Origin of the sequence: Pseudoalteromonas sp. SG45-5, assembly GCF_014164085.1 — a bacterium.
GTDB classification, from domain to species: domain Bacteria; phylum Pseudomonadota; class Gammaproteobacteria; order Enterobacterales; family Alteromonadaceae; genus Pseudoalteromonas; species Pseudoalteromonas aliena.
Genome location: NZ_JACJEM010000043.1, coordinates 1 through 44,635, shown reverse-complemented (window position 1 = coordinate 44,635; position 44,635 = coordinate 1). Strand labels below are relative to the sequence as shown.

At 38.6% G+C, this 44,635-nt stretch carries 36 protein-coding genes; 22 read left to right on the top strand and 14 right to left on the bottom strand.

Features of this window, described 5'->3' with window-relative positions; translation table 11 throughout:
• Positions 1-617 precede the first annotated feature (617 nt).
• The 6 genes from H5119_RS14285 (at position 618) to H5119_RS14260 (ending at position 11,091) form a co-directional block, all read left to right on the top strand.
• Positions 618-1,916 carry a hemolysin family protein gene (locus H5119_RS14285; RefSeq protein ID WP_138585919.1) on the top strand — a complete coding sequence of 433 codons (1,299 nt, stop codon included), beginning with the start codon at positions 618-620 and terminating at the stop codon, positions 1,914-1,916.
• Positions 1,917-2,265: 349 nt separating this feature from the next.
• Positions 2,266-3,435 carry an efflux RND transporter periplasmic adaptor subunit gene (locus H5119_RS14280; protein ID WP_182702726.1) on the top strand — a complete coding sequence of 390 codons (1,170 nt, stop codon included), beginning with the start codon at positions 2,266-2,268 and terminating at the stop codon, positions 3,433-3,435.
• Between the two features lie 12 nt (positions 3,436-3,447).
• Entirely contained in the window at positions 3,448-6,582 is a 3,135-nt protein-coding gene (locus H5119_RS14275) for an efflux RND transporter permease subunit (RefSeq protein ID WP_182702725.1), read from the top strand.
• Positions 6,579-8,009: an efflux transporter outer membrane subunit gene (locus H5119_RS14270; protein ID WP_182702724.1), complete on the top strand. Its 1,431-nt coding sequence runs from the start codon at positions 6,579-6,581 to the stop codon at positions 8,007-8,009. Before H5119_RS14275 ends, H5119_RS14270 begins: the two co-directional genes overlap by 4 nt.
• 158 nt (positions 8,010-8,167) lie before the next feature.
• The gene (locus H5119_RS14265; RefSeq protein ID WP_182702723.1) at positions 8,168-8,791 is read left to right on the top strand and encodes a TetR/AcrR family transcriptional regulator; all 624 of its coding nucleotides are present in this window, start codon (positions 8,168-8,170) and stop codon (positions 8,789-8,791) included.
• A gap of 680 nt (positions 8,792-9,471) precedes the next feature.
• Positions 9,472-11,091, top strand: coding sequence for a diacylglycerol kinase family protein (locus H5119_RS14260; protein ID WP_182702722.1), 1,620 nt, complete (start codon positions 9,472-9,474; stop codon positions 11,089-11,091).
• Positions 11,092-11,143: 52 nt separating this feature from the next.
• Here the strand turns inward: H5119_RS14260 and H5119_RS14255 are convergent, their stop codons facing one another.
• Positions 11,144-11,452, bottom strand: a complete 309-nt coding sequence (locus tag H5119_RS14255) for a VF530 family DNA-binding protein (protein ID WP_138585276.1) — start codon at positions 11,450-11,452, stop codon at positions 11,144-11,146.
• Positions 11,453-11,506: 54 nt separating this feature from the next.
• On the bottom strand, positions 11,507-11,809 hold the full coding sequence (locus H5119_RS14250) for a DUF1496 domain-containing protein (RefSeq protein ID WP_182702721.1): 303 nt from the start codon (positions 11,807-11,809) through the stop codon (positions 11,507-11,509).
• A gap of 114 nt (positions 11,810-11,923) precedes the next feature.
• Between H5119_RS14250 and H5119_RS14245 the strand changes: the two genes are divergently transcribed.
• On the top strand, positions 11,924-12,157 hold the full coding sequence (locus tag H5119_RS14245) for a TIGR02647 family protein (protein ID WP_182702720.1): 234 nt from the start codon (positions 11,924-11,926) through the stop codon (positions 12,155-12,157).
• A 12-nt stretch (positions 12,158-12,169) separates the two neighbouring features.
• Here the strand turns inward: H5119_RS14245 and maiA are convergent, their stop codons facing one another.
• Together maiA and hmgA are read right to left on the bottom strand one after the other, a co-directional pair.
• Positions 12,170-12,799: a maleylacetoacetate isomerase gene (maiA, locus tag H5119_RS14240; RefSeq protein WP_182702719.1), complete on the bottom strand. Its 630-nt coding sequence runs from the start codon at positions 12,797-12,799 to the stop codon at positions 12,170-12,172.
• A gap of 2 nt (positions 12,800-12,801) precedes the next feature.
• The gene (gene hmgA, locus H5119_RS14235; protein ID WP_182702718.1) at positions 12,802-14,103 is read right to left on the bottom strand and encodes a homogentisate 1,2-dioxygenase; all 1,302 of its coding nucleotides are present in this window, start codon (positions 14,101-14,103) and stop codon (positions 12,802-12,804) included.
• A 150-nt stretch (positions 14,104-14,253) separates the two neighbouring features.
• Between hmgA and H5119_RS14230 the strand changes: the two genes are divergently transcribed.
• Complete coding sequence (locus H5119_RS14230) at positions 14,254-14,685, top strand: MarR family winged helix-turn-helix transcriptional regulator (RefSeq protein WP_182702717.1); 432 nt, start codon at positions 14,254-14,256, stop codon at positions 14,683-14,685.
• 51 nt (positions 14,686-14,736) lie between these two features.
• On the opposite strand, the gene H5119_RS14225 is transcribed toward H5119_RS14230, so the two are convergent.
• The 3 genes from H5119_RS14225 to H5119_RS14215 form a co-directional block, all read right to left on the bottom strand.
• Positions 14,737-17,883, bottom strand: coding sequence for a TonB-dependent receptor (locus H5119_RS14225; RefSeq protein WP_182702716.1), 3,147 nt, complete (start codon positions 17,881-17,883; stop codon positions 14,737-14,739).
• 336 nt (positions 17,884-18,219) lie between these two features.
• Positions 18,220-21,399, bottom strand: coding sequence for a TonB-dependent receptor (locus H5119_RS14220; protein WP_182702715.1), 3,180 nt, complete (start codon positions 21,397-21,399; stop codon positions 18,220-18,222).
• Positions 21,400-21,432: 33 nt separating this feature from the next.
• Positions 21,433-22,299, bottom strand: a complete 867-nt coding sequence (locus H5119_RS14215; RefSeq protein ID WP_182702714.1) for a S1/P1 nuclease — start codon at positions 22,297-22,299, stop codon at positions 21,433-21,435.
• 239 nt (positions 22,300-22,538) lie between these two features.
• Here H5119_RS14215 and H5119_RS14210 point away from each other — a divergent pair, with 239 nt between their 5' ends.
• Both H5119_RS14210 and H5119_RS14205 read left to right on the top strand, forming a co-directional pair.
• Positions 22,539-23,417, top strand: a complete 879-nt coding sequence (locus tag H5119_RS14210; protein ID WP_138585283.1) for a hypothetical protein — start codon at positions 22,539-22,541, stop codon at positions 23,415-23,417.
• Positions 23,410-24,354, top strand: coding sequence for a hypothetical protein (locus tag H5119_RS14205; RefSeq protein WP_182702728.1), 945 nt, complete (start codon positions 23,410-23,412; stop codon positions 24,352-24,354). Before H5119_RS14210 ends, H5119_RS14205 begins: the two co-directional genes overlap by 8 nt.
• Before the next feature lie 167 nt (positions 24,355-24,521).
• On the opposite strand, the gene ushA is transcribed toward H5119_RS14205, so the two are convergent.
• Positions 24,522-26,153 carry a bifunctional UDP-sugar hydrolase/5'-nucleotidase UshA gene (gene ushA / locus H5119_RS14200; RefSeq protein WP_182702713.1) on the bottom strand — a complete coding sequence of 544 codons (1,632 nt, stop codon included), beginning with the start codon at positions 26,151-26,153 and terminating at the stop codon, positions 24,522-24,524.
• 92 nt (positions 26,154-26,245) lie between these two features.
• Entirely contained in the window at positions 26,246-26,416 is a 171-nt protein-coding gene (locus H5119_RS14195) for a hypothetical protein (RefSeq protein WP_182702712.1), read from the bottom strand.
• 238 nt (positions 26,417-26,654) lie between these two features.
• Here H5119_RS14195 and H5119_RS14190 point away from each other — a divergent pair, with 238 nt between their 5' ends.
• Positions 26,655-27,401, top strand: a complete 747-nt coding sequence (locus H5119_RS14190; RefSeq protein ID WP_182702711.1) for a peptidylprolyl isomerase — start codon at positions 26,655-26,657, stop codon at positions 27,399-27,401.
• 367 nt (positions 27,402-27,768) lie between these two features.
• On the top strand, positions 27,769-30,651 hold the full coding sequence (locus H5119_RS14185) for an insulinase family protein (protein WP_182702710.1): 2,883 nt from the start codon (positions 27,769-27,771) through the stop codon (positions 30,649-30,651).
• Between the two features lie 100 nt (positions 30,652-30,751).
• Here H5119_RS14185 and H5119_RS14180 read toward each other — a convergent pair whose 3' ends face one another.
• Positions 30,752-32,134 carry a Na+/H+ antiporter NhaC family protein gene (locus H5119_RS14180; protein WP_182702709.1) on the bottom strand — a complete coding sequence of 461 codons (1,383 nt, stop codon included), beginning with the start codon at positions 32,132-32,134 and terminating at the stop codon, positions 30,752-30,754.
• A 322-nt stretch (positions 32,135-32,456) separates the two neighbouring features.
• On the opposite strand from H5119_RS14180, the gene H5119_RS14175 reads away from it, so the two are divergent.
• Complete coding sequence (locus H5119_RS14175) at positions 32,457-32,606, top strand: hypothetical protein (protein WP_182702729.1); 150 nt, start codon at positions 32,457-32,459, stop codon at positions 32,604-32,606.
• A 154-nt stretch (positions 32,607-32,760) separates the two neighbouring features.
• Positions 32,761-33,240: a GNAT family N-acetyltransferase gene (locus H5119_RS14170; protein ID WP_182702727.1), complete on the top strand. Its 480-nt coding sequence runs from the start codon at positions 32,761-32,763 to the stop codon at positions 33,238-33,240.
• A 4-nt stretch (positions 33,241-33,244) separates the two neighbouring features.
• Here H5119_RS14170 and H5119_RS14165 read toward each other — a convergent pair whose 3' ends face one another.
• Genes H5119_RS14165 through H5119_RS14155 form a run of 3 tightly spaced genes read right to left on the bottom strand, consistent with a single transcriptional unit; the run spans position 33,245 to position 36,671 of the window.
• The gene (locus H5119_RS14165) at positions 33,245-33,853 is read right to left on the bottom strand and encodes a PqiC family protein (protein ID WP_182702708.1); all 609 of its coding nucleotides are present in this window, start codon (positions 33,851-33,853) and stop codon (positions 33,245-33,247) included.
• Positions 33,850-35,508: an intermembrane transport protein PqiB gene (gene pqiB / locus H5119_RS14160; RefSeq protein WP_182702707.1), complete on the bottom strand. Its 1,659-nt coding sequence runs from the start codon at positions 35,506-35,508 to the stop codon at positions 33,850-33,852. Before pqiB ends, H5119_RS14165 begins: the two co-directional genes overlap by 4 nt.
• Positions 35,505-36,671: a paraquat-inducible protein A gene (locus H5119_RS14155; RefSeq protein ID WP_259399006.1), complete on the bottom strand. Its 1,167-nt coding sequence runs from the start codon at positions 36,669-36,671 to the stop codon at positions 35,505-35,507. The genes pqiB and H5119_RS14155 overlap by 4 nt, the downstream gene beginning before the upstream one ends.
• 255 nt (positions 36,672-36,926) lie before the next feature.
• Between H5119_RS14155 and H5119_RS14150 the strand changes: the two genes are divergently transcribed.
• A complete protein-coding gene (locus tag H5119_RS14150) occupies positions 36,927-37,673 on the top strand; it encodes a transporter substrate-binding domain-containing protein (RefSeq protein ID WP_182702705.1) in 747 nt (248 codons plus the stop codon).
• 186 nt (positions 37,674-37,859) lie between these two features.
• Here the strand turns inward: H5119_RS14150 and H5119_RS14145 are convergent, their stop codons facing one another.
• Positions 37,860-38,675 carry a thioesterase family protein gene (locus H5119_RS14145; RefSeq protein ID WP_077535124.1) on the bottom strand — a complete coding sequence of 272 codons (816 nt, stop codon included), beginning with the start codon at positions 38,673-38,675 and terminating at the stop codon, positions 37,860-37,862.
• A 240-nt stretch (positions 38,676-38,915) separates the two neighbouring features.
• Here H5119_RS14145 and dnaK point away from each other — a divergent pair, with 240 nt between their 5' ends.
• The 7 genes from dnaK to H5119_RS14110 all read left to right on the top strand — a co-directional run bounded on the left by dnaK (position 38,916) and on the right by H5119_RS14110 (position 44,494).
• Complete coding sequence (gene dnaK / locus H5119_RS14140) at positions 38,916-40,832, top strand: molecular chaperone DnaK (protein ID WP_182702704.1); 1,917 nt, start codon at positions 38,916-38,918, stop codon at positions 40,830-40,832.
• Positions 40,833-41,034: 202 nt separating this feature from the next.
• A complete protein-coding gene (gene dnaJ, locus H5119_RS14135) occupies positions 41,035-42,174 on the top strand; it encodes a molecular chaperone DnaJ (protein WP_182702703.1) in 1,140 nt (379 codons plus the stop codon).
• A 97-nt stretch (positions 42,175-42,271) separates the two neighbouring features.
• Positions 42,272-42,733: a Cys-tRNA(Pro) deacylase gene (ybaK, locus tag H5119_RS14130; RefSeq protein ID WP_077535127.1), complete on the top strand. Its 462-nt coding sequence runs from the start codon at positions 42,272-42,274 to the stop codon at positions 42,731-42,733.
• A gap of 95 nt (positions 42,734-42,828) precedes the next feature.
• On the top strand, positions 42,829-43,233 hold the full coding sequence (locus H5119_RS14125) for a DUF1761 domain-containing protein (protein ID WP_182702702.1): 405 nt from the start codon (positions 42,829-42,831) through the stop codon (positions 43,231-43,233).
• Between the two features lie 106 nt (positions 43,234-43,339).
• Positions 43,340-43,717 carry a response regulator gene (locus H5119_RS14120; protein ID WP_182702701.1) on the top strand — a complete coding sequence of 126 codons (378 nt, stop codon included), beginning with the start codon at positions 43,340-43,342 and terminating at the stop codon, positions 43,715-43,717.
• A 100-nt stretch (positions 43,718-43,817) separates the two neighbouring features.
• A complete protein-coding gene (locus H5119_RS14115; RefSeq protein ID WP_182702700.1) occupies positions 43,818-44,069 on the top strand; it encodes a hypothetical protein in 252 nt (83 codons plus the stop codon).
• Between the two features lie 161 nt (positions 44,070-44,230).
• Positions 44,231-44,494, top strand: coding sequence for a hypothetical protein (locus tag H5119_RS14110; RefSeq protein WP_138585296.1), 264 nt, complete (start codon positions 44,231-44,233; stop codon positions 44,492-44,494).
• Positions 44,495-44,635: the final 141 nt, after the last annotated feature.

Here is a 44,635-nt window from a genome sequence, read left to right as displayed (position 1 = left end):
GTGTGGTTATTCCCCATAAATAGGCGATAACGCAGCATCAATGCCAAACAGGCGCTGCCCAAAGGGTTCTTCCTAGGGGCTATTTACTCTTTGTTGCTCGGTTTTTACTTAGCCCACTAGGTTGCAAACCTCGCGCCGCGATTAAATAGCCCCTAGTTTGAACAAATTTTAATCCGCAAAGATCAACAGACCCTAAATTAATGATCTATTATAGCGACAATAAAATAGCTCAATAACAAGGCTGAAATTATGATACATAGTTGTTCTATATAAATAATTTTTAACGTAGTTAGTGAGTTATTTAATACGCTAAAGTGATCATGTTTTAAAAAGATTGGTATAACTCGTACTATTAGGATAGCGTTGTTATCGCGTCCTATTGCAAGCCCTGTATTTATAGGGCTTGCGTGTAGCGCTTTGATGCAAACCAGTACTCAATTTTCATAATATTTTACATGCCACTGTAAAACACCCCACTTTTAACTCAAAATATCTCTTTAACACAATGAAATATAATGACTTATATATATTTATTAAATATAAATTGCTGCGTTTAAAAAAACGATTATAATCCAGCTGCTTTTTGTTTAAAAAGCGCTAACTTTTTGGAGCGTTAAATGGGTGATTTAATCGGGATTAGTTTGTTGATCTTGATCAGTGCGTTGTTTGCTATGTCTGAAATAGCTATTGCAGCGTCGCGAAAAATAAAACTGCGAGTAATGGCAGATGAAGGTAACGTAAAAGCGGCTGCGGTATTAAAACTGCAAGAAAATCCAGGTGCTTTTTTTGCGATGATCCAAATAGCACTCAATGCGATTGCTATATTAGGTGGCATTGTGGGCGAGCAGGCTTTATCGCCGTACGTTGAAAGTGTGTTGGTGTTATTTTACCAAGGTCCGCACTTAGAGAAAATTAGCTTTTTATTCTCGTTTTTTACTATTACCTCACTATTTATTCTGTTTGCTGATTTAATGCCAAAGCGTTTAGCGATGATTATGCCAGAAGCGGTGGCTGTGAGAGTGGTTACAATAATGCGTTGGGTGACCTTTGCATTGACTCCTTTGGTGATGTTTTTTAACGGGGTCACTAATTTTGTATTGCGGTTGTTTAAAGTCCCTGCTGAGCGAGAAGATAATGTAACAACCGAAGACATTGTCGCTATGATGGATGCGGGTGCGGCATACGGCAGTTTACAAAAACAAGAATATGAATTAATTGGTAATGTGTTTGACTTAGAAGCGCGGTTTTTATCGAGCGTAATGACTCCTCGCGACCAAATTGTCTATTTTGATTTGAAAGAATCTAGCCATGATATTGCAACTAAAATTATTGATCATCCTCATAATCACTTTTTAGTGGTGTCAGGGAACTTAGATAAGTTGCATGGCTCAGTTGAATCAAAAGATATTTTACGACAAGTCCTTAAAGGTGAAGCGGCTAATATCAATGATGAGCTGATTGATACAGATGTTTTTTACTTGCCCGAAACACTGAGTTTGTCTGAGGCGCTAAATGCCTTTAAAAGTGCAGCTAAACCGTTTGCCGTTGTTGTTAATGAATATGCTTTATCGGTAGGTATTGTTACCGTAAAGGATTTAATGAAAGGCTTTATGGGGGATTTGATCACCCACCAAGGTGACGAATTGATAATAGCGCGCGATAAAGACTCTTGGTTAGTAGATGGTTTAACACCAATCACAGATTTAGCAAAAGTATTAGATATAGAAGAATTTCCTGAACAAATGCACTACGAAACGGTTGCCGGTTTTTTAATTTACACCATGAAGCGCATTCCCAAACGCGCTGAGCATTTAACCTATGCCGGTTTTAAATTTGAAGTTGTTGACGTTGAAGGGATAAGGGTAGAGCAGTTACTTGTATCAAGAGTCATATCCTCAGCCGCAATAACTCAATAAACTTGATGTAATTGCGATACTCGTTATTTATAAGCCAAGCTATGCTTGGCTTTTTTTATGTCGGTAATAGTAATTGGCATAAGCTTTGAACAAATTAAATAACCTGAGTTCAGGCTAGTTAAAATTTTACCTTGTTATTGACGCTATTTTCTTACCTCAAAATAGTCCACTACATCCCATGTTATTTGACCAACCCCACGGTTCCATAACAAATAATTTCCTTCCAAATCTTATTACACATCCGGAAAAATGATAAATGTAAATTTGTGTAAAAAGTGATTGATTAACATATATTCTTAGTTGAATTTAATTTAGAATGATCGTTCACTCTAAATTAAAGGTATTTACCATGCAGCGTTCCCGCATTGCTTTATTTGTATTATCGGTTCTTGCCGGTTCTGTTATTTTAACTGGTTGCGATCAGGCGGTAGAGCAGTCACAAGCTTCAGCACCTCAAGCTGTTCCTGTGGGCGTAGTGACCCTTGAAAGCCAATCACTTACTTTAAAAAAAGAACTGCCAGGACGTATTAGCGCTTTTCAAATTGCTGAAATTCGTCCCCAAGTAAGTGGTATTGTGCAATCGCGCTTATTTGTCGAAGGTAGGCAAGTTGAGCAAGGCCAAGCGCTTTATCAAATCAACCCTGCCACATTTGAAGCTGATTTAGCGGCCAGTGAAGCCGCCGTTGCGCGTGCACAGGCAAGTATTGCAAGCAGTAAATCTAAAGCATCACGCTATAGTGAACTTTTAAAAATAAAAGCGGTAAGTCAGCAAGATTTTGATGAAGCAGATGCCACATACAAACAAGCAAATGCCGAGTTACTAACGGCAAAGGCTCAATTGAAATCAGCGCAAATAAACCTTGATTACAGCCATGTGTCGTCACCTATTAGTGGTCAAATTAGCAAATCAAGCGTAACGGTTGGTGCGTTAGTTAGCGCTAACCAAACAATGGCTTTAGCCACTGTGACACAATTAGACCCGATTTATGTTGATTTAACACAATCGAGTAACGAGTTAACACAACTCAAAAAAGCGATCGCTTCAGGCGCTTTAAGTGTTGATTCAACGAGCCAAGCAGACGTTGAGCTAATGATGGAAGATGGCTCAGTGTATTCTCATAAAGGCACTTTACAGTTCTCAGAAGTCACTGTTGATCCAAGCACTGGCTCGGTAACGCTACGCGCTAAATTCCCAAATCCAGAAAAGTTATTACTGCCTGGCATGTATGCACGTGCATCAATTATAGAAGGTGTAAAAGCGGATGCTATTTTAGTGCCGCAACGTGGTGTTAGCCGTAATTCTAAGGGGGAACCAACAGTAATGGTTGCTAGCAAAGAGGGGATTGCTGAAAGTAGAGTATTAAAAATAGATCGCTCAGTTGGCGCTAGTTGGTTAGTAACTGCGGGATTAAGCGAAGGCGACCAGTTAATTGTTGAAGGGTTGCAAAAGATTCGTCCAGGTGCTCCTGTTAATCCTTCAGAAGTTCAATCGTCTGGTACCGCTGGTAAAGCGCAATAACGGAGAGTTTCAATGTCACGATTTTTTATCGATAGACCAATATTTGCTTGGGTACTTGCTATTGTAGTGATGCTCGCAGGTATTTTGGCTATTAAGAGTTTACCTATTGCGCAGTATCCGTCTATTGCACCACCGGCTATTAGCATAACAGCAAATTACCCAGGTGCATCTGCGCAAACTCTTGAAGACTCTGTTACGCAAGTAATAGAGCAAAAAATGAAAGGATTAGATGGCTTGCTATATATGTCATCTACATCAGAGTCCAGCGGTTCAGCTTCGCTAACACTGACCTTTAGTGCGGGCACTGATCCAGATATTGCACAGGTTCAAGTACAAAATAAATTGGCGACAGCAACCCCTCTTTTACCTGAAGAAGTACAAAGGCAAGGCGTAGTTGTGGCAAAATCTGCAGACAGCTTCCTGCTTGTTGTTGGGTTTGTGTCGCAAGATGGCAGCATGAATAATATTGACATTGGTGATTATGTTTCATCAAATGTGCAAGACATTGTGTCGCGTGTAAATGGTGTGGGTGAAGCGCAATTATTTGGTTCACAATATGCTATGCGAATTTGGCTAGATCCTGCCAAGTTACAAAACTTTAAACTTACGCCAGCAGATATTAGCGCGGCAATTAGCGCTCAGAATGCTCAAGTATCGGCCGGTCAATTAGGGGGGATGCCAGCGGTTTCTGGGCAACAGCTTAATGCAACGGTGACGGCGCAAAGTCGATTACAAACGGCCGAACAGTTTGAACAAATATCAGTTAAAACTAACAGCGATGGCTCAGTTGTTCGCCTTGAAGATGTAGCAAGAGTTGAGCTTGGTGGAGAAAACTACGGTGTTATAGCACGTTTTAATGGTAAACCTGCATCAGGCTTAGGTGTAAAACTAGCCAGTGGTGCAAATGCCCTTGATACCGCTCAAGGTGTTAAAGATGCACTTAAAGAGTTAGAGCCCTTTTTCCCTGAAGGTTTACAAACAGTGATCCCCTACGATACAACACCGTTTGTATCGCTATCTATAGAAAAAGTAATACATACGCTAATTGAAGCCGTTGTGTTGGTTTTCGTCGTGATGTATTTGTTCTTACAAAACTTTAGAGCAACGCTCATTCCTACCATTGCGGTGCCTGTGGTTTTACTTGGTACATTTGGTATTTTATACGCATTTGGGTATTCAATAAATACGCTAACAATGTTTGCGATGGTACTTGCGATAGGCTTATTGGTAGATGATGCAATTGTTGTCGTTGAAAACGTAGAGCGCTTAATGACTGAGGAAAAGCTCTCAGCACTTGAAGCCACGCGTAAATCAATGGATGAGATAAAAGGCGCTTTAGTCGGTATTGCTATGGTGCTTTCAGCCGTATTTATACCAATGGCATTTTTTAGTGGCTCGACGGGGGTTATTTATCGTCAGTTTTCTATTACGCTTGTATCGGCTATGGGGTTATCGGTTTTAGTCGCGCTTATTTTAACACCTGCTTTATGTGCAACGCTTTTAAAGCCGAGTCACGTTCATAACGATAGTTCTTTTATTGGTAAGTTTTTCTCTGGATTTAACCGTGGATTTGATAAAACAAACGCCGGTACACAAAACTTTGTGAGCCGTATGCTTACGCATTCGAAGCGTTACTTACTTATTTATGGCGTAATTGTTGGCGGCATGGTGTATGTGTTTTCAAGCTTGCCTACTGCATTTTTACCAGATGAAGACCAAGGTATTTTGTTTAACCAAGTCATGCTGCCAGCAGGTTCAACAACAGGGCAAACACTTGAAGTTGTAAAAAAAGTAGAAAATCATTACCTAAACGATCAAGCTGAAGCTGTGAATGGTATTTTTAGCGTTATTGGTTTTAGCTTTGCGGGCTCTGGACAAAACTCAGCACTTGGCTTTGTTAATTTAAAGCATTGGGATGAACGCCAACGTGACGACTTATCGGTCAACGCAGTTGCAGGAAAATCAATGGGTTACTTCTCTACAATAAAAGAAGCCTTTGTATTTGCATTTCCGCCGCCAGCGATTGTTGAGCTTGGTACCGCTAACGGATTTAATTTGTTTTTACAAGACCGTGTGGGCCTGGGTCATGAAGGCTTACTGGCTGCTCGTAACCAATTATTAGGGTTGGCTAGCCAAAGTCCTATTTTGGCAGGTGTTCGTCCAAACGGACAAGAAGACATGCCAGAGCTACAGTTAGATATAGACTTGGCAAAAGCGCAAGCACTTGGCTTATCACAAGGTGATATAAACAGTACGCTTTCTACTGCGTGGGGAAGTAGTTATGTAAATGACTTTATTGACCGTGGACGCGTTAAAAAAGTATACCTACAAGGTGAAGCTGAAGCACGCATGGTTCCTGAGGATTTGAATAAATGGTATGTACGTAATAACAATGGTGACATGGTGCCATTTTCAGCTTTCGCAAGTTCATATTGGTCTTATGGTTCACCGCGCTTAGAGCGTTACAATGGTTTTTCTGCTATGGAAATCCAAGGGAGTGCGGCGCCAGGTTACAGTACCGGTCAAGCAATGGATGAAATGGAGCGTTTAGTGAAAAAGCTACCAAATGGCTTTGCATCTGAGTGGTCAGGTATTTCTTTTCAAGAGCGCTCAAGTGGCGGGCAAGCGCCGATGTTATATGGTATTTCCTTGTTGTTTGTATTTTTATGCTTAGCAGCTTTATACGAAAGCTGGTCTGTACCATTTGCAGTAATGCTTATCGTGCCACTGGGTATATTTGGGGCAATTATGGCGGCCTTAGCGGGTGGGTTATCCAATGATATTTACTTACAAGTTGGTTTATTAACCACCATAGGACTGGCGTCCAAAAATGCAATATTAATAGTTGAGTTTGCAATTCATCAGATGGACGAAGGGCTTGGTTTAGTTGACGCTGCAATTGCTGCTGTACGCCTTCGTTTGCGTCCAATTTTAATGACCTCAATGGCCTTTATTTGTGGTGTTATACCGCTTGCTATTGCATCTAGCGCTGGCTCTGGTGCACAAAATGCACTGGGGATTTCAATTATTGGTGGCACGCTTGCCTCATCAATTTTGGTTGTGGTATTTGTGCCGTTGTTTTTTGTATTAGTTCGCCGTGTATTTCCCCGCAAAGCAGATAGCGCTGTAAAGGAGAATGCAGAATGAGACTAAAGAACGTCAATCTTAAAACATTGAGTTTAAGTGCAATTACAGTTGTTATCTTAAATGGTTGTCAGCTTGCACCCGAACAAGCAAAATTAGTGTTACCAGTACCCGATGCATACGCATCGGATACCGAGCAAGCAAAAGTGACTTCTTTAAAGTGGCAGCAGTTTTTTAGCGATGAAAAATTACAAACACTAATCGCGCAAAGTCTTGAGCATAATAAAGATATGCAAATAGCCGTACTTAATGTGCAGCGCGTGCGTGGTTTATATCAGATTGAAGACTCTGCACTGTACCCATCACTGGATTTTAATGGCGCAGGGACTCGCCAGCGTTTGCCTGCTGACTTATCGGGTGGAAATAATCCGACAATTAGCTCTCAATATAGCGCAACGGTAGGAATTACATCGTACGAGTTGGATATTTGGGGGAAAGTGCGTAATCAATCAGCGCAAGCATTGCAAAATTTATACTCAACTGAGCTTAGTCAATACAGTACACAAGTGTCGCTGGTGGCTGAACTTGCTAATGCATGGCTAAATTACGCCACGGATCAACAGTTGTTAGCACTTGCCCAAGAAACGCTAAGTTCTCAGCAGGAGTCACTGTCACTGACCCAAAAAAGCTTTGATTTGGGTGCAGCTTCAAAAATTACCCTTGAGCAACTAAGAAGTACAGTCGCGACTGCAAAAGTAGATATTGCAACATACAAACGTTTATTGAAACGCGATAAAAATGCACTGGATTTACTTGTAGGCAAACCTGTAGCGAATAACTTACTGCCAAGTGAATCATTACATTCACTTTTAAGTTTACCATCAGTACCCGTTGGATTACCGTCCGACTTATTAACGCAGCGCCCTGATATTAAAGCTGCTGAGCATCTGTTATTAGCTGCAAATGCGAATATAGGGATGGCTAAGGCTGCTTTTTATCCGAGTATTAGTTTAACGGCCAATGCAGGCAGTGCGTCTAGTGAATTGAGTGGTTTATTTGATTCAGGCTCAGGAACATGGAGTTTTGTACCATCGGTGAGCTTACCAATTTTTAATATGGGCCGAAATCAGGCTCGATTAGATGTGGCAAAAGCGGATCAAGAAATTGCATTGGTTACCTACCAGCAAAAAATTCAACAGGCTTTTCGTGAAGTAGCGGATGCATTAGCTGATACAGAAGGTTATCAAGAGCAGTTAACAGCGCTTGATATGTTACTGCAAAGCCGTCAATCAACGTTTGATTTGTCACAAGCGCGCTATGACAACGGTGCGGACAGTTATTTGCAAGTACTTGATGCACAAAGAACGTGGTACAGCGCGCAGCAACAGCACATTGTTGGACAGCAAGCATTACTTGCAAGTCAAATAAGCTTATACAAAGTTGTAGGTGGCGGTTGGGAGCAACACCTTAATATCAGTCAAGCTCAGTAGAATAAACAGCTGCACTTAAGTTCATGTGCAGCTGTTTAATAGCGTATAAGGTTTAAATAGGTGTTTATATTTTTCAGTTAACTATGTTCATATTGCGCACTTAACTGTTTGTTAAAACATCTATTGTCGGATCAGTAGATTCGGTATTGGAGTTTCGTATGAAAACTAAAAGGCACACAGATCCAGCACTCGCAGAGGCGCGCCGTCAGCAAGTACTGACTGCTGCGGCTGATTGTTTTCGCCGTAAGGGGTTTCATGCTGCAGGCATGGCTGAAATATCAAGAATGGCGGGAATGAGTGCGGGCCATATATATAATTACTTTGAAAGCAAAGAAGCGATTATTGAAAGCATTATTGAAAAAGACATGGAAGAAATGTTTTCAATATTTGAGGGTTTTGAAGGACAGCCGCAAGACACACTAACAGTACTACTTAATGGTTTAAATATAGGTGTGCAAAGGCATATGGATACTGATACAGGTGCCTGTGCGGTTGACTTAGAAATGCTCGCGGAGGCAGGGAGAAACAACAAGGTCGCTACTTTATTACGTGATGCAGACACTCAGGCACGTAATAAAATGCGCCAGCTACTGACAAGTGAACGTAGTGTAATTAAAGATATTGATGAAGTGGAGTTAGAAAGCCGCATTAATGTTATTTTCTCTGTTATGGCGGGGTTATTACTGAGAAAAGTACTTTATCCCGAATTAACAGAAGAAACCGTTTTAATCGCACTTCGCCCAGCAATGAAAACATTGCTAATGCCATTTGAATCACATTAGTTTAGGGCCTGTTTATCTTTAGAAGTTAAATTTGCAGTAGACTATTTGGTATTAGGCAAGGCATCAACTATGTAGCGTGACTCTTCCTCATAAAAAGCTAACGCATTGTTAGCTTTTTCCTCCCATGAACGAATTTCAGTAAATCGCGTTATATGAATTTATGACTGATAAGCACGTAAATTTGGCAGATTTTAAAATAGAATTTAATCATCGTTTATTTGTTTAAACTTAATGAACGAGTACCTATCCGCAATAATAATCACCCAATTTGAGAGATGAAATCTCACGCTAACCACATAAAAATCCTTATAAAAAACAACTAAGTAATAATTTTTTCCTTTTTATCGACACGATTTCATAGCCTCAAAATAGATCACTTAATTAAGCGAATTGGTATACTATAATTTATAAATAAATTAGATGGTGCGTAATTTGCTACAGAACAGTAGGATTTAACTAACCTGAACTCTGGTTAAGAGATTTACTAACGTATTGAATCATTGTGATATTTAAATTTATTCTCTCTAGCCAGAGATTTTCAGTGAAAACAAGGCGAATTTACGCATCAATAGCGGGCCTATTGCAAGTAAATTCAACGCAGTTAGCGCTGAAAATAGCGGCTCGAGATAGATTTATTATCCAGCGGTCAGGTTAACTAATAATACATAAAAGGAGAAACTATGTGGGCTGCAATAAGTTATTTAGTATTAGCATTACTGTTTATTTTTATTGGTTGGGAGGTTAACTCCGTTTACTTTTCACTGGTATTTTATTGGACTGCTTTATCACTTCTGCTGGTAAGTGCTGCTTATCTATTTAATGCGGGTAAAATATTTAGAAAAAGAGAAAGTGGTGTCATTCCTTTTTATATTCGCTGGGCCTTTATCCCTTTTTTATTCGGTGTTCAAATTTATAATGCATACGCTCGCAAGCACGATAAAGTACCGCCTATTCAGCAAATTAATAACAATTTATTTTTAGCCTGTCGATTATTTCCATCGGATATAGACACACTAAAGAGTAATGGAATAACAGCCATTTTAGACGTAACCTGTGAATTTGATGGCTTAGAATGGAGCTCAACACAGGAAAATATAAAGTATTTGAATATCCCAGTGCTTGATCACAGCGTACCGACGCACTCGCAGCTTAATCAGGCTATTAATTGGATCCATCATCATATCAAAGAAAATCGTCGAGTCGTGGTGCATTGCGCTTTAGGCAGAGGGCGTTCAGTGTTTGTTATGGCAGCTTACTTGCTCAGCCAGAATAAAAATGCGGATGTGCATCAAATACTCGCACAGATCAAAGAAACGCGTGAAACTGCAAATTTAAATAAACACCAATTGCGCCATTTAGCAAAACGCCATAAAAATGGAGAACTTGTTATAAAGAATAAAGCTATTTTGATAGCAAACCCGGTATCGGGCACTAAATTATGGCAAGAAAAGGAGCATTTAATTGTTGCCCGCTTATCAAGCTATTATGATTTAAAAATACTCACCACCAATAAAGAAACCAACGGCATAACTTTAGCTAAGCACGCCATAAAAGAGCAACCTGATATTATTATTGCCTGTGGCGGAGATGGAACCGTTGCAGAAGTCGCCAGTGTGCTTGTTAATACACAATGTAAATTAGGTATTATTCCTTTAGGTACAGCAAATGCACTTGCGCATGTATTAATGGGGAGCAGCTCTAAATTTATTCCTGTAGAGCAAGCTTGCGATTTAATTATAGATGGTCAAACAAGTTTAATGGATACGGCATATTGTAATGATGAATTGGTATTGTTACTGGCGGGCATTGGATTTGAACAATCCATGATTGAGAAAGCGGACAGAGAAGCAAAAAATAAATCAGGGCAATTAGCTTACCTAAATGGTTTCTTTCAAGCTTTTGGTGAGCAAAAGTCACAATCGCTTACTGTAAAACTCGATGACAATGAACCTCAAGAAATTTGCACTAATAGCTTTATTGTCGCTAATGCGGCACCTTTTACTACATTACTCGCTCAAGGGGGGGGGCAACCAAATCATAATGATGGTTTGCTTGATGTGAATTGGTTAACTCCCAACAAAGATGATTTCACAACAGTTTTGAGTATTGCAGAGCTTATGTTTAGCAGTATTACTCAGACGCATTTAGCTATAAATTCGCATCATACCAATGCTAAAAGAGTTGAAATTACTGCAGAGGATGAGATTAGGTATGTGTTAGATGGTGAGGCTAAAACAGCTAAACGCTTAGTAATTACTATCGTACCAGCATCACTTAATGTTATTTGTAAAGAGGTGTAAAAAGGGATGTCGAGATAAAGATGCATAATATAATTATGCATCTTTATCTCATTTACTTTTTAATAGAAGGCCAAACAAACCCTGTTGTATCCGGGGCTTTATTTGACGTTTCTCTAGGCGCACTTTTTGGTCTGCGAATAGGTCTATTATTTATTGTATGTATATAAAGGGCCTCTACTTTGTCTCGGGCCCATGGTGTTTTACGCAAAAATTTCAAACTAGATTTAATGCTAGGATCGTCAGTAAAACACTTGATTTTAACTTGCTCACCTAATGTTCTCCAGCCAAGTCTTTGTTCTAACTCAACAAGTATTTGTTCTAATGTTACCCCATGTAATGGGTTTTTAGGTTGATTATTCATAGCCATACTACTTATTTAAACTGTGCGTATTGTAGCTTAATTCGTGCATAGAGGCTAATTCACCGTAATTGTTTGCGGCTTAGTTGGGTAAATAGCATTCCCTTGCTTATCTAGTTTGAGCCAAATCAGTCGGCTATTATTATGTTGCGGGGTTTTAGCGCTACAAATTAAAGTGAACGAGTGAATTTGTATTAATGCACCTTCGCTGTAGCGTTTATTGTCGTACCAACATTGGGTATCGGCATTTATAAACTGATCAGCGTCGACAACTGAGAGTGTTTTGATGGTATTTGCTTGGCTTAGCATTGTGAATGTTAAGCAAGTAAAACAAAAACATAGAATAAATAAATTACGCATTTTGCACCTTAAATTGTCATGAGTTTAAAAATAGTACACAAAGCTAAAAAACATGCTAGGGTAAGTTTAGTACAACACATTTAGTAAAACACAAAACAATAAAAAGGTGAACACATGCAATTTAACCAAACAATGATAGAAGAGTTTACGCTATTGGCTAAATTTCCACGCGACAGTAAAATGCAGGGAATTAAATTACATTCAGATGCAGAGCCAAGTTTACTTAGTGCAGCGCAACGGTTATTTGAAAAAGGGATTATAGATAGCCCAGATGGCGGTTATTTAACTGATCTGGGCTTAGACTTAATTGAGCACGTTACGGTTATTCATAGTGCGCTACAACGTTAGTTTTAAATTAGCTCAATTTGCATCGGGCTGATTTTGCGGAGCAGCATCATTAAATGCAGCCAATTTATTACAACGCGCGTAAATGGCTGCAATTTTTGGATAAGCAGCCATATCAACATTAAAACGAATGGCATTAAACACTTGCGGGACTAGGCATATATCCGCGAGCGTTGGTTGATCACCAATGCAATAGTCATCATTTTCGTTTAGCATAAGTTCTATTTTTTCAAAGCCTATCTCAATCCAGTGTCGATACCATTTATTTTTAGACTCATCATCTACCCCTAGCTCATTTGATAGATATTTAAGGACACGTAAATTATTAACAGGGTGTATATCGCAGGCAATCGCAAAACTTAAATTTCTTATTTGCGCTTTTTGCCACGCAGTTCCTGGAATTAACGGCGACTGAGGGTACGTTTCATCAAGCCATTCAAGTATCGCAAGCGATTGGGCTAATACGCCGTCATCGGTTTCAAGTGCAGGGAGTAAGCCTTGTGGATTCATTTTTAAATAGTCGTCGCCAAGTTGCTCTGACTTTAAAAGGTTAACAATCGCAAGTTCATGATCGATTGCTTTTAAATTAAGCGCTATACGGACTCTGTACGCGGCTGATGAACGAAAGTAGCTGTATAATTTCATAATTAATCCTGTGAGCCTGTAAATTGCTTTTTAATAGTACGCCAGCAGTCAGTGTAATTTGGCTGGCGTTCTTGTCCTTCTAATGCGTATTTTGTCGGCGAAATGATATAGCGCGACTCAAACATAAAGGCTAGGGTATTTTCGTATTTTTGTGGAACCAGTTCCGCATTAGATGCTTTTTCAAATACATCGGCTTCAGGACCATGCGGCGACATACAATTGTGTAAACTCGCACCACCTGGTACAAAACCGTGCTCTTTTGCATCATATACACCTTCGATTAAGCCCATAAACTCGCTCATAATATTGCGATGATAGTAAGGCGGCCTAAATGTATTTTCGGCGACCATCCAACGGGGCGGGAAAATAACAAAATCAACATTCGCCATGCCTTCAGTGGCTGATGGCGACGTCAATACCGTAAATATAGACGGGTCGGGGTGATCAAAACTAACCGTATTCATGACGTTAAAACGCGATAAATCGTATTTATACGGCGAACTATTCCCTGTCCATGCGACTACATCAAAAGGAGAGTGCTTAATTTCGCAGCTAAATAAATTACCATTGAACTTAGAAACCAGTTCAAAGTCACCTTCTTTATCTTCATAGGCTGCCACTGGGTATTGAAAATCTCGGTCGTTGGCATAACCATTGGCACCAACAGGGCCACGCTCTGCAAGCTCTAATGCATGGCCATAATTTTCGCAAATATAGCCGCGCGCAGTATCGTCAATTAAGTCAACAGAGAATTTGATGCCTCGTGGGATCACAGCAATTTCACCTGGTTTAATGCCTAATTTACCGCACTCGGTGTGAATTAATAACTCACCTTGCTGCGGGACAAATAACATTTCGCCATCGGCATTACAAAAGTAGCGGTCTTGCATTGACTGATTGGCTACATATACATGAATGCCAATACCCGATTGTCCATTTGCGCTACCGTTCGCGGCCATTGTTACTAATCCGTCTATAAAATCGGTCGGTGCAGAAGGTACATCAATTGGGTTCCAGCGCAGCATTGTTGGTGGTGTTACAGCTTCTGTTATGGGTGCTGTTCTTAGTAAAGCGTTATCCATTGCACGATAATCACCTTGCACCACCGACGGACGAATTCGGTAAAACCAAGTTCGACGATTTGCAGCACGCGGAGCAGTGAAGGCCGTTGAACTAAATTGCTCAGTGTATAAATCGTATTTAACTTTTTGTGGACTAAATTGACCTATTGGCAATGCACCGGGCAGCGCTTGTGTTTCAAATTCATTCCCAAAACCTGTCATATAACTTAATTGTGTGGCCATTACTGATTCCTGTGAGAGAAGGTTGGTTTTATGTTTTTATTATTTAAGGTAAGATACTCTCAAGTGAGACTAATATCAAATGTGCTAACGTGCATATGTGTAAATAAAAATGAACAGATAAGTAAAGCTTACAGAGCTGGAATACCTGAAATGCAAATAGATTTAGCAACGTTTTTACCTTATCAATTGACTAATATCGCAACGCGTGTAAGTAACGACTTTGCCGAGGTTTATCAAACTAAATACGGTTTAACTATTCCTCAGTGGCGAATACTTGCTAATTTAGCGCAGTATGGGCAAAGCAATGCAAAGGATTTATGCCTCCAAGCAAATATGGATAAATCGACGTTATCACGTGCTGTAAAAGTATTGATAGATAAAGGCTTAATTCGTAGTCAATTGAATGAGAATGATAAGCGGGCCGTACTACTTATGCTCAGTGAAGCAGGGCAAGAAATATATCAACAAATAGCCCCCGATGCGCTCGCGTGGGAAAAAAAATTATTAAATTCATTAAGTAGGGAGGAATATGAAGTATTAATGAGCGTTTTTGATAAGTTGAATAACACATTAAAGGCATAAAAAAGCCCACAAAGTGGGCTTTTTTAATAGTAACTAATTTAAATTATTAAATTAGAAAGTGTAACGAACACCTACACGCATTTGCCATACAGATGCATCAGTTTGTACTGACGTATTTGCGTTATTACCGTTAAAGCCTGAGTAAACGTAACGACCTTGATCATCTAGTGATGTTTTGATCATGCTAGCGCCTACGAAAGGACCTTTCTTAAGTACGCCCCAGTCATCATTTAACATGTTTGTAAGGTTGTCGATTACAAAGAATGCTTCACCTTTGTGACCTTCCATAAAGCCTGGTAGTTCTTGTGTAATCTTAAAGTTAAACTTAACAAACCAATCTGAATTCTGTTGGTTGCGACTAGCGATTTCACCGCGTTTAAGTCCTTCAGAAGCAATAAAGTCATTGAATTCATTGATTTCATCAGCCGACATGTTGTAAACAACGTTTGGATCGTTTTCAAGTGGAACGTAAAGTAATTGACGGCTACCATTCCAGCTTTCATCACCCCAAACACCATCGCTTTCGTCAAACGTAAAGCTGTAAGGTAAGCCTTTATATGCTTCACCGTAAAGGTTAAAGCGTGTTTCAAAGCCGTCTACAAACTCATGCTTGTAACCAAGCGTCATAGTAAAACGATGCGGAATTTCATAATCTGAAGATGCAACACCAGGATTACCTGGGTTAGAAAGCGCGATGTTACCGTAGTTAGAACCGGCTGTAGAGCTAGTCATTGGGTTTACATCGTCTGCGTCTGTGTATGCATAACCAAAGCTAAAATTAATGCCGTTGTCGTACATTTTGCTGATTGCAGCAGAAATAACTGAAGAATCACCACTGTTACCACTTACGTTAGTAAGAAGTAAATCACCACCGCGACCATCGATTCTTTCATAAATAGGGCGACCATCAAACGTAGTTTCAGCGCTATCTTGAAGTGAAATGTCACGCATTACAGCAGCATCTTTCTTCTTAGAGTATAAGTAGTCAACAGAAATTACATATTCGTCTTCAGTTGTGTATGTAGCACCAAGTGAGTATTTCCACTCTGAAGGAATTTCGAAATCTGGGTCTACAGCATTAACTGTACCATCACCAGAACCTATTTCTGTAGCACCAATAATATCATAAAGTTCTTGTGGAACTTCAAAGCCAGGAGTTCCACCATTCACGTTAGGAGTGTTAAATAAGTCAATAGTTCTTGAATCAGAATCATAATTACTTAATTGACGTTCTCTTGTAGCGATTTGTGTAATACCGTCATTTGAGTATGAGTTAGACAGCCATACGTTCGGGTTACCACCAGAGAACAAGCCTAGGCCAGCACGTACTTCAAGTTCGTCAGTTGCATACCATTGGAAACCAACACGTGGTTGCAGTAAGTCAATACCATCAAATGTAGACTGGTTGCTATAACCATAACGGCTAGTGAAGTTTTGGTTAAAGTTAGGAACGTCATCGCTTGTGTATTTGTCATAACGTAAACCAAACTGAATTGTTGCATCTAAGTCAGTAAATGCGTATTCATCTTGTACATAAAACGTGTGTTGAGCATACTCAAAACTAGCACCCGAATCAGTTGGATCGTTTGTTCCAGCTGAGTTGTTGTAGTAGATACGGTCGGCTATACCTGCTTCAAACTCATCGATTGAACCAAAACGGTATTCACCTTCAGTGTGCTGCACAAACAAGTTGAAAACGCTTAGATTTTCATATTCATAGCCAGCAGTAATAGTGTGTTGGTCTAAGTAGTAAGTACCAGCCACTTTAAATGTAGTTGTGTCGTAGTCTAAATCGTTTGATTGACGAGAATCATCTGGGCCAATGAATACAGTGCCGCCATTATCAGTACGAATTTGCATTTCACCAAAACTACTTGCAGCATCTAATGACTGAACAGTGGCATCTAGCTCTGATTTACCTAAACGAACTTCAGTAGAAAAATCGTCTGACCAATCAGAATATACAGAACCAATAATCGACGTAAACTCAGCACTTTGATCATAGAAGTGGTTTGATAAAGAAACACGGCTAGAACCAGTATCAGACTGAGAAATTGTATTACCGTCGTTGTAGTTATAAATTAAGTTTGCACGGTGATCTTCGTTGATGTTCCAATCTAGTTTTACTAAGATTTTTTCATCTTCAACAGGCATGCTAGATGGCATACCGCCAACATCGTAACCATATACAGATTGAGCGATGTTAGTGATGCGCGTAATATCTTCAGCTGTTACGCTGCCAGTGTTTAAACCGTCGTAGTTAAACTGACGAACACCTTCAAGTTTCTCGTAAGAAGTGAATAAAAATAGTTTATCTTCAATTAGTGGAAGACCTACGTTAAAGCCGTAACGTTTTTCAGTGTAGTTACCGTTATCAACTTCATCACCTTCAATTTCGTCGCCTTTCATTGAATCGCTTGTGTAATCGAAGAAAACACCACCGTGAACGTCGTTGCCACCAGATTTAGTTACAGCGTTGATGTTACACGATGTAAAGCCACCGTATTGAACGTCAAAAGGGGCTAGCTCAGCTGAAACTTGTTCAATAGAGTCGAAAGAGAAAGGGGCACGGATAGTAGGGTAACCGTTTGAGCTTAAACCGAAGTTATCGTTCATGCGAACGCCGTCAAGCGTTAAGCTGTTGTAACGTGGGTTACCACCACCACAGTTGATTGAACCACGGCTATCATCAATTGTGATACGTGGGTCAATACGGATGATGTCTTTTAAATCACGGTTGATAGCTGGTTGGTTTTCAAGATCCGTTAGCGTAAAAGTAGACGCAGGACCAGTTCCACCAGACATAGAGCTAATTGGAGCACCCGTAACGACAATTTGTTCCATACTTGATTGTGACTCAAGAGAAACGTTTACTGGGTAATCGTTACCAATGTTTAATATGATGTTATTAAACTCTTGGTCTGCGTATACATCTGAATCTACAACGACTTTATAAGGGCCACCAACACGAAGGCCTTTAGCTGTAAAATAACCCGCATCATTTGCTTCCGTTGTTTTTACTGATCCAGAAGGCACATGTAAAATTGTTACTTTTGTTCCTGCAGCTGGATTACCATTAGGACCTGTGATCTGACCTTTAATTGCAGAGGTTGTTTCGTTAGCAATTGCAGCACCACTTACACCAACACATGCCGCAATGGCAAGTGAAAGAGCTGTTTTGCGAAGTTGAGTTTTCATTTAATTTTCCCGTGTAGTTAGTAATTAAATTTTTATATTTTTATATTTGATGCTTTAGCGAACAAAGCGAAGCGCTAAATTTTCTAAACATCTTGGCTATTGTACTTCATTTGTTCGTTACAAATAAAATACAACTGTAATATTTTTTTAATAAGCGGTTATGCTTATAACTATTTACAGCTTTTGTGCGATAACATTTAGCAAAAAAATATACTACGCGGGTTTTATGACAAATATATGAAATGAAAATTTGAGGTATAAAAAAACCCACTACAAAGTTGTAGTGGGTTTTTAATATAACTTAGTTAAGGCTTATTATGTGCCTAAAGTTATAGCTTAAAACTTATAGCTTACGCCAATTTTAGCCTGCCAAGCAGACGAAGAACTAATGCGTGAGTAATTACGAACGTCGGCACCTCGGAAGCTATTGTCTATCTTGTATCTACCTTGGTCATCTAATCCACCAAAGTCATAAATAGTTTGGTTAGAGTAGCTTAGGCGTTCCTCTATACCCCAATCGCTATTTAGCAGGTTTGCGAAATTATCTATCATCAGATACACCTCGCCACTATGACCTTTAGCAAAACCAGGTATTTCTTGCTTAATACTCACATCCATTGTAGTAACCCAAGGTTGAGTCGCGGTATTTTTACCTAAAATACCTCCGCGTTGAGATATACCGGCACGCTCTAATAACGGCTCTAGTTCAGCCCACGTCATTTTAGACTCATCCCAGTTTACATTTGCATCGTCTGCACCTGTAGGAATATATGGTAAGTAAGCACCATTCGAGAAGAAAGTACTTGTATCGCCTAAATCACCATCTTTATGCATATTCATTGTGTAACTAAATGGGCGACCAGAGCGGCGCTCAAAGTAAACGTTGAATTTAGTTGCATATCCTTCAATGAACTCAGTGTTATATGCTAAATTAATTTTAAAACTGTGTTCAACTTCATAAAAGCCGCGCGCAGCAATATCTTGATTGCGGTTTACAGTAATATTGTGCTTATAGTTCCCTTCGGCTTGAGATGCAGAGCCAGCTGATGATTCAGTCACATCTTGGTGCGCATAACTTGCTGATACAAACAAGCCATTATCCCATTCTTTAGCAATACCAGTTGAAATAATGATTGAGCGCCCATCATCTGATGAATTAGTCATCTCTATATCAGCATTATCTCTTAAAGAACCACTGTATATAGTTTGGTTTATCACGCGCTCACCATCAGCAGCAACACCTACTGGGTTAATAGATGAATTATGCCATACGGCTTCATTTTCTTTTTTATGGTAAGCAATCTCAGCTTGCCATTTAAAGCCGTCGCCTAATAACTCAGAATCAAAATCATACTCAAAACCAATTTGGGTACGAATACTTGAAGGTAGTTTAAAATTAGGATCGATATAAGCTACGCTACCAGCACCTTGGTTTAATGAATTCTTAATTTCATCAGGTACTTTAGTGATATCTGCAGGATTATTTGCATAATAATCATTTATTACATTATTAGGAGCCGATACTAAGGTTATACCATCACTTTGGAATGAGTTATTATACCAAACATTAGGAATACCACCTTGGAAACGACCAATACCACCATTAATGGTAAGTGCTTCAGTTGCATAGTATTTAAATCCAACGCGTGGCAGGATAATATCTAAACCATCAAGATTTTCTTGGTTGGTAAATCCATAAGTGCTAGCAAAACTCTCATTTAGCGTTGGTTTGTCATCTGAAGAAAGGCGCTCATAACGAACACCGGCAGTAACTTCTAAGTCATCACCTACATAAAAAGTATCTTCAATATACAATGCTAGTTGGTTACGTCTAACGTCGTATGCTGTATCAGCAGAGTTATTTGTATAAGCATTTTGGTAAGAGAAATCATATGAACCAACTTCACGATTTTCGAATTTTTCTAAGCTATCGAATTTCCATGAGCCTAGCGAGTTTTGAGCAAATAAATTATACAAACGAAGTGACTCGTACTGAGCTCCAAAGTTTATTTCGTGCTCATCCATTAAATATGTAGCATCTAATGTAAATGTTAGATTTTGTGTTTCAGAGCGATTTGCATGACGGTATTGATCCGTACCAAAGCTATAAGAAGGTCCATTTCGGCCATCTTCATCTACAGAAATACTACCTAAGTTAGAACGAGTTGCACTATCAGAGCTAACATCTTTGTAAGAAATACCAATTTCAGTTGAAAAATCTTCGTTCCAATCAGAATAAAGTTTAGTTGCAAAATTATTAAATTTAGTAACATAAGCATAAGTATTTGATCGTAACACTATAGAGTTACCACCATTGCTAGAATTACGCTCGTCTTGATCATCCTGCCATTGGTAAGTAAAGTCTAAACGATGATCATCACTTGCATTCCAACTCAATTTAACTAATAGATTTTTATTTGTATTTTCAGGTGCGCCTGCTAATGAATCAGTTAACCCGTATTCATTATTTAAAATAGAAATAAAGCGGTTATAGTTAGCTTCAGACGTATTAAACTCATTTGCAGCACCTGAGCCTTCAAAGCCATAATCTAAATCTTTTTCTTCTGACCACTCAGCGTAATTCACAAAATAAAATAATTCATCTTTAATAGCTGCGCCACCAACATTAAAGCCAAACCTTTCTTCAGTTTTAATTGGTTCAACTTTATTTGTTGAGTACGTTTTGTGACCTAATTCATCCAAGTCATCTTCTTCACGAATGCTTTTAAGATCGCCTGCAAGTTCTGGTGTTGAAATCTCGTAAAAGCCTGAAAACTTAAATTCGTTAGTACCACTTTTTGTTACAGCGTTAATTGTGCCGCCACCAAAGTTACCTTTAGATGCAGAAAATGGCGATACATCGACAGATACTTGCTCAATCGCATCAAGTGCTACAGGAGGCTGAGATGTTGGGTAACCGCCAAAATTCAGACCAAAATCATCATTTTGACCAATACCATCAACAGTTAAACCGTTTGTACGTGGGTTACTACCAGCAAACGTTAGTTCACCGTTACCGTTGATGCTTGCTAATGGGTTTAAGCGCGCAATATCTTTAATATCACGGTTAAAACTTGGCATATTCTCAATTGTGTCAGCACCAAAAGTACTGCTAGAACCGCCTGATTGCTGAACTATTTTATAACCAGACACTTCAATCTTTTCAATATTTAATGGCGCCAGTTGTGAACTTAAACGGTATGTTTCACCAAGGTTTAAGAAGATATTTTCAACTGTAGTATCATTGAATGTGTCAGAATCGATGATTACCGTGTATGGACCACCTACACGTAAACCATTCGCGATAAACGTACCGCTTTCGTTAGTTGTTAGCTCACTAATAGTACCAGTAGGTTGGTGAACAACTTTAATTTTAACGTTTGCAGCACTGCCACCTGAAGGCGTTGTAATTTTACCACGCATTGCAGATGAAGTGTCAGCAGCCATTGCGCTTGTAGAAACACCTAGAGCTAAAATTACGGCTCCAGTTAATTTCGAAAGGCGAAGCTTAGTCATAATATTGATTTCCCGTGTGTAGGTTATTTAAGTTTAATTTGCAGTTTGTTGATCAGTATTCATTTTAAGTGCTGTTTCTAACTCTTTGGCTGACGGATCAAATAGAGTATTGAGTAATCCAGCTAAGCGAATGCCAGCTTGTTGTAAACGCGTTTTTACTATCGGTGTGTTGTTGTATATGTAGCTGTAGCCAATTTCTTCATTCGTTGATTTGTAGATTTTATTTGCTAAATTACGTGATTCTTCAAGCCAAGCTGTTGGCGAACTTTGTAAATAGTCAGCAATTAATTCGCTATTGTTGGTATCTATAAATTGTGCAAACTCGGTATACGATAGGTTTTGATTTTCGATTAACTTTGTATCCCAAAGACTATGAAGGTTTGTTTCTTCTCTAAAAAAAGAAACTTTAATTTTATTACCACCTCTGTCTTCGCTTCTGCCAGCATGAAATGGCTGATGACTATCACCGACCAAGTGCACTAAAAAACGTAAACTAAATTGCTTTGCATCAAGTGAGCTCTTCGCGTCAGTCAATGTTTGCATTGAATAGTGGATGCCTTCAAGAATATTACTAACAGACTCTTTAGCATGCGTATGTGCATGGTTTAGGCTCAACGCTTTATTTGGCGCTGCGTTAATGTAATGCCAACGAGAAGATTTTTTTTGCCAAAACTCGCCAGGGGCAGAGCGCATTTCATCAGGCCATGTAGATATTTGTGCTAACGATTCACCATCAAGATAAGGAAGTATGGCTGCTTTAGTTGTTTCGCTTATGTGAGACTCTGCAAGTTTTCCTATAATACGATGACCATTTTGGCCCCAAGCATATGAATCAGTGCTTGTGAAAATTGCACTAATTAACAGTGCTGAAGATATCGAGTATTTTAAATTGCTATGCATTAGAACTTCCTAAATGAATGCTTCATGTCGTTGCTACAAGTTAATGCGGTCAATTGTCCGCATTTTTAACGTTAATAGGAAGGACTCAATAAAATTCATAATTTCTCATTCATAACCCTTTAAATTCAATGCCTTAGATTTAATGGGTAAAATTACTTGTTGTAATAAGTAAGTAAAGTTGTTCAAATGCGTTATACAACTTAATTTTGAGTAACACTTCGTTGAATTTAAAAAAAGTCATGTTGCAAAAAACTTCAATTGTGACATTTTTGTTTCTATTACTGGTCATTACATGGATATGCGGTCAATTTATTGTTGACAACGATGACTTACATTTTCCGGTAATGATTGAAACCTCAACCGAATGCAAAACAACGGCGACAAGTAATAATGGTCAACTGATAGTTTTTACACAATCAAAAAAAATAGCAAAATCGTTAACACAAAACTTGTGTTCTGATAACGTTGTGGCTAAACAATACGGCTCAGTAATAGGTTACTGGGGTTACAGAACCGCAGATAGTTTTGAGTTTGTAGGAAAGGGAATTGCAGATTTAATTTTAGCAAAGAATAATATAATGGCCGCGTTTAAGGCTGAATCTACTTATAACTATCAGCCAGTTGTTGGGTTTGCTGATTACACGGCATTTTTTATTTCATCGAGGGAAAAACCGCGTCTAACAAAAGAGTATTTTTTAGATAAGCGAGTTGGTTTACTTGATTATCCTACAAGTCGATCTGGGCATATTTTACCGAAACAAACATTTAAAGAATTAGATATTAACTTAGCCAATTTAGATGTTACGTATGCTCGTTCGCACAACGAGCTCCGCGATTTACTGGCTAATGGGCAAGTAGATATTATTGCTTCGTTTTGGAAAGAAAGTGACGCGCAGCGTTTTTCAAAAAACTACATTACTCCATTAAGCAATAATGTCTCTGGAACACGTTGGTATTTAAAAATGCAGCAACAAAATACTGATCTCTTGTGTAGTGTTCAAACACACTTATTGGCAATGTCTAAAGATCAGGCGCTACATTATTATCAAGACGTTGAGGCATACTGGAACTGCGAGACTAAAAACGTCAGCTTTAAAGGTGAGTTGGATGATGAGTAAATTGACTATACCGGTTTTTACCCTGATCTTGTTTTCTATGTTTTCCAGCGTGTTTTATATTTCCGCTAAGCAAAAGCAGCAAGATGTAGTTAAGCTAAGAATCAATGAAATAGAGAAGCAGGTTGCACTTGATTTACCACTTCTGGATTTATCTAATAAATTATTGAAACATGTGGGTAATAAAGAAGCCATTGACGACTACATTAAAAAGTTAAATGGTCTGCTACCTAATAACAATGTAACACTTAAAAATATAACCCCCGCGAGTGAATCAACGGTTAAATTAGCGCTAGATGAGAGCGTTAATTATTTACGCGCTAATAATGGGCATGTTCTACTTATATTTAATACACAAAATAAAGTGATAGCAGTACGCCACTTTATTGTATTTACAATACTTTTTGTATTGAGTATATGCTTGAGTATGTGGCTCAAATTGATTTTGGTTCAAAGTAGTCACAATACAAAGCATCCAAATTTAAGCAGCAACGCTTTCGAGCACGCGCCGCTTTCACTTATTATTGACCTTAACAGTAAAACCCTCTCTAGTTCCTATGCCATTGACTTGCAGACGTCCTTAGCTAATAAGCCTTTATGTTTTTATTTGGCTCTTGTTGAATTTTGCGAACGCAATAGTGATAGCGTCCTTAATCAAAATAAAAATGTGCCAGATGAGCTTGTTGAGTTGGCAAATAAGTATTTTCATCGGTTAGTTGAATTAGGACACACAGTAAGAAAGCGACCTAATTTTAATAGCAGCCTTGAAAAAACATTAAGTGAAATTCGCGCTGCACTTGATGAAGTGCTGAATGACTATCCTGATCAAAAAGATATTTATTATCCACCAAAGGCCTATGGTGAGGGTTCACGTTCACGATTACATAGTTATGGTTTAGTCAATATAGATAAGGGGCATATTGAAATTATAGGAAAGTAAGCAAGTCCAACAAGCTGTATACGTGTTTGGGCTATTAAACGCATAAAATCACTCTCTAACGTCGGTAAAGTTTTAATAACGTGAGAGAGTGATTTTCCAATCTAAGATTTTTTGCTTAAACAGCTTGGCATTTAACCTGAACTCAGATTATTTAGCAATTCATACCTTTATTTTGGTGAATACTCAGTTACCTTTATAGGGCTATTTTGAGAAATAAAGTTTTTAAGTGCTTGTGCATCGGTTTCATCGGTACTTACATAGCCTTGCAATTTAGTAATCGTTGGGTATCCATCGCCGCCAGATGCATTGTAACTATTAAGACTCATGCGATAAATTTTATTTTTGTCCAACGGTTGCCCATTAATGGAGACCTTAATTAGTTGCCCATTTTTACGTTCAAACGATAGTTTATGATATTGTAAATAAGCGCCAGAATCAGCCGGAAAGGCTGTTACTACATTTAGATAATTCCATAAGTCGCTGCCTTGCCAATCCATATAAGTGATACGGTTTTTGAAAGGGTGCACTTTTAAAATGTCTTTATAACTTACTTCCCCAGCTTCAATTGAGCTGCGAATACCACCACCACTTATTAATCCAAAATCAGCACCTACCGTATTCATTTGTGCCTGAATGATTACCCGTGCTAGGTTAGTTTGTTGATAGCGTACTTTGTTTCTGTCGCCTTCTAAACGAGCATCAACATCGCCTATTTTACCTTCAATTTGTTTAGCGCCTTTAGCTTGATATACCGCTAAAAAAGATTCAAGTTTTGAGTCTGGTTTAATGTACTCGTTTGCTAATACTGCTTTGGTAGAGCCATCAGCTTGTACTTTATCAGTATATAAATTAACTGGCATAAGTTTGTAGTCAAGTAATGTTAATTTACCATTTTCAAGTTTAAACTCAGCTTTGCCAACATACTTACCCCATTCATGGGCTTGCATTATGTACGTACCATTTTGTTGATCAGGTTTACAGGCAAGACCTGGCTTAAAATTATCGTCGTTGATATTTTTACCTGCCATACAAATAGGCTCTTGAGAGTGCCCACCTATTATCATATCAAGAGTATTGGCAGGCAATGAGCGAGCTAGCGTTACATCGCCAGGCGCATTAATACCAAATTGGGCATCTATGTAATGGCCCATATGGGTAAGTGCAATAGTGATGTCTGGATTGTATTGCGCTTTAATTTTTTTTGCTAAGGCCGCTGTTATTTCTACTGGATCTTTAAATTCTAAATGCCCAATGTACTGCGGGTTACCTATTTTGGCTGTGTCTGTTGTTGTGAGGCCAATCACAGCGATGGTTAATCCATTTTTTTTAAATATTTTATAACTGTCGAACGCATGTTCACCAGTCGATTTTTCAAAAATGTTTGCAGATAGGAAGGGGAAATTAACCCATTTTTGCTGCTGTTTTAATATAACGATAGGATTATCGAATTCGTGATTACCTAGTGCCATTGCATCGTAACCAATTAACGCCATTCCTTTAAAGTCGGGCTCTGCTTTTTGTAAGTCAGACTCAGGTATGCCGGTATTTATGTCACCGCCTGATAGCAGTAATACGGCATGGCCTTGTTTTTGTGCATCATTACGTAATGAGTCGATAAGCGTTTTACGGGCCGCCATTCCATACTCACCTTTCTCATTATGCCAAAAGCGACCATGGTTATCATTAGTATGAAGTATTGTTAAATATTCAGTAGAAGAATTGCTTGATACAGGATCTAAAGTTAAAGATGTACAGCCAAGTACACTTAAAATAAACGTGAAAAAAATAATTATACGCATAAAACACCTATGGATTAAGGCCTACTTAATTTATTAGGTGGGTAGTTTAAACTAGTTTTATGCTAAAAAAACGTAGTTATTTATTTTTTCGTTTAATTACAATTAGTGGCAGCACGCTCTCTTCGTTTCAATTCTTTGCTCGCGATTTCTGCTTTGTTATGTTTAGCCGCTATCATCCATGTTAAAAAGCTTGCGGGTAACTTTGTGTAAGCTTGGCCTTTATGTGAACCGAAGTCACAAATTGTGTGGTTTGTATCAGACATGGGTATTTTCTGTGGTTTGTTATTTTTATTGATATTAACAAATGTACTGAACTGGGAAAGATGATTTAGTTTTATATTAAGGACTTTGTATAACTAAAAAGCATATTAATGTAACTAAGTTGTTATCAATGCGGTATGATTTGTATTAATTATCGCTTTTAGATCGATTTTTAAAGTGGCTGATATTATCCTGCCCATGAAGCACTCTCCTAAATAAATATAAAAACAGGAATACAACATGAAAAAAATTTTAATTGGCTCATTATTGGCTACAGCTAGTTTTACAAGTACTGCAACTCTTGTAGAAATGAAAACTAGCCAAGGTGTTATCGAAATCAATTTATTTGATAAGCAAACCCCTAAAACAGTGAGTAATTTTTTAAGTTATATTAATGATGGTTCGTATAATCAAACGGTGATCCACCGTTCAATAAATGACTTTGTAATTCAAGGGGGGGGATTTACTTTTTCTGATTCACTAGACCCAATTACCGTTAAACCAGCCGTTGTGAATGAGCCTGTGTTTTCAAATGTTAAAGGCACTATTGCGATGGCCAAAAAGTCAGGTAATGCAAATAGTGCGACAAGCCAGTGGTTTTTTAATATGGCTGACAACAGCGCAGGTAGCCCAAAACTAGATACTCAAAATGGTGGTTTTACAGTGTTTGGGCAAATTACTGCGGCAAGTCAAGTGACGCTTGATAAAATTGCTGCGTTGGTTCATTGTAAAGAAATGCCTGTTGTTAATTATACTGCTGCGCAATGCTCAAGCAGTGATGCAACCATGAGTAATGCCAATTTGGTATCTATTGAAAGTATATCAATTGTAAATGATGATCCTGATTCATCACAAGGTTTAACAGCTGTAGTGAATACCTTAATTAAAAAGGACACATCGTCTTCAAATAGCAGTTCAAGTGGTAGTCTGGCGTGGATTTTAGGTGCCTTCTTACTTGTATTACCTAGGTTTAAGTGGGTTAAGTAAATATTTATGAGCGACTTTAAAGTCGCTCATAAAACTTGTATTGTATGTTTACGAGGATCCTTACTAATATTTTCTACCATTCCGTCTCTAAAGAATAGCTATAGAGCAGTAATGTATTTTTTGAGCCCAAATTATCCCTTCATCACACCGTCGTATTCATTTTTACAATATGTTACATAACTATATGGTATTTAGTGGCTTGTTGTTAGGTGATAATGTTAATTTAAACACATAGATTTAAGTATTACGTCTGCATTTGACTGTGACTACAGTCGTTTAAAAGGCGATTACCAGAGGCATTATCAGCCTTAGACCTTAAACATATTAAATTAGCTATTTATTTTTGTTATCTTAAAATGGAAAAAAAATGAAAAAAATTATTGGCTTTAGCGCCATAGCACTTGCTGTTTTAAGCGGTTGCTCGAATACGTCTCCTATCTCTCAAGCACCACAGGCTGCTTTATTATCAGACACTCTAGTTGTTAGCCCGAATGATAATCGTCAATACAAAACCCTTAAGCTAGCTAACGATATTGAAGTTATTTTAGTTTCAGACCCAAGCGCAGAAAAATCAGCAGCTTCACTGAGTGTCGGTGTTGGCTTGTTGCACGATCCTATGTCGCAACAGGGAATGGCACACTATTTAGAGCATATGTTGTTTTTAGGCACTGAACGCTACCCTGATACCAAAGGGTATTCTGATTTTATGACCAAGAATGGTGGTGCGCACAATGCGTATACATGGCTTGATATTACGAATTACATGTTTAAAGTTAATAACGATGCGTTTGATGAAGGGCTAGATCGTTTTGCTGATTTTTTTAAAACACCTAAGTTATACCCTGAGTACACAGATAAAGAAAAAAATGCAGTAAATGCTGAGTGGTCAATGCGCCGCGAAATGGACTTCTTTGGGCAGTTTAAATTAGCCCGTAAAATGATGGGTGAACACCCAGCTAATCGTTTTTTAATTGGTAACTTAGAAACATTAGGCGACAAAGAAGGGGGCTCGCTTCATAAAGAAACAGTTGATTTTTATAATAAATATTACTCTGCAAATATTATGAAAGTTGCGCTTATTTCAAATTTAACGATAAGTGAAATGGAGCAAAAAGCACAAAAATACTTTGCTGATATAGAAAATAAAAACATCGACAAACCAACAGTAACAACAAAACTTGATTTTGATAACGCAGGCGGTAAACGTGTGTTTTATGCGCCAAATGAAGATGTAAAACAGCTACAACTTGATTTTACTATTGCTAATAATAACAGTGAGTTTGCAGTTAAACCAAACCGCTTTGTAGCTTATTTACTAAGTAACGAAATGCCAGGTAGCCCAGCGCAACTGCTTCGCGACAAAGGTTGGGTATCTCAGCTTTCAGCTTCATCAACACCTAATCAGTATGGTAACTACGGGTCATTAAATGTAAATGTAGAGCTGACAGATGAAGGCATGAAAAATCGCGAAATGATTGTCGCAACAATCATGCAATACATCGATTTAATTAAACGTGAAGGCGTAGACAGTAAATACTTTAATGAAATTCGCACATCACTCAGTAACCAGTTTAAGTTTTTAGAAAAAGGTGATGAGTTTAATTATGTCAGTGCACTAACGCAAAGCATGCAAGATTATCCTTTAAATCACGCGATTAATGCGCCTTATCATTATGCGAAGTTTGATGCTAATGCGGTAAATAAAGTACTAGAGCAGTTAAATGCCGATACGCTTCGAATTTGGTATATTTCACAGCAAGAAGAAACAGATTCGAAGCTACATTTTTACGATGGTAAATATCGTATTAGTGATATTGGCGAACAAGAGATCGCCAGCTGGAAAAAACCAAGTGAGTTTAAGCTTGTACTACCAAGCGTTAATAATTTATTACCAGAAAGTTTTGCAATCAAAACGCATGCATTTAAAGAGCAAAAACACCCTGAGCTGGCTTACGATAAAAATGGTGTAAAAGTATGGCGTCAAGCAAGTCAAAAATTTGCAGAACAACCAAAAGGTTTGGTTGAAGTGTACATAAATACAGAATCTGGTTTGAGCGATATTAAGGCGGAAGTTTTGTATTCTGTTTGGGCTGATTTGTACAATATTCAACAAAGCCAGCTAAGCACTGAAGCAGCTGTCGCGGGTATGAGTGTGAGTCTTGTGCCAAGCAACGGACTTGTTTTATCGATGAGTGGTTTTACGGATAAACAAAATGTTCTTCTAAAACAAGCATTAAGTGGTCTAAATAGTGATATTACAGCGCAAGCTTTCAACCAAGCTATTGACCGTTTTAAGCGAGATTTATTAAATGAACAAAAGCAGTTTCCATATGCACAAGCTTTTGGTGAATATTCAAAATTAATTCGTACTGGCAGCTTTGACACAGATGAGCTTATTAAAACGGCAGATTCGCTTACCTTAACAGACTTTAATGAGTTAAAACAAAGCACATTAGCAAATAATGATTTACGTGTATTTAGTTACGGAAATTATAACCAGCAAGACATTGATGCAATAGCAGGTGAGCTAGCTGCTGTTTTACCTAACAATCATAAGCATACTGACTTTGTTCGCAGTAAAGCGTGGTTGCCACAACTAGGTGAAGCATTGGTATTGCAAAAAGACATTGATGTAGCTGATGTTGCCGTCGTTGACATGACAATAAATCCAACACCGGGCTACAAACAAAAAGCACAGGCTGCAATATTACAAGGCCATTTTAGCACTATCGCATTTGATAAAATGCGTACTGAAGAGCAACTTGCATACGCAGTTGGGGCATTGGCGCGCCCAATTGAAGAGTACTCAGCAATTGGTTTATTTATTCAAACGCCGGTTAAAGGGCCAAAAGAGATTCAAGCTAGGTTTGATAAGTTTAAAAAAGAATACGCAGTTGAGCTAGATAACATGACTGAAGAAACCTTTGCACAACTTAAAAACGCAACGCTTGTATCCCTCAAAGAGCAACCTAAAAACCTAAGTGATGAAATGGGCCCGCTTATAAGTGATTGGTACCGTGAAAATTTTAACTTTGATTCTAAGCAAAAGCTGATTAATGAAGTTGAAAAAGTAACGCTTGCTGATATAAAAGACTACTACAAGCAAACCATGCTTAATCCTAATGCTGCACGTTTAAATGTTCAATTACGCGGGGCTAAGTTTATCGAAAGTGACTTTGCCAATTTACCAAATCAAACTAAAATCATAACGCTTGATGCCTATTACAATGGTATTAAACTACAAAAATAAGCTTTATTTATGTAGCTAAAAATAAAACCCCTATGTATTACTACATTGGGGTTTTATTTAATGCGATAAAATGATCATGTTTTAATAAAGTTGGTATAATTTAAGCCATCATTAAAAAGCCTATAACAGCTAATGCCGCAGCAATCAGTGTATATGGCAGTTGTGTAACGGCATGGCTCATTAAATTACAACCAGAACCTTGCGCTGCGAGTACGGTTGAATCTGAGTAAAAACACGCTTGGCTACCAAAAGAAGAAGCCGATAATAGCGCACCAATGACCAGTGGTATGTTTGCATCAACTGCATTTGCCAATGGCATAACAATCGGAATTGATACAGCAAAAATACCCCAGCTAGACCCTGTTGCAAACGCTAAAATAGCCATTGAAATAAATACCACGGCTGGTAAATATGCAGCGGTCATATAAGGGCTTAGACTGCCAATAACAAACTGAGGTAAGCCAATTAAGTCGCATACATCTTTAAATATAAACGCCGCTATAACAGTACCAATCGCGGGGATCATACTTTTAAAGCCATCAAGCATGCGTTCAATCATTTCACTTACGCTCATTAATTTTTGTAGAGCATAAAACGGGAGAGTGACCGCCATTGTTGCTAATAAGCCTTTGTATACGTCTATTTCAAAGTAAACAGTAAATGCAACCAGTAAAATAATCGGCACCAAAAAGTTACGTAATTTACCTTTAGGGTCGGCATCTTCAAAGTTCTCTTCTACGGCTTTTACTGCATATTCATCCGCTGTTTGAACGTCATTGTATTGGGCCGGGTCAACTTGAGCTTGCTCAATTTGCGCCATTTGCTCTGCTTTTTTCATTGGGCCAATCGCAGGAATAACACCCAGCACAACAAGTAAAACAACAAGCACTGCAAACCACGCATAAAACATATACGGTATGGCTTGGATATAAACTGCAATCCCTTTGCCTTCTTCTGCAATATCATTATCTACAAGTAAGCCACCAAAAAAAACCGCCCAGGTAGATAAAGGGACAAGTATACAAATTGGAGCGGCAGTAGAGTCAACAACATAAGCAAGCATCTCGCGGCTCACCTTAAATTTATCAGTAATGCGTTTCATGGTTTCACCCACGGTAAGTGCATTTAAGTAGTCATCAATAAAAATAACCACACCTAAACAAAAAGTCATAAATAAAGATGAACGTTTGCCTTTGGTGTATTTAAGGGCTAATTTACCAAAAGCCGATGCACCACCTGTACGTACTAATAACGCGATGAGTGCACCAAAACCACCACATACAAGTATTAGCCAACCGATGGTTTCGTCTGTCATCACTTTTAGCGATGTACTCGCAAAGTTAGTAAGTACTTGTGCAGGATCGGCTATAACTAAACCAACTAAAGCACCAATAAGTAAAGATAAAATAGGGCGGCGTAATACAACAGCCAATACAACTACCACCAACGGTGGCAGTAAACTTAACGCAGAAGGTTCAAGCATTTAAGTATTCACAAAATTAAAAGCATGTATAAAAATTAAAATAGTATTAATTTTTATACTGCTTATACAAAAACAAAGAAGATGATAAGTTTGTTGTTAAATCATCTTCCAAGTCACTGCTTTTGTACGCGAGGGAGGGACACATAAACAGTTATGTTAAATAGCAGCTTAAGTGAAACGCGTTGGCTTTGGCGCCAGGCGGTGCAAGGAGTGCAAACCGCTATTGTTGTGCCTGTAAAAACATCGGCGCAAAAATAATCTGCTTTTTAATTTCAGTCAACAAAAAGTTACATGCTAAACAAAGTTTTTAGAGGGGCTTACATTGAACATTGTATTTAAAACAAACCGATTACTGTTGCGCCATGCAAATGCAAGTGATGCAGCTGTGCTACTAAGACTAGGGCGTGTTGATCTTTGGTGGGTGAATTTGCAGCAGTGTGTTTGGTTTTTAGGCAAGGCAGAGCCTATGTAGTGTGGTTATTCCCCATAAATAGGCGATAACGCAGCATAAACACCAAACATGCGCTGCCCTTTGGGTTCTTTCTAGGGACGATTAACTCTTTGTTGCTCGGTTTTTACTTGCCCACTAGGTTACAAACCTCGCGCCGTGATTTAATCGCCCCTAGATTGAACAAATTTCAATCCACAAAGGTCAACACGCCCTAGTTAATCAGGCTGATTTTATAAAGTACATTGGTGACAAGGCAATTTATACGCTGGATGATGCAAAAGATTATATTGAGCAGTCATTTATTGCAGCTCATAAAAATCAAGGCTTTGGGCCTTACATTATAACCTTGTATAACGATGTTGTTGTAGGCGTCGTGGGGCTTTATAAACGCTCAGCACTACAATATCCAGATTTAGGCTTTGCGCTTGTAAGCGGTTTTGAAAAAAAGGGCTATGTTTTTGAAGCGGCTAATGTACTTGTGCAAAATATACATAAGTTAGGGGTAACACAACTGAGTGCCATAACTTCAACGGACAACATGGCATCGCAAAATGTGTTAGCTAGGCTGGGATTTAGTAAAGTAGGTGTGGCGGTTATTAATAACGATAAAACCGCTGTTAACGTATTTTTATTAAATAACCAGAGCTCAGGTTAAATAATTAAAGCCTTGCGTGCTCTATTTTTTTTGCAACAGCTAGATTAATATTTAGCCATGTTTTTTCAAGTGTTGACACCAACCCGTCATAGCCGTCATCATCAATAGGCACTACATTTGAAAAATTATGAATGCTTACAAGGCGTCGTCCGGTTTCTGGGTGTGTATAGTACAAACGCCAAAGCCCCGAAATATCAGCATTGCCTTGCATATCACCATTAAAGTGGTGTATTTCGTACTCAAGTTCATAAAATGTTTGCTGATCGAGCTCAGTGATAACCGGCAACCCTTTTATTACCATCCAATTCGGCATGGCAGTAAAAAGAGTTTGTTGCGCTGAAGCGGTTAACATCACATCTGGCGATTCGCCCCACAAGTTGTAATTAGCAGCGTGAATTTGGTTACTGTCTATTTTCATAGCAATACCCACGTTATTTAAAGCCCCTCTAAGCACAACGGTTTGTATCCTTAATTGCGCATCTGTCTCGCTCACGTTCCTTGATGATTCGCCAATAGGTTGTTCAAATTGGTAATACTGTGTCGCGGTTTGTATTGATGAGCTACAACCGGCGAGTAGTAACAATAAGCTTGTAATTAAAAATAATGATTTCATTGTTGCTTCCTTGGTTTTGGATCAGCCGGCAATGACTTATCAAAAATTAGCATATTTGGTTGCTCATTTAAGCCACGAGTCAATGGCTGCAGCCCTTCGCTTAAACGTTTAAATTCTTTTAGTGTTTGCTGTATTTGATGATGAAGCTCAGAGCCCGCTTGGTAACTGGCCATTGTTTTATCAAATTGGCGCATGGTGATTTCAAATTGCACCATGCTTTTTGTCATTTTTTCGAAGTTACGATTAAAGTCACCGGGTAAATTTTGTGTATCTTTTTGGCTCAATAATTCGCGCATTTCATTCGCCAGTGCTTGGTAGTCTGTAAATGTCGCTTGCATCTGCGCTAGATTATCTTCAATTTTTAAGTTGTTGACTTTATTTAGTACATCGGATACTTGATCTGCGAGTACCGTTATACCGCTCGACACACTTGGAAAAACATCATACTGCACAAGTTTACCTAAATAGGCTTTGGGGGCATCAGGATATATATCAAAATCAACATACACTGCACCTGTTAATAAATTGCCAGGTTTTAACGAAGCGCGCATACCATTTTCAATCCAGCCATCAAGACTGCCTCGCCAAAACTCTTTGGCTGAAGCACTGTCGTGATATAAGCGTCCGTATTCTACTTTTATGAGTACTGGAACTGCCGTGTTGTGATTTCTAAAATGAGCAGGTTTTCCATTAATAATAACGTTAGCAGGCGCTTCTACAACGGTACCAATACGCATACCTCGATACTCAACAGGCGCACCAGAGCGAAGACCGCGTACTGATTGCTCAAACTCAATGAGGAAGTAATCAAAATCATAAAAACGCTCTTCAAGTGCCTCTTTATAGCTTTGGCTCAATGAAAAGCTATGGTCATCCTGAGCTATTTCACCTGGGGCTTGTTGTTCAGGTAAACCAACCGATATACCGCCTTTTAAAAGTTTACTTAACGAGCCTGTATTAATATTGATGCCATCGGCAGATAGGTCAATTTGAATACCTGCATTTACCCAAAAGATGGAGTTTGTTGTGATCAAGTTTTGATAAGGTGCATTAATAAATACACCGTATTTCATTGCTTGATTTTCCCAATCAAATACAGCGGTCTCTATTTGGCCTATTTTATAGTTTTTAAAAAATATTCCCGTACTTACATCCAGTACTTCGGCATTATAACTAAGGAGCTTAAAGCGCCCGCCCTTAACATCTTTGCCAATTAAAGCGGGCTCATCTTGTAATGTGAAGGTACGTTTCACGTTTTTACTTTCACCTGGTGAAAACTCTAAGTAAACACCCGATAAAAGTGTACTCATGCCACTGATGCCGGTTTCATCTATACGGGGTTTTACAACCCAAATTTTAGCGTCGTCAGTCAATAAGTTATTATAATTTTTATCTATTTGAGCACTTGCTATGACGCTATCTTGAGTGTCGGATAAACGAACATGATCAATTTGACCTATCTTTACACTGCGGACTTTAATTTCAGTCTTACCTGCAATAATACCTTCTGCTTGTGGCATTTGGATAAAAATAGTTGGGCCTTTATTCGCTTGGTATTGATATAACATCCACATGCCAACTAACAGCGCAATTGCGGGAATGATCCAGATGGCGGAAATTTTTGGTTCTTTTGTTACTTCAGCAATCTCGGTCATGCTTTGTTCTCTGAGGTTTTATTTTTAGGTGAATCCCACAATAAACGGGGGTCAAAGGCATGCGCTGCCATCATTTGGCATATTACCATAACCGTAAAGAATACAATGCCTAATCCTGGGGTTACCGACATTAAATTACCTAATTGAACCAAGGCAACTAAAATAGCGACAACGAATACATCTATCATAGACCATTTACCTATGAATTCAGTTAATTGATAAATGCGGGTATACCCTTTCGTGTGTCTGTTTGCTGGCCGTGTCACCATAAAGCATAAAAAGCTTAGAACGAATGCTTTTGCTAGTGGCACAACGACACTGGCTAAAAATATAATAGCGGCTATAGGGTATGAGCCACTTTTCCATAGTGTGATTACACCACCAATTAATGTGGAAGGAGACTCGTCTCCTAAGCTTGTAGTATGCATAATAGGCAAAACATTAGCTGGAATATAACAAACTACTGATGTAATTAGCCAGGCTGCCGCTTTTTGTACACTATAAGGGTTTCTGACGTGTGTTTTTGTGTGGCAGCGCTGGCAAACATTGCTTGTACAGAGTTGATGACACACATGGCACGCTTTAATATTTTCATCAATTGCGCGTTTTGCATGTTCAGCCCCTGTCAGTATTTTTACTGGTTTTATTTGCGCCCATAAACGTGGTCGGTTTAAATGAGCAAGCGCGGCTATATACAAAATTACAAAGCATACGTACGCCCAGAAACTTGTACCAAAACTAATATCGGCTAACGACATAATCTTAACCATGCTTACCAGCACACCGATCAAAAATATTTCCGACATAATCCAAGGCTCTAACGCAAGGGTAAATTTTAATAGCCGTCTGGCAATACCCTCTGGGAGAGTATTTAAGAGCCCAAGATGCAAAGGTATTAAAACAAGCAATAAAGCCATTGGTAGGGCAATAATACTCAAATCTATAAATAGACCAAGTAGTTCACTGTCATAGTTAAATAAAATGCGGGCCGCGTCGGGCAGGGTAATCGTTTGCGTTATTCCACTGCTACTAAAAGAAATAAAAGGGTAAAACATACTGCTTAGCAGCATTAATAAAGCACTAACACTGAGGGCTACAATGCGGCTATCGTTATTCACATCAGCTTGGCAAAGTTTATGGTGGCAATGCGGACATAGCGCCATTTGCTTTGCGATTATGCGAGGTATATCTATAATTAGGTCGCAACAAGGGCATACAGTTTGCAATGTGTGAGCCTAATGCTAAGTAGAGTGGTTTAATTTTGCTATAAATTGAGTGTAAATACAAACTAGTTCAATCAATAGTCAGTTCAAAAATTCAATTGTACTGTGGATGAAGACTCGCTTAAACATATCTTATATGCTTAAAAATACAAAGGATCGACAGTGAAAAACCTATTGATAATTTTGGCTCTGTTAATGAGCACTAAAATACAGGCTTTAGCACAGTCAGATAGCGTAAAAAAGTCCGATTGTATAATCATCGCCGTCAGTCCTTATGTTGCTCCCTACGTAATACAAAAAAATGATTCAGGTATCCAATTAGAAATTATTAAAGCCGCATTTAAAAATCAAGGTATCAAGAATCTTACAGTAGAATATATGTCGAATAAACGCGCGGAGTATCAGTTAAATAATGGTGCTGTCGATGTGGCAATGAATCATTCTAACTTTTATTTACCTGGCATTTATGTCAGTAAGCGTGTTTTGAGTTATCAAAATGTGGTTGTAAGCCTGCTCAAAAATAACTATACGATTAATTCTGTGTATGATTTGTCAGGAAAAAGTGTATTGGCGTTTCAACATGCATCAGCCTACTTACCGCATTCATTTAAGTTGGCTTTGTATAAGGTTGGCTCTTATGAGGAGGTGATAAATCAAAGAGCACAGGTAGATCATCTAATGAAAGGATGGGTAGATACAATTATTTTAGATAAACGTATATTTTTATACTATTTAAATGAGTATCGACAAACCAATAAAACATCGCATGTTGCGATTCATTCGATATTCCCAGAAGCGCCAAGACCGGCTTATTTTAATAGTAAAGTTTTACAAGAAATATTTGATGAGGGATTGGCCAATATTATTAAAAATGGCCAATACCACAGTATTTTAGTAAACCTTGAAGCGCAATATGCACAAAACCCTGAAATTTCAAATTAATCAAGGTTAATTACGCTGGTTGTATTAGGGCGTGTTTATCTTTGTGGATTGAACCCAAGGGACAGCGCATGCTTGTTATTTGCTCTTATTTATCAAGCACTTATGTGGAGTAGCTACATCATAGGACTTGAATGCCAAACAGCCTGCTGCGAATATAACCTCGAAAGATAAACAGGCTGTGTGTTTTTAGTCAAATAACGCCACTGTTTGGCGCGTAAGAGCGATTAACTCACCTGATTGTGACCATATACAACCATCTTCTAAGCCGTAACCATCTTTTGAATGATGCGTAATTGCTTCAAAGCCAAGCCATTCACCAGGTGCTAAGTTTGGCTCTTGCACAAACTCCAAATACCACGACATGCTACTTGCTGGGGCGGGTTGTTTAAACATTTGTAAAAGTGTTGGCGGCCAAGCATCAGTCAATGCAATTACATGGGCCTCTGTAATTTGCTTTGGGGTGTGCTTAAAACGCATCCAGCCACCTAAATGAGAGGTTTCGGCACTACTAAATGGCATGCCGCCTTGTTGTGGGCACAAATCAACATGTTGAAAAAACTCAGGCATCTGATCTTTTATAAAAGGTAATGTGTAGCGTTCATCAACGGGTTTCAAACTAATTGACTTTGAGACGGGAACGTTAATAGCCGACTCCCTACTTTTGGCAAAACATGCCTGCACTATTACGCATACTTGTTCATTTTGAATTGCTTTAGCTAACACCTGCGTGCTGCTTTTACCTTGTCGAAGTATTTCTACGGATAAAGAAAAAGGGGTATCGGCAAGTAATGGCCCTACAAAATTGGTGCTGAGTGAAAGCAGTCGACGATCGTCTGTTACTTTACCTCTTATTGCTTGATATAACAGCGCAGCTGAAAGCCCGCCGAATGCGGTTCTGCCCTGACACCAGTTTTCTGGGAACTGCATCGTAGATATTAATTGCTCAGTGTTTTTAGTGTTGCCTATCTTTGCTGCTTGCTCAAGTAATTGTTCAAAATGCATAAAGGTGTCCTTTTAAAGTGCGATTTAATAAATTTATAACATAACAAAACTAGTCAGACCAGTAATTAAAAGCAGTCCAAGCGGTGTAAAAATCATCATTCCTTACAATTATTAAGGTTATTTTGTAAATAAATCAAAAAAAATGAGTTTTTTTTCATTTTTACAGTTGAAATAAGTTTGCAGCAACCCTATTTACTAGTCATCGAACGTATTAACGAATATTGAAGTTGGAGAAATTTCATGGGTAAAATTATCGGAATCGACTTAGGTACTACAAACTCTTGTGTTGCAGTACTTGATGGTGGCAAAGCACGTGTTATTGAAAACGCGGAAGGCGATCGCACAACCCCGTCTATCATTGCTTATACGCAAGACGGTGAAACATTAGTAGGTCAATCTGCTAAACGTCAAGCGGTTACTAACCCGACAAATACCTTGTTTGCAATTAAGCGTTTAATTGGTCGTCGTTTTGAAGACGAAGAAGTTCAACGTGACATCGGCATTATGCCGTTTAAAATCATTAAAGCCGACAATGGCGATGCATGGGTAGAAGCGGGCGGCGAAAAACGTGCTGCCCCACAAATCTCTGCTGAAGTACTGAAAAAAATGAAGAAAACAGCTGAAGACTTCTTAGGTGAAGAAGTAACAGAAGCCGTAATCACAGTACCTGCATACTTTAACGATTCACAACGTCAAGCAACGAAAGATGCTGGTCGTATTGCGGGCCTTGAAGTTAAACGTATTATCAATGAGCCAACGGCTGCGGCACTTGCTTACGGTATGGATAAAAACCGTGGCGAAAACGTAGTTGCAGTATATGACTTAGGTGGCGGTACTTTCGATTTATCAATTATTGAAATCGATGAAGTTGAAGGCGAGCACACTTTTGAAGTACTTGCTACAAACGGGGACACTCACTTAGGTGGTGAAGATTTTGATAACCGTGTAATCAACTACCTAGTAGCTGAATTTAAGAAAGATCAAGGTTTAGACTTAAAAACTGATCCGCTTGCAATGCAACGTGTTAAAGAAGCTGCTGAAAAAGCAAAAATCGAACTGTCATCTGCACAGTCTACTGAAGTAAACCTTCCGTACGTAACTGCTGATGCATCTGGCCCTAAGCACATGAACGTGAAACTGACACGCGCTAAGCTTGAGTCACTAGTTGAAGATTTAGTTACAAAGTCTTTAGAACCATTAAAACGTGCACTTGCTGATGCTGATTTATCAGTAAGCGACATCAACGATATTATTCTTGTTGGTGGTCAAACACGTATGCCTTTAGTACAAAAAACTGTTGCGGAGTTCTTCGGTAAAGAGCCTCGTAAAGATGTTAACCCTGATGAAGCAGTAGCCGTAGGCGCCGCGATTCAAGGTGGTGTATTAGCAGGCGATGTTAAAGATGTACTATTACTTGATGTTTCTCCATTATCTCTAGGTATTGAGACTATGGGTTCAGTCATGACGGCTTTAATTGAGAAAAATACAACGATTCCTACTAAGAAATCGCAAACGTTCTCAACAGCTGAAGATAACCAATCTGCTGTAACAATCCATGTACTTCAAGGTGAGCGTAAACGTTCAAGCGACAATAAATCTCTAGGTCAATTTAATCTAGAAGGTATTCGCCCAGCACAACGTGGTACACCACAAATTGAAGTAACATTTGATGTTGATGCCGATGGTATCTTACATGTATCTGCGAAAGATAAAGATACAGGTAAAGAGCAAAAAATCACGATTCAAGCATCTTCTGGCTTAAGCGATGAAGAAGTTGAAAAAATGGTTCGTGACGCAGAAGCACATGCTGAAGACGATAAAAAGTTTGAAGAACTTGTTGCTGCTCGTAACCAAGCTGATGCCTTAGTACACGGTACGCGTAAGCAAATTGAAGAAGCGGGTGATGCATTACCAAGCGAAGACAAAGAAGCGATTGAAGCGGCTGTTGTAGATTTAGAAGCTGCAATTAAGAGCGACAACAAAGAAGAGATTGAAGCTAAAACGCAAGCGCTTGCTGAAAAGTCTCAAAAACTGATGGAAATTGCTCAAGCAAAAGCGCAGCAAGGTTCAGCAGATGCAGGCGAGCAACAACAGTCAACTAAACAAGATGACGACGTTGTTGATGCAGAGTTTGAAGAAGTGAAAGACGACAAATAATTGTTGCTACCGCTTCTTGCTGGCCAAAAACACTTAACTCGGTTAGGTGTTTAGGTTAGGATGAACAAATGAGGCGCGCGAGCAATAGCTTGTCGCGCCTTTTGCATGTGTTTAAGGTTCAAAAATTCAATGATAAATCGATGCGATTTATCGGTTTATCCAGCAGCTTACGCTGTAAACAGAAAAGAGTAGTGTGATAGATATGTCAAAACGCGATTATTACGAAGTCCTCGGCGTAAGCAAAGATGCGAGTGAGCGAGACATAAAAAAAGCGTATAAACGCTTAGCGATGAAATATCATCCAGATCGTACCGCAGGCGATAAAGATCTCGAATCAAAATTTAAAGAAGTTAAAGAAGCGTACGAGATCTTAACTGATAGCCAAAAACGTCAAATGTATGACCAACATGGTCATGCAGCCTTTGAACAAGGTGGCGGTGGAGGTCACGGTGGTTTTGGTGGCGGACATGGCGACTTTGGTGATGTATTTGGCGACGTATTTGGCGATATTTTTGGTGGCGGCGGTGGTCGACGTCAATCTCGTCAGCAACGTGGTTCCGACTTACGTTACAACATGGACTTAAGCTTAGAAGAAGCTGTTCGTGGTAAAGAAGTTGAAATTAAAGTGCCAACATGGGTTGGTTGTGAGCCGTGTGATGGCAGTGGTGCTAAAGCAGGTTCCAAACCTAAAACATGTACTACGTGTCATGGTGCTGGCCAAGTGCAAATGCGCCAAGGTTTCTTTGCTGTTCAGCAAACCTGTCCAACGTGTCAGGGGCAAGGTCAGATTATTTCAGATCCTTGTAATAAGTGTCACGGTCAAGGTCGCGTAGAAAAAACCAAAACGCTTTCAGTTAAAATTCCAGCCGGTGTTGATACAGGCGATCGTATCCGCTTAACGGGCGAAGGCGAAGCTGGAATGCATGGTGCTCCGGCGGGTGATCTGTATGTACAGGTGTCGGTACGAGAACATAAAATATTTGTGCGCGAAGCGAATAATTTATACTGTGAAGTGCCAATTAGCTTTACGACAGCAGGTCTTGGTGGCGAAATTGAAGTGCCAACGCTTGATGGTCGTGCAAAACTTAAAATACCTTCTGAAACGCAAACGGGTAAAATGTTTCGTATGCGTGGTAAAGGGGTTAAGTCAGTACGCAGTGGTGCTCAAGGCGATTTAATTTGTAAAGTAGTCATTGAAACGCCAGTTAATCTTAACGAACGTCAACGTGAATTACTGACTGAATTAGATGAAAGCATGGGTACAGATAGTTCGAAAAACCGCCCTAAAGAGCAAGGTTTTTTTGATGGTGTTAAAAAGTTTTTTGATGATTTAACTAAATAATTTTATGTTAAGTAAATAGAAACGACGCTTTTTAGCGTCGTTTTTTTTGCTTTAAATATAATTTTTGTTACTGTAAATAAAAACATCATTAAATATTATGACACCAGCAATAGCGTTACTCAAAAAGCAAAAAATTTCTTTTGAACTGCTAAGTTATGAACATGATACGAGCAATAGTCATTATGGGCAGGAGGCCGTTGAAAAGTTAAACTTAAAGAGTGAACAAGTATATAAAACGCTTGTATTAGAAACATCTGAGAATGAATTGATCGTTGCAATCACTCCGGTATCTCAACAAGTTAATTTAAAAAAATTGGCAAAATTGTGTAGAACAAAAAAAGTCGCGATGGCAGCAGCACAAAAAGTTCAAGCAAGTACAGGGTATATTTTAGGAGGAGTGAGTCCGCTTGGTCAGAAGAAAAGATTGCAAACATTTATACATCACAGTGCACTGCAGTTTACCCATATATATGTAAGCGCGGGTAAACGTGGTTTAGAGGTGATGCTAAAAACAGCGGACTTAACTTTGCTAACAAATGCGAGCTTTGAGGATTTTTAGTATGGAGATCTATAGTTACAATTAAGAGTTTGCTGCTTTGATGAATGTTAACTACAGTCAAGTTAACCTACTTGTTGAAAGCTTCGGTGTTATCTATGAATTTTTCTGATATTAATTATTTTGCAATACTCGTGGCTGCACTCTCTTCGTTCATGCTTGGTGATATTTGGTATTCGAGAATCATGTTCAAACAGGCGTGGTTAGAAAGCTGTGGTTTAACGGAGCTTGATTTACAATCAGCAAACCCTAAATGGATATTTGGCGGTAGCTTTGCTTGTGTGTTTTCGGCTGCATTTATATTGTGTCTTTTTTTGGGAAATGACGCAGGAGTCGCTCAAAGTATAGGCACCGGTTTCGCTATTGGTTTATTTTTGGTAAGCAGTTCGCTGGGTTTGAGTTATATATATGAGCAACGCCCAGCTAAATTATTCTTAATTAATAGCGGCTTTTCTATTTTACAATTCTCCTTAATGGGCTTTATTTTAGGTGTTTGGCCATGACGTTATGAAAATAATATAAATAATTTGCTTACTGATTTTTAATACGGTTAGTATTTTTACTCGATATATTACAAAAATTTAATATTTAAAAATTGGCTGTTAAACAATGAAAATACTGGTTGTCGACGATATGCCATTAATACGTCATGTATTAATAAATATGCTTAGAAAGTTACAGTTTGACGATCTTGTTGAAGCAACTGACGGAGTTCAAGCGTTTGCTTTACTGCATCAACAACATTTTGATCTACTCATTACAGATTTATATATGCCAAAAATGGATGGTAAAGTTTTACTTAAACGAATTCGTGATGATGAAAAGCTGGCATCTCTGCCTGTTTTAATTGTGACATGTGAAGATAGCTGTGAAGCTGTTAAAGAAATAATTGCGGCTAAAGTCTCTGGCTTTATTATTAAACCATTCAATTTAAAAGTATTATCAGATCATCTAAATCTCATTATTGCAGACGCCAATAAAAAGTAATGCTGTATTTGCTTATACCTATTTTAATTTTAATTGATAGTTATTTACTCTAAACTTACCGACCTCAAAGAGGCCAGTATTGTGGATCAATGGAGGAAAAATGGCTAAACCTAATAAAAAAGGGCCGACAAAGACAGTTGATATTTTTTGCTCTGCTTGTAGGACTTTATTATTTAAATACCGAAAAGGCGGAAAAGGGGCTTTAGTTAAGTGTTTTATAGAGCGGATCAGCCAAGATTTTACCAAAGAGCCTTGTATCTGCCCTCAGTGCGATCGCCTTTTTGCAAGAGTTACGATAATACGAGGTACCCCTGCCTATAAAATAATTGGCGGGAAAGTGACATTTAAATAAACAGGTTATTGATAAACATTCGATGCGGACATATGGCCTTGTTAGAATTTACCATACTGATAAAATCCCTCGGTTTTGCTGTTTCAATGAATGAAAAAATACCCTCCCCATGGATCGGGCCAGTTTTTTGGGTTATTTAAAAATGGATAAAGGATAGTTTCGTGATAGCACTCTTATTTGACATCATAGGTATGACAGGTACTTTTTTAGTCGTTGGTTCATTCTTTTTACTACAGCTAGGTAAAACATCTCCAACGAGCTTGATGTATAATATGATGAATTTAACAGGGGCAATTTTATTATTAATTAGTCTTTGTTATAACTTTAATTTAGCCAGTTTTGTGATTGAAATTTTCTGGATTGCGGCTTCATTAATTGGTTTATATAAATACGTTAAAAACAGATCAACTTCAGCTAAAAATTAAGCACTTTTAAGGCTTGATACCAAACTGCATAAATCTTTGATCAATTTAACGAATTAAATTGCACTATAACGTCGTTAAAAATTTTTTATTTAGAACAACTAGATACAAAAATTTTTGCCTAGTTCTAGCGTAATTTTCTTA

Excerpts from the sequence above, each read along its gene's own strand:
- H5119_RS14285 (WP_138585919.1), top strand. The coding sequence starts at position 618 with ATGGGTGATTTAATCGGGATTAGTTTGTTGATCTTGATCAGTGCGTTG.
- H5119_RS14280 (WP_182702726.1), top strand. The coding sequence starts at position 2,266 with ATGCAGCGTTCCCGCATTGCTTTATTTGTATTATCGGTTCTTGCCGGT.
- H5119_RS14275 (WP_182702725.1), top strand. The coding sequence starts at position 3,448 with ATGTCACGATTTTTTATCGATAGACCAATATTTGCTTGGGTACTTGCT.
- H5119_RS14270 (WP_182702724.1), top strand. The coding sequence starts at position 6,579 with ATGAGACTAAAGAACGTCAATCTTAAAACATTGAGTTTAAGTGCAATT.
- H5119_RS14265 (WP_182702723.1), top strand. The coding sequence starts at position 8,168 with ATGAAAACTAAAAGGCACACAGATCCAGCACTCGCAGAGGCGCGCCGT.
- H5119_RS14260 (WP_182702722.1), top strand. The coding sequence starts at position 9,472 with ATGTGGGCTGCAATAAGTTATTTAGTATTAGCATTACTGTTTATTTTT.
- H5119_RS14255 (WP_138585276.1), bottom strand. The coding sequence starts at position 11,452 with ATGAATAATCAACCTAAAAACCCATTACATGGGGTAACATTAGAACAA.
- H5119_RS14250 (WP_182702721.1), bottom strand. The coding sequence starts at position 11,809 with ATGCGTAATTTATTTATTCTATGTTTTTGTTTTACTTGCTTAACATTC.
- H5119_RS14245 (WP_182702720.1), top strand. The coding sequence starts at position 11,924 with ATGCAATTTAACCAAACAATGATAGAAGAGTTTACGCTATTGGCTAAA.
- maiA (WP_182702719.1), bottom strand. The coding sequence starts at position 12,799 with ATGAAATTATACAGCTACTTTCGTTCATCAGCCGCGTACAGAGTCCGT.
- hmgA (WP_182702718.1), bottom strand. The coding sequence starts at position 14,103 with ATGGCCACACAATTAAGTTATATGACAGGTTTTGGGAATGAATTTGAA.
- H5119_RS14230 (WP_182702717.1), top strand. The coding sequence starts at position 14,254 with ATGCAAATAGATTTAGCAACGTTTTTACCTTATCAATTGACTAATATC.
- H5119_RS14225 (WP_182702716.1), bottom strand. The coding sequence starts at position 17,883 with ATGAAAACTCAACTTCGCAAAACAGCTCTTTCACTTGCCATTGCGGCA.
- H5119_RS14220 (WP_182702715.1), bottom strand. The coding sequence starts at position 21,399 with ATGACTAAGCTTCGCCTTTCGAAATTAACTGGAGCCGTAATTTTAGCT.
- H5119_RS14215 (WP_182702714.1), bottom strand. The coding sequence starts at position 22,299 with ATGCATAGCAATTTAAAATACTCGATATCTTCAGCACTGTTAATTAGT.
- H5119_RS14210 (WP_138585283.1), top strand. The coding sequence starts at position 22,539 with ATGTTGCAAAAAACTTCAATTGTGACATTTTTGTTTCTATTACTGGTC.
- H5119_RS14205 (WP_182702728.1), top strand. The coding sequence starts at position 23,410 with ATGAGTAAATTGACTATACCGGTTTTTACCCTGATCTTGTTTTCTATG.
- ushA (WP_182702713.1), bottom strand. The coding sequence starts at position 26,153 with ATGCGTATAATTATTTTTTTCACGTTTATTTTAAGTGTACTTGGCTGT.
- H5119_RS14195 (WP_182702712.1), bottom strand. The coding sequence starts at position 26,416 with ATGTCTGATACAAACCACACAATTTGTGACTTCGGTTCACATAAAGGC.
- H5119_RS14190 (WP_182702711.1), top strand. The coding sequence starts at position 26,655 with ATGAAAAAAATTTTAATTGGCTCATTATTGGCTACAGCTAGTTTTACA.
- H5119_RS14185 (WP_182702710.1), top strand. The coding sequence starts at position 27,769 with ATGAAAAAAATTATTGGCTTTAGCGCCATAGCACTTGCTGTTTTAAGC.
- H5119_RS14180 (WP_182702709.1), bottom strand. The coding sequence starts at position 32,134 with ATGCTTGAACCTTCTGCGTTAAGTTTACTGCCACCGTTGGTGGTAGTT.
- H5119_RS14165 (WP_182702708.1), bottom strand. The coding sequence starts at position 33,853 with ATGAAATCATTATTTTTAATTACAAGCTTATTGTTACTACTCGCCGGT.
- pqiB (WP_182702707.1), bottom strand. The coding sequence starts at position 35,508 with ATGACCGAGATTGCTGAAGTAACAAAAGAACCAAAAATTTCCGCCATC.
- H5119_RS14155 (WP_259399006.1), bottom strand. The coding sequence starts at position 36,671 with ATGGCGCTATGTCCGCATTGCCACCATAAACTTTGCCAAGCTGATGTG.
- H5119_RS14150 (WP_182702705.1), top strand. The coding sequence starts at position 36,927 with ATGAGCACTAAAATACAGGCTTTAGCACAGTCAGATAGCGTAAAAAAG.
- H5119_RS14145 (WP_077535124.1), bottom strand. The coding sequence starts at position 38,675 with ATGCATTTTGAACAATTACTTGAGCAAGCAGCAAAGATAGGCAACACT.
- dnaK (WP_182702704.1), top strand. The coding sequence starts at position 38,916 with ATGGGTAAAATTATCGGAATCGACTTAGGTACTACAAACTCTTGTGTT.
- dnaJ (WP_182702703.1), top strand. The coding sequence starts at position 41,035 with ATGTCAAAACGCGATTATTACGAAGTCCTCGGCGTAAGCAAAGATGCG.
- ybaK (WP_077535127.1), top strand. The coding sequence starts at position 42,272 with ATGACACCAGCAATAGCGTTACTCAAAAAGCAAAAAATTTCTTTTGAA.
- H5119_RS14125 (WP_182702702.1), top strand. The coding sequence starts at position 42,829 with ATGAATTTTTCTGATATTAATTATTTTGCAATACTCGTGGCTGCACTC.
- H5119_RS14120 (WP_182702701.1), top strand. The coding sequence starts at position 43,340 with ATGAAAATACTGGTTGTCGACGATATGCCATTAATACGTCATGTATTA.
- H5119_RS14115 (WP_182702700.1), top strand. The coding sequence starts at position 43,818 with ATGGCTAAACCTAATAAAAAAGGGCCGACAAAGACAGTTGATATTTTT.